47 protein-coding genes (2 of these 47 cut by a window edge) are annotated in these 57,671 nt (G+C 59.2%); 33 read left to right on the forward strand and 14 right to left on the reverse strand.

The annotated features are described in order from the left end of the window. Positions 1-187: the 3' portion of an LTA synthase family protein gene (locus AC27VU_RS13740; RefSeq protein ID WP_103521835.1), read on the forward strand. 1,907 nt of this gene lie to the left of the window's left edge; the window shows 187 of its 2,094 coding nt (coding positions 1,908-2,094); its start codon lies beyond the left edge, outside the window; the stop codon is at positions 185-187. 56 nt (positions 188-243) lie between these two features. Here the strand turns inward: AC27VU_RS13740 and AC27VU_RS13745 are convergent, their stop codons facing one another. Continuing rightward, on the reverse strand, positions 244-402 hold the full coding sequence (locus AC27VU_RS13745; protein ID WP_169432680.1) for a DUF3309 family protein: 159 nt from the start codon (positions 400-402) through the stop codon (positions 244-246). Positions 403-660: 258 nt separating this feature from the next. Here AC27VU_RS13745 and AC27VU_RS13750 point away from each other — a divergent pair, with 258 nt between their 5' ends. The 3 genes from AC27VU_RS13750 to csrA all read left to right on the forward strand — a co-directional run bounded on the left by AC27VU_RS13750 (position 661) and on the right by csrA (position 2,204). Next, complete coding sequence (locus AC27VU_RS13750; RefSeq protein WP_003226958.1) at positions 661-1,476, forward strand: SDR family oxidoreductase; 816 nt, start codon at positions 661-663, stop codon at positions 1,474-1,476. Between the two features lie 63 nt (positions 1,477-1,539). Further along, positions 1,540-1,872, forward strand: coding sequence for a YnfA family protein (locus tag AC27VU_RS13755; RefSeq protein WP_003226957.1), 333 nt, complete (start codon positions 1,540-1,542; stop codon positions 1,870-1,872). 146 nt (positions 1,873-2,018) lie between these two features. After that, a complete protein-coding gene (csrA, locus tag AC27VU_RS13760) occupies positions 2,019-2,204 on the forward strand; it encodes a carbon storage regulator CsrA (RefSeq protein ID WP_003226955.1) in 186 nt (61 codons plus the stop codon). 5 nt (positions 2,205-2,209) lie between these two features. On the opposite strand, the gene AC27VU_RS13765 is transcribed toward csrA, so the two are convergent. The 5 genes from AC27VU_RS13765 to mnmC all read right to left on the reverse strand — a co-directional run bounded on the left by AC27VU_RS13765 (position 2,210) and on the right by mnmC (position 9,614). Next, positions 2,210-2,437, reverse strand: coding sequence for a YheU family protein (locus AC27VU_RS13765; protein WP_003192759.1), 228 nt, complete (start codon positions 2,435-2,437; stop codon positions 2,210-2,212). A 170-nt stretch (positions 2,438-2,607) separates the two neighbouring features. Then, positions 2,608-3,798 carry an osmoprotectant NAGGN system M42 family peptidase gene (locus AC27VU_RS13770; RefSeq protein ID WP_003226953.1) on the reverse strand — a complete coding sequence of 397 codons (1,191 nt, stop codon included), beginning with the start codon at positions 3,796-3,798 and terminating at the stop codon, positions 2,608-2,610. Positions 3,799-3,960: 162 nt separating this feature from the next. Further along, positions 3,961-5,709: an N-acetylglutaminylglutamine synthetase gene (gene ngg / locus AC27VU_RS13775; protein WP_108588841.1), complete on the reverse strand. Its 1,749-nt coding sequence runs from the start codon at positions 5,707-5,709 to the stop codon at positions 3,961-3,963. A 3-nt stretch (positions 5,710-5,712) separates the two neighbouring features. After that, positions 5,713-7,485 (reverse strand): N-acetylglutaminylglutamine amidotransferase, encoded by a 1,773-nt coding sequence (locus tag AC27VU_RS13780; protein WP_488724271.1) that lies wholly within the window; start codon positions 7,483-7,485, stop codon positions 5,713-5,715. Positions 7,486-7,634: 149 nt separating this feature from the next. Beyond that, entirely contained in the window at positions 7,635-9,614 is a 1,980-nt protein-coding gene (gene mnmC / locus AC27VU_RS13785; RefSeq protein ID WP_488724272.1) for a bifunctional tRNA (5-methylaminomethyl-2-thiouridine)(34)-methyltransferase MnmC2/FAD-dependent 5-carboxymethylaminomethyl-2-thiouridine(34) oxidoreductase MnmC1, read from the reverse strand. A gap of 355 nt (positions 9,615-9,969) precedes the next feature. On the opposite strand from mnmC, the gene pap reads away from it, so the two are divergent. Together pap and AC27VU_RS13795 are read left to right on the forward strand one after the other, a co-directional pair. Beyond that, complete coding sequence (pap, locus tag AC27VU_RS13790; protein WP_003226946.1) at positions 9,970-11,484, forward strand: polyphosphate:AMP phosphotransferase; 1,515 nt, start codon at positions 9,970-9,972, stop codon at positions 11,482-11,484. Between the two features lie 103 nt (positions 11,485-11,587). Then, complete coding sequence (locus AC27VU_RS13795; RefSeq protein WP_488724273.1) at positions 11,588-12,772, forward strand: thiolase family protein; 1,185 nt, start codon at positions 11,588-11,590, stop codon at positions 12,770-12,772. 119 nt (positions 12,773-12,891) lie between these two features. Here the strand turns inward: AC27VU_RS13795 and AC27VU_RS13800 are convergent, their stop codons facing one another. Beyond that, entirely contained in the window at positions 12,892-13,086 is a 195-nt protein-coding gene (locus AC27VU_RS13800; protein ID WP_003226944.1) for a DUF6316 family protein, read from the reverse strand. A 209-nt stretch (positions 13,087-13,295) separates the two neighbouring features. On the opposite strand from AC27VU_RS13800, the gene AC27VU_RS13805 reads away from it, so the two are divergent. Beyond that, complete coding sequence (locus AC27VU_RS13805; RefSeq protein ID WP_201136899.1) at positions 13,296-14,255, forward strand: DMT family transporter; 960 nt, start codon at positions 13,296-13,298, stop codon at positions 14,253-14,255. 122 nt (positions 14,256-14,377) lie between these two features. Here AC27VU_RS13805 and AC27VU_RS13810 read toward each other — a convergent pair whose 3' ends face one another. Further along, positions 14,378-15,772: a class II fumarate hydratase gene (locus AC27VU_RS13810; protein ID WP_003226940.1), complete on the reverse strand. Its 1,395-nt coding sequence runs from the start codon at positions 15,770-15,772 to the stop codon at positions 14,378-14,380. Positions 15,773-15,965: 193 nt separating this feature from the next. On the opposite strand from AC27VU_RS13810, the gene AC27VU_RS13815 reads away from it, so the two are divergent. The 5 genes from AC27VU_RS13815 to AC27VU_RS13835 all read left to right on the forward strand — a co-directional run bounded on the left by AC27VU_RS13815 (position 15,966) and on the right by AC27VU_RS13835 (position 20,424). After that, positions 15,966-16,484 (forward strand): DUF2059 domain-containing protein, encoded by a 519-nt coding sequence (locus AC27VU_RS13815; RefSeq protein ID WP_003226938.1) that lies wholly within the window; start codon positions 15,966-15,968, stop codon positions 16,482-16,484. Between the two features lie 12 nt (positions 16,485-16,496). After that, positions 16,497-16,796: a BolA family protein gene (locus tag AC27VU_RS13820; protein ID WP_003226935.1), complete on the forward strand. Its 300-nt coding sequence runs from the start codon at positions 16,497-16,499 to the stop codon at positions 16,794-16,796. Between the two features lie 238 nt (positions 16,797-17,034). Next, a complete protein-coding gene (gene trhO / locus AC27VU_RS13825; RefSeq protein ID WP_007963600.1) occupies positions 17,035-17,976 on the forward strand; it encodes an oxygen-dependent tRNA uridine(34) hydroxylase TrhO in 942 nt (313 codons plus the stop codon). Positions 17,977-18,011: 35 nt separating this feature from the next. Beyond that, the gene (locus AC27VU_RS13830; protein ID WP_171061881.1) at positions 18,012-18,614 is read left to right on the forward strand and encodes a DsbA family protein; all 603 of its coding nucleotides are present in this window, start codon (positions 18,012-18,014) and stop codon (positions 18,612-18,614) included. Then, positions 18,607-20,424, forward strand: a complete 1,818-nt coding sequence (locus tag AC27VU_RS13835; protein WP_488724274.1) for an ABC transporter ATP-binding protein — start codon at positions 18,607-18,609, stop codon at positions 20,422-20,424. The genes AC27VU_RS13830 and AC27VU_RS13835 overlap by 8 nt, the downstream gene beginning before the upstream one ends. Here AC27VU_RS13835 and AC27VU_RS13840 read toward each other — a convergent pair whose 3' ends face one another. After that, the gene (locus tag AC27VU_RS13840) at positions 20,425-25,047 is read right to left on the reverse strand and encodes a hypothetical protein (protein WP_488724275.1); all 4,623 of its coding nucleotides are present in this window, start codon (positions 25,045-25,047) and stop codon (positions 20,425-20,427) included. A gap of 175 nt (positions 25,048-25,222) precedes the next feature. On the opposite strand from AC27VU_RS13840, the gene AC27VU_RS13845 reads away from it, so the two are divergent. Next, positions 25,223-27,682: an EAL domain-containing protein gene (locus AC27VU_RS13845; protein ID WP_003226926.1), complete on the forward strand. Its 2,460-nt coding sequence runs from the start codon at positions 25,223-25,225 to the stop codon at positions 27,680-27,682. A gap of 79 nt (positions 27,683-27,761) precedes the next feature. After that, on the forward strand, positions 27,762-28,523 hold the full coding sequence (locus tag AC27VU_RS13850) for an iron-containing redox enzyme family protein (RefSeq protein WP_207199023.1): 762 nt from the start codon (positions 27,762-27,764) through the stop codon (positions 28,521-28,523). Between the two features lie 138 nt (positions 28,524-28,661). On the opposite strand, the gene AC27VU_RS13855 is transcribed toward AC27VU_RS13850, so the two are convergent. The 5 genes from AC27VU_RS13855 to AC27VU_RS13875 all read right to left on the reverse strand — a co-directional run bounded on the left by AC27VU_RS13855 (position 28,662) and on the right by AC27VU_RS13875 (position 33,640). Further along, positions 28,662-29,588: a GGDEF domain-containing protein gene (locus AC27VU_RS13855; protein WP_226499681.1), complete on the reverse strand. Its 927-nt coding sequence runs from the start codon at positions 29,586-29,588 to the stop codon at positions 28,662-28,664. Positions 29,589-29,950: 362 nt separating this feature from the next. After that, the gene (locus AC27VU_RS13860; RefSeq protein ID WP_064588627.1) at positions 29,951-30,691 is read right to left on the reverse strand and encodes a YciK family oxidoreductase; all 741 of its coding nucleotides are present in this window, start codon (positions 30,689-30,691) and stop codon (positions 29,951-29,953) included. Between the two features lie 181 nt (positions 30,692-30,872). Further along, positions 30,873-31,544, reverse strand: a complete 672-nt coding sequence (mupP, locus tag AC27VU_RS13865; protein ID WP_003226921.1) for an N-acetylmuramic acid 6-phosphate phosphatase MupP — start codon at positions 31,542-31,544, stop codon at positions 30,873-30,875. A gap of 4 nt (positions 31,545-31,548) precedes the next feature. Continuing rightward, complete coding sequence (gene ubiG, locus AC27VU_RS13870; protein ID WP_003226919.1) at positions 31,549-32,247, reverse strand: bifunctional 2-polyprenyl-6-hydroxyphenol methylase/3-demethylubiquinol 3-O-methyltransferase UbiG; 699 nt, start codon at positions 32,245-32,247, stop codon at positions 31,549-31,551. Positions 32,248-32,305: 58 nt separating this feature from the next. Beyond that, positions 32,306-33,640: a TRZ/ATZ family hydrolase gene (locus AC27VU_RS13875; protein ID WP_488724276.1), complete on the reverse strand. Its 1,335-nt coding sequence runs from the start codon at positions 33,638-33,640 to the stop codon at positions 32,306-32,308. Between the two features lie 108 nt (positions 33,641-33,748). Here AC27VU_RS13875 and mtnA point away from each other — a divergent pair, with 108 nt between their 5' ends. The 19 genes from mtnA to AC27VU_RS13970 form a co-directional block, all read left to right on the forward strand. Then, positions 33,749-34,825, forward strand: coding sequence for an S-methyl-5-thioribose-1-phosphate isomerase (gene mtnA / locus AC27VU_RS13880; protein ID WP_003226912.1), 1,077 nt, complete (start codon positions 33,749-33,751; stop codon positions 34,823-34,825). Between the two features lie 426 nt (positions 34,826-35,251). After that, entirely contained in the window at positions 35,252-37,906 is a 2,655-nt protein-coding gene (gene gyrA / locus AC27VU_RS13885) for a DNA gyrase subunit A (RefSeq protein WP_003226910.1), read from the forward strand. Between the two features lie 231 nt (positions 37,907-38,137). Then, on the forward strand, positions 38,138-39,223 hold the full coding sequence (gene serC, locus AC27VU_RS13890) for a 3-phosphoserine/phosphohydroxythreonine transaminase (RefSeq protein WP_103484384.1): 1,086 nt from the start codon (positions 38,138-38,140) through the stop codon (positions 39,221-39,223). Then, on the forward strand, positions 39,223-40,317 hold the full coding sequence (pheA, locus tag AC27VU_RS13895) for a prephenate dehydratase (RefSeq protein ID WP_003226907.1): 1,095 nt from the start codon (positions 39,223-39,225) through the stop codon (positions 40,315-40,317). Before serC ends, pheA begins: the two co-directional genes overlap by 1 nt. A 12-nt stretch (positions 40,318-40,329) precedes the next feature. Continuing rightward, positions 40,330-41,442 carry a histidinol-phosphate transaminase gene (gene hisC / locus AC27VU_RS13900; RefSeq protein WP_003226905.1) on the forward strand — a complete coding sequence of 371 codons (1,113 nt, stop codon included), beginning with the start codon at positions 40,330-40,332 and terminating at the stop codon, positions 41,440-41,442. Positions 41,443-41,470: 28 nt separating this feature from the next. Further along, positions 41,471-43,678: a bifunctional prephenate dehydrogenase/3-phosphoshikimate 1-carboxyvinyltransferase gene (locus AC27VU_RS13905; protein ID WP_256662042.1), complete on the forward strand. Its 2,208-nt coding sequence runs from the start codon at positions 41,471-41,473 to the stop codon at positions 43,676-43,678. After that, complete coding sequence (cmk, locus tag AC27VU_RS13910; protein WP_003226900.1) at positions 43,675-44,364, forward strand: (d)CMP kinase; 690 nt, start codon at positions 43,675-43,677, stop codon at positions 44,362-44,364. Before AC27VU_RS13905 ends, cmk begins: the two co-directional genes overlap by 4 nt. Before the next feature lie 119 nt (positions 44,365-44,483). Next, positions 44,484-46,172 (forward strand): 30S ribosomal protein S1, encoded by a 1,689-nt coding sequence (gene rpsA, locus AC27VU_RS13915; RefSeq protein ID WP_003226898.1) that lies wholly within the window; start codon positions 44,484-44,486, stop codon positions 46,170-46,172. Between the two features lie 211 nt (positions 46,173-46,383). After that, complete coding sequence (locus AC27VU_RS13920; RefSeq protein WP_488724277.1) at positions 46,384-46,662, forward strand: hypothetical protein; 279 nt, start codon at positions 46,384-46,386, stop codon at positions 46,660-46,662. A 152-nt stretch (positions 46,663-46,814) separates the two neighbouring features. Further along, complete coding sequence (ihfB, locus tag AC27VU_RS13925; protein WP_003189779.1) at positions 46,815-47,111, forward strand: integration host factor subunit beta; 297 nt, start codon at positions 46,815-46,817, stop codon at positions 47,109-47,111. A gap of 27 nt (positions 47,112-47,138) precedes the next feature. Next, positions 47,139-47,378, forward strand: coding sequence for a LapA family protein (locus tag AC27VU_RS13930; RefSeq protein ID WP_400505959.1), 240 nt, complete (start codon positions 47,139-47,141; stop codon positions 47,376-47,378). Between the two features lie 225 nt (positions 47,379-47,603). Then, complete coding sequence (gene rfbB / locus AC27VU_RS13935; protein ID WP_400505957.1) at positions 47,604-48,680, forward strand: dTDP-glucose 4,6-dehydratase; 1,077 nt, start codon at positions 47,604-47,606, stop codon at positions 48,678-48,680. Continuing rightward, positions 48,677-49,570 carry a dTDP-4-dehydrorhamnose reductase gene (gene rfbD / locus AC27VU_RS13940; protein WP_400505955.1) on the forward strand — a complete coding sequence of 298 codons (894 nt, stop codon included), beginning with the start codon at positions 48,677-48,679 and terminating at the stop codon, positions 49,568-49,570. Before rfbB ends, rfbD begins: the two co-directional genes overlap by 4 nt. Then, complete coding sequence (gene rfbA / locus AC27VU_RS13945) at positions 49,567-50,457, forward strand: glucose-1-phosphate thymidylyltransferase RfbA (protein WP_488724278.1); 891 nt, start codon at positions 49,567-49,569, stop codon at positions 50,455-50,457. The genes rfbD and rfbA overlap by 4 nt, the downstream gene beginning before the upstream one ends. Before the next feature lie 54 nt (positions 50,458-50,511). Beyond that, positions 50,512-51,435: a glycosyltransferase gene (locus tag AC27VU_RS13950; RefSeq protein ID WP_488724279.1), complete on the forward strand. Its 924-nt coding sequence runs from the start codon at positions 50,512-50,514 to the stop codon at positions 51,433-51,435. After that, positions 51,432-52,394 (forward strand): UDP-glucose 4-epimerase family protein, encoded by a 963-nt coding sequence (locus AC27VU_RS13955; protein WP_488724280.1) that lies wholly within the window; start codon positions 51,432-51,434, stop codon positions 52,392-52,394. The genes AC27VU_RS13950 and AC27VU_RS13955 overlap by 4 nt, the downstream gene beginning before the upstream one ends. 460 nt (positions 52,395-52,854) lie before the next feature. After that, positions 52,855-53,766: a glycosyltransferase family 2 protein gene (locus tag AC27VU_RS13960; RefSeq protein ID WP_400505947.1), complete on the forward strand. Its 912-nt coding sequence runs from the start codon at positions 52,855-52,857 to the stop codon at positions 53,764-53,766. Positions 53,767-53,883: 117 nt separating this feature from the next. Beyond that, positions 53,884-54,714 carry an ABC transporter permease gene (locus AC27VU_RS13965; RefSeq protein ID WP_400505945.1) on the forward strand — a complete coding sequence of 277 codons (831 nt, stop codon included), beginning with the start codon at positions 53,884-53,886 and terminating at the stop codon, positions 54,712-54,714. Positions 54,715-54,758: 44 nt separating this feature from the next. After that, positions 54,759-57,671, forward strand: the 5' portion of a protein-coding gene (locus tag AC27VU_RS13970; RefSeq protein WP_488724281.1) for a glycosyltransferase. The gene runs 576 nt beyond the window's last position; the window shows 2,913 of its 3,489 coding nt (coding positions 1-2,913); the start codon lies at positions 54,759-54,761; its stop codon lies off the right edge, out of view.

The following is a 57,671-nucleotide window of genomic DNA, read 5'->3' on the forward strand; positions in this document are numbered from 1 at the left end:
GCCGAAAGAGAAGGAAATGGCGCCGAAGATCTACCAGTACCAACTGGGCGCGAACCCTTCTGCCGAGATCATTCCGGACGCACCGCGTACCGCCGAACTGAAGCTCAAGCTTGAAGCGTTCCTGCAAACAGCGACCAAGAGCCTGATGGACAACACTGCCGGTGTCGTCAACGGCAAGCCTGACTGATAAAACCGCTGCATGAAAAAGAGGCCCCTGAGGGCCTCTTTTTTTGTCTTGGGGTTTTATATCCTGCCAAGTAACAGCAAGACCAGCAGCACCACCAACACCACGCCGATAATGCCCGAAGGACCATAACCCCAACTTCTGGAGTGCGGGAAGACCGGCAGACCACCGATCAGCAACAGGATCAGGATAATGATAAGAATTGTGCCCATGTCGATTTTCCTTGTTAAAAGTGTTCGAGAAAACTGGGTGTTCAAGGGCGACTGGAGGCTAACTAATTCCAGACGGCTTACAAATTCCGACCAGTGCGAATGAAAGAAAATTCAATGTTTTTTTAATGTATTTGGGCCGCAGACTTATTTCCTTTAAGCGCAAGATCTTTTGATCCTGTATTCAGCATTCTGATGGAGCGTGGGATACCCAGGTTCCTTCGCTACACTCCGCGTATCTCCTACGAAACAACAAGGCTGTCGGCTATGCAAAATCGCATGATGATCACTGGCGCGGGTTCAGGTTTGGGTCGCGAAATCGCGCTGCGCTGGGCGCGTGAAGGCTGGCAGTTGGCTTTGTCGGATGTCAGCGAGCCCGGCCTGCTGGAAACCCTGAAACGGGTGCGTGAGGCCGGTGGCGACGGTTTCACCCAGCGTTGCGATGTGCGTGATTACAGCCAGCTCACCGCGTTTGCCCAAGCCTGTGAAGTGAAGCTGGGAGGCATCGATGTCATCGTCAACAATGCTGGTGTGGCGTCAGGCGGATTTTTCAGCGAGTTGTCGCTGGAGGATTGGGACTGGCAGATCGCGATCAACCTGATGGGCGTGGTCAAGGGCTGCAAGGCGTTCCTGCCGCTGCTGGAACAGAGCAAAGGCAAGATCATCAACATCGCCTCGATGGCGGCCTTGATGCAAGGCCCGGCGATGAGCAACTACAACGTGGCCAAGGCCGGTGTGGTGGCGTTGTCGGAAAGTTTGCTGATCGAACTGGCGCAGCAGGAAGTCAGCGTGCATGTGGTTTGCCCGTCGTTCTTCCAGACCAACTTGCTCGATTCGTTCCGTGGCCCGACGCCGGCGATGAAAGCCCAGGTCGGCAAGTTGCTTGAAAGTTCGCCGATCACTGCTGCTGACATCGCTGACTATATCTATCAGCAAGTATCCGCGGGCGAGTTCATGATTCTGCCGCACGAGCAAGGGCGCATGGCCTGGGCGATCAAGCAGAAGAACCCGCAACTGATCTACAACGAAATGACCACCATGGCCGATAAAATGCGCGCCAAGGCCAAACAAACCAACGGTTGAACTTGCCCGGCGGGTATCGCGTCGTTAGGGTGGCCGCATTGGTCACCCTGTCGAGACGCATCAATGCTCAATTACCTGTGGTTCTTCCTCGCGGCGCTGTTTGAAATCGCCGGTTGTTTCGCCTTTTTCATGTGGCTGCGTCAGGGCAAAAGTGCCTTGTGGGTGATCCCGGCACTGCTCAGCCTGACCCTGTTCGCGCTGTTGTTGACCCGAGTCGAAGCGGCTTACGCCGGGCGCGCCTATGCCGCGTATGGCGGAATCTACATCGTCGCGTCGATCGGCTGGCTGGCGGTGGTCGAGCGCGTGCGCCCGCTGGGTTCGGACTGGATCGGCGTGGCGTTATGCGTGATCGGTGCCAGTGTGATTCTGTTCGGGCCGCGATTTTCCGCCGCTTGAGGCGAGACTGTTTAGCCATTTGCAGGAAACGTCTGAAGGGCGCAGCGACTCACGGTGTAGGGCAAGACTGAATTGCTCGCGACCCATTGTAGAGCGCCCGTCCGCCGCGCATCTTCAGGGCTGGCTAACCCTGAAGGACGAACTCCATGCTTGTACTCAGCCGTGTTGTGGGCGAGTTGATTTCCATCGGTGACGATATTTCCGTGCGCGTATTGTCAGTCAACGGTTCCAGCGTGCGCTTTGGCGTCGAGGCGCCGCAGAAGGTCAATGTGCACCGCTCTGAAGTTTACGAGCGGATCCAGCGCAAACAGATCAGCGAAAAGGCTCGCTGAGGTTTTCAGTCGAACAGATGCTTGGGCACATCGTGCTTGAGCATCAACTGGCATTGCTCGCTTTCCGGGTCGAAAACAATCAGCGCCTGGCCTTTGGTCAGTGCCTGGCGGACGCGCAGTACACGGGTTTCCAATGGCGTGTCATCACCGTTGTCGGTACCGTCGCGAGTGACGAAATCCTCGATCAGGCGGGTGAGGGTGTCGACTTCAAGAGCGTCGTAGGGAATCAGCATGGGCACCTCGGCTAAATCAATGGCGGGATGCTACGGCGATTGAGGGTTGGCTGCCAGTTTTGTGTGGTTTGTACCGGCCTCATCGCGAGCAGGCTCACTCCTACAAGGAAATGCATTCCAACTGTAGGAGTGAGCCTGCTCGCGATAGCCATAGGTCAGATAACAAGGATTCAGCTGTCCGAGCGCTGCCCCACCAGACTGTCCACCGACGGCACCCGCGTATCGCTCTCCATCTGCGTCTCATGCTCGATCTGATGACTGAAGCGATCCAGCGAAGCATTGGCCGGCGCCGCATCGCTGGCGAATACCGGCGGACTCAGAATGTACGCCCCAAGCAAACGACTGAGCGCCGCCAGACTGTCGATGTGCGTACGCTCGTAACCATGGGTCGCGTCGCAGCCAAAGGCGAGCAGGGCGGTGCGGATATCGTGCCCGGCAGTCACCGCCGAATGCGCATCGCTGAAGTAATAGCGGAACAGGTCGCGCCTTACCGGCAGTTCGTTTTCGCTGGCCAGACGCAGCAAATGCCGTGACAGGTGATAGTCATAAGGGCCACCGGAATCCTGCATCGCCACGCTCACCGCGTGTTCGCTGGAGTGCTGGCCCGGCGCAACCGGGGCAATATCGATGCCGACGAATTCGCTGACATCCCACGGCAATGCCGCCGCCGCGCCGCTGCCGGTTTCTTCGGTAATGGTGAACAGCGGGTGACAGTCGATCATCAACTCCTGACCGCTGTCGACGATGGCCTTGAGCGAGGCCAGCAGCGCGGCAACGCCAGCCTTGTCATCGAGATGACGGGCGCTGATATGGCCGCTTTCGGTGAACTCCGGCAGCGGGTCGAACGCCACCACGTCGCCGACGCTGATGCCCAGCGATTCGCAATCGGCCTTGGTCGCGCAGTAGGCATCCAGACGCAGTTCGACGTGATCCCAACTGATCGGCATCTCGTCCACCGCGGTATTGAACGCGTGCCCGGACGCCATCAGCGGCAGCACGCTGCCACGAATCACGCCGTTGTCGGTGAACAGGCTGACCCGGCTGCCCTCGGCAAACCGGCTCGACCAGCAACCGACCGGGGCCAGAGTCAGACGACCGTTGTCTTTCACCGCACGCACGGCGGCGCCAATGGTATCGAGGTGCGCGGACACGGCGCGGTCGGGGCTGTTTTTCTTGCCCTTGAGCGTGGCGCGGATCGTGCCGCGACGGGTCATCTCGAAAGGGATGCCGAGTTCTTCCAGACGCTCGGCGACGTAACGCACGATGGTGTCGGTGAATCCGGTGGGGCTGGGAATGGCGAGCATTTCCAGCAGGACTTTTTGCAGGTAGTTGAGATCCGGTTCAGGGATTTGAGTGGTCATGGAAACTCCTGATGAGTTGGGGCGCATCGATGGTTTCGATGAGGGGTGATTTAGGGTGTCTGTTGCGGCCCCTTCGCGAGCAAGCCCGCTCCCACATTTGGAATGCGTTCAACCTGTGGGAGCGGGCTTGCTCGCGAAGGCGTCAGTCCAGACGCCTCGGAATCAAGAAACAGCCGGCTGACTGTGCGGAAACAACAAATCGACAAAGCGCTCCGCCGTCGGCTGCGGCTCATGATTGGCCAGCCCTGCACGTTCGTTGGCTTCGATAAACACGTACTCCGCTTGATCCGCCGCCGGCACCATCAGGTCGAGGCCGACCATCGGAATGTCCAGCGCTCGCGCCGCACGGACGGCGGCATCGACCAGAGTCGGGTGCAGAATCGCCGTAACGTCTTCCAGCGTGCCACCGGTGTGCAGATTGGCGGTGCGGCGCACGAACAGATGTTCGCCCGCCGGCAGGATGCTGCTGTAGTCATAACCGGCCGCATGCAGGGTGCGCTGGGTTTCATGATCCAGCGGAATCTTGCTCTCGCCACTGGTGGCGGCTTGCCGACGGCGGCTCTGGGCCTCGATCAACGCACCGATCGAATGATGGCCGTCACCGACCACTTCCGCGGGACGGCGAATCGCGGCGGCCACCACTTCAAAACCGATCACCAGAATCCGCAGGTCGAGACCTTCGTGGAAGCTTTCGAGCAGCACACGGCTGTCAAAATGTTTGGCGGCTTCGATGGCCTGCTGCACCTCTTCGATGCTCTGCAGATCGACCGCCACGCCCTGGCCCTGTTCACCGTCGAGCGGCTTGACCACGACGCGCTGATGTTCATCGAGAAACGCCAGGTTGTCGTCGGCGTTGCCCGCCAGTTGCTGCGAAGGCAGTTTCAGCCCGGCGGCCTTCAACACCTTGTGGGTCAGGCTTTTGTCCTGGCACAGGCTCATGCTGATTGCGCTGGTCAGGTCGCTCAGCGATTCGCGGCAACGCACCCGGCGCCCACCGTGGCTGAGGGTGAACAGCCCGGCTTCGGCATCATCCACTTGCACGTCGATGCCGCGCCGATGCGCTTCCTCGACGATGATCCGCGCATAAGGGTTGAAGTTGGCTTCCGGGCCGGGACCGAGGAACAGCGTCTGGTTGATGCCGTTCTTGCGTTTGATCGCGAAGGTCGAGAGGTTGCGAAAACCGAGTTTGGCGTAGAGGTTCTTCGCCTGGCGGTTGTCATGCAGCACCGACAGATCCAGATAGCTCAGGCCGCGACTCATGAAATGCTCGATCAAATGCCGCACCAGCACTTCACCGACACCGGGTCGCGAGCACTGCGGATCCACCGCCAGGCACCACAGGCTGCTGCCATGTTCCGGATCGTTGAAGGCTTTCTGGTGATTGAGGCCCATGACGCTACCGATCACCGCGCCGCTGTCTTCATCTTCGGCGAGCCAGTACACCGGCCCGCCCTGATGATGCGGAGTCAGCCGCGTGGCATCGATCGGCAGCATGCCGCGTGCCTGATACAACAAATTGATCGCCTGCCAGTCGGCTTCGCTCTGTGCCCGGCGAATGCGGAAGCCGCGAAACACGCGGGTGGCCTGGCGGTAATCGCTGAACCACAGGCGCAGGGTGTCGGACGGGTCGAGAAACAGTTGGGTCGGTTCCAGACCGAGAATCTGCTGCGGCGCGGCGACGTACAGGGCGATATCGCGCTCGCCGGGTTGTTCATTGAGCAGTTCCTGCGCCAGCGTCGCCGGGTCAGGAAAGGTGTGACCGATCAGCAGTCGGCCCCAGCCGCAATGCACGGCAATGGGGTCGGCGCCGAGTTCGCTGCCGTCTTCGGCCAGACGCGCCTGCAAGCGTTCATACGACGGTGTCTGACCGCGTAACAGACGTTGGTTGATCGCCGTGGCGTGAGGTTTCATCAATCAGATTCCTTGTTCACTGAGCCACAGGTTCAGGGCCGCCAGTTGCCACAGTTTCGAGCCGCGCAATGGCGTCAGTTGGCCTTGCGGATCAGTCAGCAGTTTGTCGAGCATGGTCGGGTTGAACAGGCCGCGATCCTGGCTCGGATCCAGCAGCAGTTCGCGCACCCAGTTCAGTGTGTCGCCCTGCAAATGCTTGAGGCCCGGTACCGGGAAGTAACCTTTCTTGCGGTCGATCACTTCGCTCGGAATCACCAGGCGCGCGGCTTCTTTCAACACTTGTTTGCCGCCATCGGGCAGCTTGAACTGGCCGGGAATCCGCGCCGACAGCTCAACCAGTCGATAGTCGAGAAACGGCGTGCGCGCTTCCAGGCCCCAGGCCATGGTCATGTTGTCGACGCGTTTGACCGGGTCGTCCACCAGCATCACCGTGCTGTCCAGACGCAGCGCTTTATCCACCGCCGCATCAGCGCCGGGCTGGGCGAAATGCTCTTTCACGAAGTCGCCGGCCGCGTCATTCGCGGTCAGCCATTTCGGCTGTACGGTGGCCGCGTAGTCGTCGTAGCTGCGGTCGAAAAACGCCGCGCGATAGGCTGCATACGGATCCGCTGCGCCGTCGACTTGCGGATACCAGTGATAACCGGCGAACAGCTCATCCGCGCCCTGGCCGCTCTGCACCACTTTGCAGTGCTTGGCCACTTCGCGGGACAACAGGTAGAAGGCGATGCAGTCGTGGCTGACCATCGGCTCGCTCATCGCACGGAACGCGGCGGGCAGTTGCTCGATGATCTCTTTTTCGTCGATGCGCAATTGATGGTGCTGCGTGCCGTAGTGCTTGGCGATCAGATCGGAATACTGGAATTCATCGCCACGCTCGCCGCCGGCATCCTGAAAACCGATGGAAAAGGTCGAAAGGTTCTCGACGCCGACTTCGCGCAGCAGGCCGACGAGCATGCTCGAATCGACACCGCCGGAAAGCAGCACACCGACATCCACCGCCGCCCGTTGCCGAATCGCTACCGCTTCACGGGTGCTGTCGAGCACACGGTCGCGCCAGTCTTCGAGCGTCAGGTTTTTCTCATCGTCGTGTGGGCCGTAGGGCAGGGTCCACCAGGTTTTCTGCTCGGTGCGGCCATCGGCTTCAACACGCATCCAAGTCGCTGGCGGCAGCTTTTCAATGCCCGCGAGCAGAGTGCGTGGAGCCGGCACCACCGCATGGAAATTCAGGTAGTGATTGAGCGCCACCGGATCGAGGATCGGGTTGATGTCGCCGCCCTTGAGCAGCGCCGGCAGGGCCGAGGCAAAGCGCAAACGCTGGCCAGTGCGCGACAGGTACAAAGGTTTCACGCCGAGACGGTCACGGGCGATGAACAGGCGCTGCGCGTCGCGCTCCCAGATGGCGAACGCGAACATGCCGTTGAGTTTCGGCAACAGTGCTTCGCCCCAGGCGTGATAGCCCTTGAGCAGCACTTCAGTGTCACCACCGGAATAGAACGCATAGCCGAGCGCTTCGAGTTCGGCGCGCAGTTCCGGGAAGTTGTAGATCGCGCCGTTGAAGGCCAGCGACAAGCCCAATTGGCTGTCGATCATCGGCTGCGCCGAGCCGTCCGACAGGTCCATGATTTTCAGGCGACGATGGCCCAGGGCAATCGGCCCTTGGGCATGGAAGCCCCACGCGTCGGGGCCGCGAGGGGCCAGGTGATGGGTGATTCGCTCAACCGCTGCAAGGTCTGCAGGTTGATGATCAAAACGTAACTCGCCAGCTAATCCGCACATAAGGTCCTTACCGGTTTTTCCGTTGGGGAGGGGTGATTCAAGTCTGGCCAAAATGGCCGCTACTCAGAAACTGACCCGCTACAGATGTGGGAGTTTTAGAACGATGAGTTATAAGAGGGCGCGACTGACCAGCGGCCAGTCGCGATTTTTCATTTGCCGCGAATCAACGTGCGCAAGGCGAAACGGTTGGGGTGGCAGGCTTCGGCGACGCTTTTGGGCAGTGGCAGCGGCTCGTTGTCCAGCCACGCCGCGAGCAGTTCGCCAGACAGCGGCGCGGTGATCAGCCCGCGTGAACCGTGGCCGCTGTTGACGTACAGACCATCGAGCCACGGGCAGGCAATGTCCGGCACTTGTCGTGCATCCTTGCTCAACGCGGCATAGGCCTGAGCGAAAGCTGCGCGGTCGGCAAGCGGGCCGACGATCGGCAGGTAGTCGGGGCTGGTGCAGCGGAACGCGGCGCGTCCCTCCAGGGTTTCCGGGGGCAGTTCATCGATGTGCAGGCGCGCCACGAGATCGCTGGAAATCTCTTCGAGCATCGCCAGATTGCCGAGGTGTTCGGCGGTGGTCGGGGTCAAGTCGTCACTGTTGAAGTCGAAACTCGCGCCGAGTGTGTGTTCGCCCAAGCGAGCCGGCGCGACATAACCTTCGGCGCAGACCACGGTGCGCAGCGCCTGACTCTCGGCAGTTTGCGGCAGGCGCGTGATCTGCCCGCGGATGCGTTTGAGCGGCAGCTCGGCACTTTGCGCAAAGCGTTTGATTTCCGCAGCACCGGCCAATACCACGACCGGGGCGCTGGCGAGCAGGCGGTCGCCGTCGAAGGCTTGCCATTGATCATCGACCCTGCGCAGTTCCAGCGCGTCGTGATGCTTGAGCAGTTCGATGTTCGCTTGCGCGGCTTGTGCCTGGCACAGCGCCGGCGGATGCACCCAGCCGCCTTCGGGGTAGAACAAGCCGCCGTGCGCCACAGCAATCCCGGCTTGAATTTCGGCTTGCGGCTGATCGAGCCAGTGCACCAGATCTTCCGGGAACGCCGCGGCCAGTTGCGTCTGACGCTCGGCTTCCTTGGCGTTGAACGCCAATTGCAGCACACCGCAATCGTCCCAGTCCGTGCCGCGTTGCAGGGTTTCCAGCAGACGGCGGGTGTAGCCGAAGCCGCTGACGATCAGTTGCGACAACGCGGTGCCGTGGGCCGACAACTTCAGGTACAGCACACCCTGCGGATTGCCGGATGCTTCTTGCGCTACCTCGGCATGCCGCTCCAGCAGACTGACCTGCCAGCCGCGTGCGGCGAGGCTGGCAGCGGTCGCACAACCAGCCAGCCCGGCGCCGATCACCAGCGCCCGACGCTCGGCGGTCAGCGGGGCAGGGCGGGCGAACCACGGTTTGTCCGGCAGCGGTGGCGCGATGTCCTGCGGCCAGCCGAGAAACTCGCCGCGCAGGATCTCCCACTTGTGGCCGATGCCCGGGGTGCGTTTCATCTTGAACCCGGCGGCGTTGAGCAGGCGTCGCACCCAACCGGTGCTGGTGAAGGTGCTGATGGTCGAGCCGGGCGCAGCCAGTCGCGCGAGTTCGGCGAACAGTTCGGCGGTCCACATGTCGGGGTTTTTCGCCGGGGCGAAACCGTCGAGAAACCACGCGTCGATCTGCGCATCGAGTTGCGGCAGTTGCTCCAGCGCATCGCCGATCAGCAGCGTCAGGGTCACCCGGCCATTGCCGAGAATGATCCGCTGGAAGCCCTGATGGATCGCCACGTAATGGGTCAGCAACTGATCGGCCAGCGGCTTGAGATCCGGCCACAAGGCCAGCGCTCGTTGCAGGTCGGCCGGACTCAGCGGGTACTTTTCGACGCTGACAAAATGCAGCCGCGCACCGGCCACCGCATGCTGCTCGAACAACTGCCAGGCGCAGAGAAAATTCAGCCCGGTGCCGAAGCCGGTTTCGCCGATCACCAGTCGACCATTGGCCGGCAGCGCGGCAAAACGCTCGGCCAGACGGTTCTGTTCGAGGAACACGTAGCGGGTTTCATCCAGCCCCGACTGGTCGGAAAAATACACATCATCGAACACCCGCGAGCGCGGACGTCCGTGGTCATCCCAGTCGAGTTGGGCGTGGGGCAATACAGGTTTCATGGCAGGCTCGGCAACGACAAGGCGGCCATTCTAGCTGATCGGGCGGTGGGTGCTTGATCCATGGCAAGGCTGGGTTGAGGGGGTTCAAGGACAATTCACCGTTTGTGGCTGAAAGTGAGCTTTTCTGTGGCGAGGGAGCTTGCTCCCGCTCGGCTGCGCAGCAGTCGTAAAGCCGGCGCACGCGGTTTAACTGGAGTAACCGGGGTGAAAGGTTTTCGGGTTGCTGCGCAACCCAGCGGGAGCAAGCTCCCTCGCCACAGGGGTTCGTTCCTTCAGCTTGTTGTGGTGGGGAATTTCTGCCCTGCATCTGTGCCCAATCCGCTAGTCTTGCTGAATCCTGGAAGGAGCCGTCCCCATGTTTGAATCCGCCGAAATCGGCCATGCCATCGACAAAGAGACTTACGACGCGGCGGTGCCTGCGCTGCGTGAAGCACTGCTGGAAGCGCAATTCGAGTTGCAGCAGCAGAAACGTTTTCCGGTGATCGTTTTGATCAACGGCATCGAGGGCGCCGGCAAGGGCGAGACCGTCAAGTTGCTCAACGAGTGGATGGACCCGCGCCTGATCGAGGTGCGCACCTTCGATCAGCAGACCGATGAAGAACTGGCGCGGCCACCCGCGTGGCGTTACTGGCGGATGCTGCCGGCCAAGGGCCGGATGGGGATTTTCTTCGGCAACTGGTACAGCCAGATGCTCCAGGGCCGGGTCCACGGTCTGTTCAAGGATCCCCGGCTGGATCAGGCAATCAACGCCGCCGAGCGTCTGGAAAAGATGCTCTGCGATGAAGGCGCGCTGATCTTCAAATTCTGGTTCCACCTGTCGAAGAAACAGATGAAGGCGCGGCTCAAGGCGCTGGCCGATGATCCACTGCACAGTTGGCGCATCAGCCCGCTGGACTGGCAGCAATCGCAGACTTACGACAAGGTCGTCAAATACGGCGAGCGCGTGTTGCGCCGTACCAGTCGCGACTATGCACCGTGGCACATCATCGAAGGGATGGACGCCAATTACCGCAGCCTCGCGGTCGGCAAGATTCTGCTCGAAGGTCTGCAGAACGCCCTCAAGCGTCCGCAAGTAGAGGCCGATGAGGTCAATGCCGCGCCGCTGAGCACGGCTGTCGATCAGTTGAACCTGCTCGACAGTCTTGACCTGACCCAGCGTCTGGAAAAGAAAGACTATGAAGAACAATTGATCACTGAGCAGGCGCGGCTGTCTGGGCTGATGCGCGACAAACGCATGCGCCGGCACGCCTTGGTGGCGGTGTTCGAAGGTAACGACGCGGCGGGCAAGGGCGGGGCGATCCGACGGGTGGCGGCGGCGCTCGATCCGCGTCAGTACAACATCGTGCCGATTGCCGCGCCGACCGAAGAGGAGCGCGCGCAACCGTATCTGTGGCGCTTCTGGCGACACCTGCCGGCACGGGGCAAATTCACCGTGTTCGACCGTTCCTGGTATGGCCGGGTGCTGGTCGAGCGGATCGAGGGCTTTTGCAGTCCGGCCGACTGGCTGCGGGCTTACAGCGAGATCAACGATTTCGAAGAGCAGATCGCCGATGCGGGGGTGATCGTGGTCAAGTTCTGGCTGGCGATCGACAAGGACACGCAGATGGAGCGTTTCCAGGCCCGCGAAGAGATCCCGTTCAAGCGCTTCAAGATTACCGAGGACGACTGGCGCAATCGCGAAAAGTGGGATGCCTACCGCGCCGCCGTGGGCGACATGGTCGACCGCACCAGCACCGAGATCTCGCCGTGGACGCTGGTCGAGGCCAATGACAAGCGCTGGGCCCGGGTCAAGGTGCTGCGTACGATCAACCGGGCGCTCGAAGAGGCGTTCGCGAAGTCCGACAAGCACGCGAAAAAACACAAGGACTGAAGCGATGGGCGCGCATACGCGGGGTGAATGATTGTCGCGGTCGGCGGCGGGCTGGACTTATGCTCGGTTCACTCTCCTCCGACAACAACAATTGAGGTATGCCATGCGTGAAGTGGTGATCGTCGACAGCGTGCGGACCGGCCTGGCCAAGTCCTTTCGCGGCAAGTTCAACCAGACCCGTCCCGACGACATGGCGGCCCATTGCGTCAACGCGCTGCTGTCGCGCAATGACGTCGATCCGGCCAGCGTCGAGGACTGCATCGTCGGTGCCGGCTCCAACGAGGGTGCGCAGGGTTACAACATCGGGCGCAACGTCGCGGTGTTGTCGCGTCTGGGCACGGGTGTTGCCGGCATGACCCTTAATCGCTTTTGCTCCTCGGGGTTGCAGGCGATCGCGATTGCCGCCAATCAGATCGCTTCCGGTTGCAGCGACATCATTGTTGCCGGTGGCGTCGAGTCGATCAGCCTGACCCTCAAGAGCGTCAACACCGATCACCTGATCAACCCGCTGCTCAAGCAGCAGGTGCCGGGCATCTACTACACGATGGGCCAGACCGCCGAAGTGGTGGCGCGCCGTTACGGTGTCAGCCGCGAGGCACAGGATCGTTACGCACTGCAAAGCCAGCTGCGCACCGCCCAGGCGCAGGCGGCCGGGCTGTTCGATGATGAAATCGTGCCGATGGCGGTCAAGTATCGGGTCGAGGACAAGAACAGTGGCGTTGTACAGATCCTCGACGGCATCGTCGAACGCGACGACTGCAACCGTCCGGATACCACTTATGAAAGCCTCGCCGGACTGAAACCGGTATTTGCCGAGGACGGCTCGGTGACTGCCGGCAACTCGTCGCAGCTGTCGGACGGCGCGTCGATGACCCTGGTGATGAGCCTGGAAAAAGCCCTGCAACTGGGACTCAAACCGAAGGCGTTTTTCCGTGGCTTCACCGTGGCCGGTTGCGAGCCGGACGAAATGGGCATCGGCCCGGTGTTCTCGGTGCCGAAACTGCTCAAGGCCAAGGGCTTGCAAGTGGCGGATATTGATCTGTGGGAGCTGAACGAGGCTTTTGCTTCGCAATGCCTGTATGCCCGCGATCGTCTGGAGATCGATAACGGCAAGTACAACGTCAATGGTGGCTCGATTTCCATCGGCCACCCGTTCGGCATGACCGGGTCGCGGCAGGTCGGGCATCTGGTGCGCGAGTTGCAGCGGCGTGATTTGCGTTACGGCATTGTGACCATGTGCGTGGGGGGCGGGATGGGGGCGACGGGGTTGTTTGAGGCGGTGCGTTGACCCTGCAGATTTGTATTGCCTGTCAGGATGCCTTCGCGAGCAAGCCCGCTCCCACATTGGTACGGTGTACACCGATCAAAATGTGGGAGCGGGCTTGCTCGCGAAGGCTTCAACTCGGTTCATCGGTTGGAGTCCACACCCTGCATCCGCGCGATATACGCCTGAATTTCCTGCTCAGCCTTTTCGGCGCTGTCGAACGGCCCCTCAAGGGTGTTCTCCCGCGTGCAGAAAAACAGCTCTCCATTGACCCGACACATCCGCTCGCTGCGAAAGTGTGTGGCGGGGGCGCTGTCCTGGGCGCGCATTCCGTACATGATCCGGCTCCTTGAGTGATCCGTTGCAGGGATCCAATCAGCTTATGCCTGAAGCACTTGGCGCGCCTCACCAGCCGATCAACGGCAAAGCGTCAATTTAATGCTGCGACCTGCACAGTTTCATTAGCGGCCTGGCCCGAACTGTCCCTGTGTTGCATCTGGCGCCGGGCCTAGAATGATCGCTCTCGTCAGCAGGCATTGGGGTTCGCATGCACATTTCATCCGGTCGCTGGGTCTACGGTCTGTTCCTGGCACTGCTGACGGCGGTTTTGTGGGGCATCCTGCCGATCAAGCTCAAGCAGGTGCTGCTGGTGATGGACCCGATCACGGTGACCTGGTTTCGCCTGTTGGTGTCGGGTGGCTGCCTGTTCATCTACCTGGCGGCCACACGCCGCCTGCCGAGCCGCAAGGTGCTCGGTCCCCGAGGCGGCTGGCTGGTGTTGATGGCGGTGCTCGGGCTGGTAGGCAACTACGTGCTGTACCTGATGGGCCTCAATCTGCTCAGCCCCGGCACCGCGCAACTGGTGGTGCAGATGGGACCGATCATGTTGCTGATTGCCAGTCTGTTCGTATTCAAGGAGCGCTTCAGCATCGGTCAGGGCATCGGGCTGGCGGTGTTGCTGATCGGCTTCGTGCTGTTCTTCAATCAACGGCTGGCCGAATTGCTCACCTCGTTGTCGGACTATACCGCCGGCGTATTGCTGGTGCTGTTGGCCTCGACGGTCTGGACCTTCTATGCGCTGGGCCAGAAGCAATTGCTCACGGTGTGGAATTCGTTGCAGGTGATGATGGTGATTTACCTGTTCTGCGCGCTGTTGCTGACACCGTGGGTGCATCCGCTCGAAGCACTGGAACTGAGCCCGGTGCAGGGCTGGCTGCTGCTGGCGTGCTGCATGAATACCCTGATTGCCTATGGCGCATTTGCCGAGGCGCTGGCGCACTGGGAGGCTTCACGGGTCAGTGCGACGCTGGCGATCACGCCGCTGGTGACCTTTGGCGCGGTGGCGATTGCCGCCGGGGTGTGGCCAGAGTATGTGCATGCCGAACAGATCAATGGACTGGGTTATGGCGGGGCGGTGCTGGTGGTGCTGGGGTCGGCGCTGGTGGCGTTGGGGCCGTCGTTGATTGCCGGGTTGAAGGCGCGGCGGATGAAGATGGCTGCCAGTTAAACCGCGTTGGCCTTATTCGCGAGCAAGCTCGCTCCCACAATTGACCGCGATCCCATGTCAGGAATGCGATCGAATGTGGGAGCGGCTTGCTCGCGAAGGCGGCCTGTCAGGCGCTACAGGAATCAGCCCTTGGCGCCAGCCTCGATCATGTTCTCCGGCCGCACCCAGGCATCGAACTCTTCACTGGTCAGATACCCCAGCTGCAGCGCCGCCTCGCGCAAGGTCAGGCCTTCACCGTAAGCCTTCTTGGCGATTTCCGCCGACTTGTCGTAACCGATGTGCGGATTCAGCGCGGTCACCAGCATCAGACCGCGTTCCAGGTGCTGGGCCATGACCTGCGCATCCGGTTCAAGACCGGCGATGCAGTGCTGCTGGAAGTTGCTGCAGCCGTCGGCGAGCAGGCGGATCGATTGCAGCACATTGTGGATGATCACCGGTTTGTAGACGTTCAGTTGCAGGTGACCCTGACTCGCCGCGATGCCGATGGTGACATCGTTGCCCAACACCTGACAGGCCAGCATCGACAGCGCTTCGCACTGGGTCGGGTTGACCTTGCCGGGCATGATCGAACTGCCCGGCTCGTTGGCCGGCAGCCTCACTTCGGCCAAACCTGCGCGAGGACCGGAGCCGAGCAGACGCAGGTCGTTGGCGATTTTCATCAGCGCCACGGCGAGGGTCTTCAGGGCGCCGGACAGGCTGGTCAGCGGCTCATGCCCGGCCAGTGCGGCAAACTTGTTCGGCGCAGTGACGAACGGCAGCCCGGACAGCGCGGCGAGTTCCGCGGCAATCGCTTCGCCAAAGCCGTGCGGCGAATTCAGACCGGTGCCGACGGCAGTGCCGCCCTGCGCCAGTTCACACACCGCCGGCAGTGCTGCGCGGATCGCCCGTTCGGCGTAATCCAGCTGCGCGATGAACCCTGACAGCTCCTGACCGAAGGTGATCGGCGTCGCATCCATCATGTGCGTGCGGCCGGTCTTCACCAGTTTCATATGACGTGCAGCCAGTTCGGCCAGACCGCCGGACAGCTCGGCGATCGCCGGCAGCAATTGCTCCTGCACGGCTTTGGCGGTGGCGATGCTCATGGCGGTGGGGAAGCAGTCGTTGGAGCTTTGCGAGCGGTTGACGTGATCGTTCGGGTGCACCGGTGACTTGCCGCCGCGCGGGTTGCCGGCCAGCTCGTTGGCACGGCCGGCGATCACTTCGTTGACGTTCATGTTGCTCTGGGTGCCGCTGCCGGTCTGCCAGACCACCAGCGGAAACTGGTCGTCATGCTGACCGTCGAGCACTTCGTCGGCGGCTTGTTCGATCAGGCGGGCGATGTCGGCGGGCAAATCGCCGTTGCGGTCGTTGACCCGGGCGGCGGCTTTCTTGATCAGGGCCAGGGCGTGCAGGACCGGCAGCGGCATGCGTTCCTGACCGATGGCGAAGTTGATCAGCGAGCGTTGCGTCTGAGCACCCCAGTAGGCGTCGTCCGGGACTTCGATCTGGCCCAGGCTGTCGGTTTCGATACGGCTCATCGTGCACACTCCTGTTGGTCTGTTTGCGCAGTTTAGGCCCGGTCGGGGCCAGGTGGTTCCATCGAGCCGATTGTTGACCGCTGCGGCATGGCCAATCAAGCGCGGCAAGGCTCGGGGGTTGAGCCGTGGCGTTATTCAGGCGCAGAATGGGCGCCCTTGGGGTTTTACCTCGCCTGCTAGAAAAGGAAACTCGATGACTCGTCTTCGTGCCATCTGTACCGCGGTTGCACTGGTTTGCGCCAGCGGCCAGGTGCTTGCCGATACCGCCAGCCACAACGCCAGTGCCGAAGCTTTCCTGACCCTGGCGCACGCGGACAAACTGGGTACGCCGGTTTACATGCAAGTGCAGCAAATGTTCGCCCAGCGCTTTGAACAGACCAAAGCCCCGGAATCCAAGAAAGCCGTACTGGAAACCTACCAGGCCAAGGCCAATGCCGCTCTGGACCAGGCCATCGGCTGGAACAAGCTCAAGCCTGACATGGTCAAGCTCTACACCAGCAACTTCAGCGAATCCGAGCTGAAAGATCTGGTCGCGTTCTACCAGTCGCCACTGGGCAAGAAAGTCCTGGAAAAAATGCCGCAGCTGACCCAGCAATCGGCCCAGATGACCCAGGCCAAGCTGGAAAGCGCCGTGCCGGTGGTCAACAAGCTGCTCGACGACATGACCAACGAGCTGGCACCGAAAGGCGCAGCCCCGGCCAAGAAGAAGTAAGCGGAGTTCGTGATGACCATGCAACAACGCATCGAATCGACGCTGGGCCTGCTGCAGCCTGAGCATCTGCAAGTGCTGGACGAAAGCCACATGCACAGTCGCGGGTTACAGACGCACTTCAAGGCAGTGGTGGTCAGCGCGCAGTTCGAAGGCCTGAACCGGGTCAAGCGCCACCAGAAAGTCTACGGCACGCTCGGCGAGCTGATGGGCGAGTTCCATGCGTTGGCGCTGCACACCTACACCCCGCAGGAATGGGCAGAAGTCGGCGCAGCCCCGGCGTCGCCGACCTGTGCCGGCGGTAGCAAACACTGAGGATTGCGAGGGCTGCTGTGGCGAGGGAGCTTGCTCCCGCTGGAGTGCGCAGCACTCCCAAGATGCGAGTTTTGCGACTGCTTCGCAGCCGAGCGGGAGCAAGCTCCCTCGCCACAGGGTTTCGACAGATCCTAAAACTGCTGTGTTTTTGCTAGAATCCGCAACGCGCCGCTCAGCCGGCGCGTTTTTTTTGAATCCGGTTCACCCTTTGCGAGGGTAGCCACCTGGAGAATTACCCATGACACAACCGATTGTCGTGGCGGCACTGTATAAGTTCGTCACCCTCGAAGATTACGTCAACCTGCGCGAGCCCCTGCTGCAAGCGATGGTCGACAACGGTATCAAAGGCACCCTGCTGATCGCCGAAGAAGGCATCAACGGCACGGTGTCCGGCAGCCGCGAAGGCATTGATGGCCTGCTCGCCTGGCTGAAGAACGACCCGCGCATGATCGACATCGATCACAAAGAGTCGTACTGCGACGAGCAGCCGTTCTACCGCACCAAGGTCAAGCTGAAGAAAGAGATCGTCACCCTCGGCGTCGAAGGCGTGGACCCGAACAAAAAGGTCGGCACCTACGTCGAGCCGCAGGACTGGAACGCGCTGATCAGCGACCCGGAAGTGCTGCTGATCGACACCCGTAACGACTACGAGGTGGCGATCGGTACCTTCGAAGGCGCCATCGATCCGAAAACCACCAGTTTTCGCGAATTCCCTGATTACATCAAAGAACACTTCGACCCGGCCGTGCACAAGAAGGTCGCGATGTTCTGCACCGGCGGCATTCGCTGCGAGAAAGCCTCCAGCTACATGCTGGGCGAGGGTTTCGAAGAGGTTTACCACCTCAAGGGCGGCATCCTGAAGTACCTCGAAGAAGTGCCGCAGGAAGAAACCAAGTGGCAGGGCGACTGCTTCGTGTTCGACAACCGGGTGACCGTGCGTCACGACCTCAGCGAAGGCGACTACGATCAATGTCATGCCTGCCGCACACCGGTCAGTGTTGAGGATCGTGCTTCCGAACATTACGTGGCCGGCATCAGCTGCCCGCATTGCTGGGACAAGCTGAGCGAGAAAACTCGCCGCAGCGCCATCGATCGGCAGAAGCAGATCGAACTGGCCAAGGCGCGCAACATGCCGCACCCGATCGGCTACAACTATAAACAAGCATCCACCGAGGCTTAATCATGTCTGCGCGCCTGCTCTATGTGATGGATCCGATGTGTTCCTGGTGCTGGGGGTTCGCCCCGGTCGCCAAGGCATTGGTCGAGCAGGCGCAGGCAGCCGGCGTCGAGCTGCACCTGGTGGTCGGCGGGCTGCGCACCGGCAGCGGTGCGGCGCTGGAACCGACCACGCGGCGCTACATCCTCGAGCACTGGCAAGCGGTCACCGAGGCCACCGGCCAACCGTTCAAATTCGACGGCGCGTTGCCCGACGGTTTCGTCTACGACACCGAGCCAGCCTGCCGGGCGATCGTCACCGCGCGCAGTCTGGCGCCGGATTGTGCGTGGACACTGGTCGGCCTGATCCAGCAGGCGTTTTACGCTGAAGGCCGCGATGTCACCCAGGCCAGCGTGTTGGTCGAGCTGGCGGAGCAGGCCGGCGTGCCGCGTATCGAATTTGCCGCGCTGTTCGATCATGCCGATCAGCACAAAGCGACTCAGGCTGATTTCAGCTGGGTGCAGGATCTGGGCATCGCCGGGTTCCCGACCCTGCTCGCCGAGCGCAACGGCCAACTGGCGCTGTTGACCAACGGCTATCAACCGCTCAGCGAACTCTCGCCGCTGCTTGGTCGCTGGCTGGAGCGCGCCGCCTGTGCCTGACCTGGCCGATGACACGCCAGCCGTAAAGCGTGTCGACCGGCTGAGCTGGGCAGAAGTCCGGCGTCTGGCGCTACATCACAAAAAATCCCTGTGGATCGCCAACGGCGTGGCCGTGCTGGCGACGCTGTGCAGCGTGCCGATTCCGTTGCTGCTGCCATTGCTGGTGGACGAAGTCCTGCTCGGCCATGGCGACGCTGCGTTGAAAGTCATGAACCATGTGTTGCCGTCGATGTGGCAACAGGCGGCGGGTTACATCGGCCTGATGCTGGTGGTCACTCTGACCTTGCGTTGCAGTGCCCTGTGCTTTGGCGTGTTGCAGGCGCGGCTGTTTGCGCGGCTGGCCAAGGACATCGTCTACCGCATTCGTGTGCGGCTGATCGAGCGCCTGAAAAGGATTTCCCTCGGCGAATACGAAAGCCTCGGCAGCGGCACCGTGACCACGCATCTGGTCACTGACCTCGACACTCTCGACAAGTTTGTCGGCGAAACCCTCAGTCGTTTTCTGGTGGCGATGCTGACCCTGGTCGGCACCGCCAGCATTCTGATGTGGATGCACTGGAAGCTGGCGCTGCTGATCCTGCTGTTCAACCCGTTGGTGATCTACGCCACGGTGCAATTGGGCAAACGGGTCAAGCACCTGAAGAAGCTCGAGAACGACAGCACCTCGCGTTTCACTCAGGCCCTGAGCGAAACCCTCGATGCAATCCAGGAAGTGCGCGCTGGCAACCGTCAGGGTTTCTTCCTCGGGCGGCTCGGATTGCGCGCGCAGGAAGTGCGCAACTACGCGGTCAACTCGCAGTGGAAAACCGACGCTTCGAACCGTGCCAGCGGTCTGCTGTTCCAGTTCGGTATCGACATCTTCCGCGCAGCGGCGATGCTCACCGTGCTGTTCTCCGACCTGTCGATCGGCCAGATGCTCGCGGTGTTCAGTTACCTGTGGTTCATGATCGGTCCGGTCGAACAACTGCTCAATCTGCAATACGCCTACTACGCGGCGGGCGGGGCGCTGGCACGGATCAACGAACTGCTGGCGCGGGCCGACGAGCCGCAATATCCCGGGGGTGTCGATCCGTTCAAGGGCCGGGAAACCGTGGGCATTGAGGTGCAGGGGTTGAGCTTCGGTTACGGCGACGAGCTGGTGGTGGACCAGATGAACCTGTCCATCGCCCCCGGTGAGAAAGTCGCGATTGTCGGCGCCAGTGGCGGCGGCAAAAGCACTTTGGTGCAACTGTTGTTGGGGCTGTACACGCCGTTGGCCGGGACCATCCGTTTCGGCGGTTCGACCCAACAGGATATCGGCCTCGAACTGATTCGCGAAAACGTCGCGGTGGTGCTGCAACACCCGGCGCTGTTCAACGACAGCGTGCGCGCCAACCTGACCATGGGCCGTGATCGCAGCGACGAAGCCTGCTGGCAGGCGCTGGAAATCGCCCAATTGGAAGCGACGATCCGCGCCTTGCCCGACGGTCTGGATAGCATTGTCGGACGTTCCGGTGTACGCCTGTCCGGTGGTCAGCGCCAGCGTCTGGCAATCGCGCGGATGATCCTCGCCGAGCCGAAAGTGGTGATTCTCGACGAGGCTACTTCGGCCCTCGACGCCGCCACCGAATACAACCTGCATCAGGCCATGGCGCGCTTCCTCAGCGGCCGCACCACGCTGATCATTGCCCATCGCCTGTCAGCGGTGAAGCAGGCAGACCGCGTGCTGGTGTTCGACGGCGGGCAGGTGGCCGAGGATGGCGACCACCAGCAGCTGATCGCCGATGGCGGTCTCTACGCCAAGCTTTACGGCCACTTGCAGCGCCTGTAATCAGGCCCAGAGCACTTGCAATGCGGCATCCCCGCCGTCATGGGCGAACTGTTTCATCAGCACCGAACAGGACCTGCACGGCTCCAGGGTCGTCGCGATGTCGATGGAGCGGTACTCCGCGGGATCGGGATATTTTTCGCGCAGGACCCGAATCAGCTTGCTTTCACTGTCCAGTGAAGTCGGGCGAAAGGTTTTTGTCTGCTCATAGGCCTCCAACTCCTTGATCGTCAGCGGCACGGCCAGCAGGTGCTCCTGTTCGTTCACGTCCAGCGAGGTTCGCGGAAAGCTCGGGTTGTAGTCGATATTGATGTAGGTCGTTTGGCCAATGCGCACAGATTCGGGGCCCAGGTGCCGAAACAACGGCAAGCGCTGGGTGGTGCCCTGGGCACCGGAAACGCTGACGTAGATTTCCCGCTGGCCGCTCGCAGTGATGACTTCGGCGTAGGCAATGTTGCGCATGTTGGACGTTTTTTCACTCACAGGCAGCAGTTTCTGTAGCTCGCGCATGGCGTTATCGATGCGCAGCGCTGTTTTTTTGATCCCGGTAATGGTCGACGACAAGAACAGGGTTTCGAAAATCTCTGCGGTTTTGAGTTGAAAGGCTGCCGGTGCGTCTTTTTTACGCGACCAGGTCGCGGCCCCTTCAGGCAACTGGGCAACGATCATCCGGGTCAATTCATCGAACATCACCGCCTCGCCCGGGCTGGTGTCGAGCTTCAGCCATTTCATGTTGGCGGGAGGATTGGCCGTGCCGCCGATGGGGATCGCGATCCGTTCCATGGTGCGCACCGCACGCTGCACTTTTTCCAGGCCGTGCAGGCGCACCATGGTGTTGGCATGCAGCGAGCCGGAGTAGGCCCTCACCAGTTCCGAGCCGCATGTGCCCTCGGCCAGCTCTTGCTCGGAGAGACGATTAAAGGTCAATCGATTGGGCGGTACTTCGCCTTTGGCGATGGTGGCCTGGTAGTTCTCCATGCGATTGACCCGGAAGAATACGTAGTCGGCCGAGTCGTCGATGGCCGGCACCAGGATTGCGCCGACCTGATGCGAATCATCGATCCCCTCATACGTGCCGCCAGTCTTGATCCGGGCAAAAATCCCTTTGCGAAACTGCAGCGTCGCTTGAATCTGCTGCCTCGGTACCAGACTGCCACTCCTGAACCCAAGGTGGCTGAGGTCGCCAGTGAGCAGTTTCGGTCTGTTGTCGATGATCTGGTAAAGCTTGGCATCGACCGCCAGGAATGTGCCTCGATGTTCGGGCAGGCCGCCAGGCTCCGAGATCCGCTCGCCGAACCATGGTGCGTAGCCTTTTTCCTTGTCGAGGGTACCAAGCGGTGGCACAGGTGCCGGCTCACCGGTGATGTAACTGACGCGGCAATCACCCCCGCTACCCGGCGCACGGCGGATCCGGCAGGGCAGCGCGGTCCAGTGCGCACTTTCGTCGAGCAGATCGACCCGGCGCAGTTCATCGCCGTCGAGTCGGTAGGGCACGTCGTCGATCAGCAACGTGGTACGCCCGTCGACCTCAGGCAGGTGCTCTATTCGGCTGTTTTGCGGCAGTTCTATGACGATCTGCTCATCGCCTTTGCGGGTGCCACTGTAGTGCGAGCGACCCAGCGACAGGTCGTGGTCCTGCACGGTCAGCCGGGGGCCGTAGGGCTGGCCAGAGAATGGATCCAGCACGTGATGGCGCGTGCCGTCCACCGCCACATTGCGCACCGGTACGTCATCAATGCCCTTGACCACCGCGAGTTGGTCGGCCTGACTCAGCGGTTTCCAGTGTCCCGCCTCAAGCGTCTGCGGCAACCCCTGCAAAAGATCATAGCTGCCGCTCCTGCCGGCGAGTCTTTTCAGGCGCGACACGGCGAGGCGTTCGGCATGCGCCACGGCCCGCACCGCACCGTGGGTGCCGCGCAACGCGAGCTTGAGCAGGGCGGGGGCGGCGTCCAGTGGATTGAGGTTGCGCAGGCTGGAAACCAGCAGGGTTTTGCTCAGTTGCGCCATGCTCGGCAGCGCCGCGCGAATCGCCAGTTTGCCGGCCGAGACCGCCAGGCGAATACTTCCGGCGACGAATTTGCCCAGGGGAATCGCGAACGAAACGATGTCGAGCAGCAAGCCGATGGCCCCCAGCAGGCGTGTGCCGGGCTTGTCCGATTGCAGATCGTCGAGGCTGCCCCAGAACGGAATGAAGGCTTTGAGTACGTGGATCCAGTGTTGCTTTTTGTCCTCTCGCTCGAAGCGGGTTTCTCCCCATGCTTCGCGGCGCAGTGCCTGCTCGTCGATGTAGAGCAAGCGGGTGGCGATGAAACGGCTGATCTGTGCGGTCCGTGCCGAGGTGAAGGTCAGACTCGGCAGGCTCTCGTGATGGACGGGAGGCAGCGCTGACGCTTTGAGGGCGTCGCCCAGCGGCTCAAGAATCGCCGTGCATTTGGCGCCGGTTTTGGGGGGCGCGCCGTCCTTGTGCGCATTGCGATCGAACGGCAGCGTGCGTGCGACGATACGGGTGATGCTCTGGCCTTTGGTTCTGCCGCGTTTTGGCGGCAGGGGCGGTATGCGTTGACCACCGATATGCCACGTCGTCACGTCCCCGCGCTTGCGGATGATGCCGGCGCGAGGCAGGCATTCGTAGAAATGTGAGACTTGCTGATAAGTCGCCTGCAGCACGAAGCCCATGCGCATACGCAGCGGCAGGTGAATCTCGGCGGTTTCGAGGTCGGCATGCAGGTGCCGGGTCTCGTTCCTGAGGCTGAGAATCCGTACTTCGCCGTGCTCCAGGGCGCGTCGGTCGGCCGAGGGCAGGGTGACCAGCAGGCTTTTGATCAGGTATTCATAAGCGGCTCGGGTATCGCTCAGGTATTTGTCGAACTGCTCGTCGAATGCTTTTTTGACATCGGGCAATTTGCGCTTGCGTGGAAATCGCGACAGCGGCCGCCCCGGGCCTTTGCTGGCGACGAAACCGCTGTCGAGTGTGCGCTCGGCGCTCAGACTGATCCATTCCTGGGCGCTCTTGCCGTTGTCGCTGACATACCACTTCATGCCGGGTTCGAGCCCGCCGCTGGCATAGACCTCCAGCAGCGGCCAGACGGGCTGCTTCACGTCCGGGGTGTCGATAATGCTGCGGCGCACGCGCCCGGTGTCTTGATGAGGGTGACGCTTGAGCTGAATGGTGCTGTGTTCGTACAGGTCGTTGGCCAGCGCGCGTTCCAGCATTTGTTTCGCCAGAGGCAGGCGTTGCGGTGGTTCGACATCCAGTTGCAGGATCGCCGTGTTCATCTGCTTGCGGTGATCCTCCAGCGCTTGCAGGGCGAGGGTCGCGGTGGGTGCTTCCTCTGAAGGTGCCAATGCGCCGGTCGCCAGGGCCCAAGTCTGCGCAGCCGCCACGCGTGAAACGGCGATCAGGGCTTGCAGGTCGTGGCTGGCGTGTTCGCTTTTCTTCAGCGGCAGGCCGACCAGTTGTTCAAAGTTCAGAAAGTGCAGCAGCTCTGGATCAAGGGCATGGGCGAGGTGGACGCCATGCACGAAATTGACCCAGACCGCCGAGCTGGCGTAGGGCAAGTCATCCGGAATGTCGCGCACCTGAAACTCCAGCGGAAACCGCGTCAGGCAAAGCCATCCCAACAGGTGTTGCTCGGTTTCTGTCGAAGTCCGCTTTGAGGTATCGAGATGGAACAAAAAATCCCGGCGGATGGCTGCGTAGCTTTTCCCGTATTGCGCGCGAGATTGCGGGGCGAAACCGGCGACTTGGGGCGAGCCGCGCTCTTCGGGCACCTCGTACCACAGGCACAGCGCTTCGAGCAGCAGGCGCGCGCCGATGTCCGGGACGGTCTGTTCATCGGCTCGGGCGCCGTACCACTGCAATTTTTGCAGCAGGCGCTGGCCCAGATCCCGGGCCTGGGCGCTGTCGAGCAGGCGTTCCAGGCAAGTGGCGGGATGCCTGGCAATCTGCATGCGCGTCAGCGAGGGGGTTGTCGCATTGGCCAGGCAGTCGAGGGCTGACAGGGTTTTACCGTTGAGCCAGTCGCCGATTACATCGTGGATCGCCGCTTTATCGTCCGCACTCATCAATATTGCGAGCGCCGGGGCCTGGCGCAGATTCAGGCGGTGGCTGGCACGCTGTTCTTCAACGGCGTCGATCAGGCTGGTCAGCGCCAGGGCATCCACGGTGCCCGGCAAGGTGAACCCGGACTCGCGCAACAGCTGCGACAGCGGCAGCAGCCTGTCGGAACGCAGGTGTGCGCCTATACTCAGCAACGCTTGGTGGAAGCGGCGAATCGCCGCCGATGCCTTGGCCATGTCCTTGAGGGTGTGGCTGGCAACGCTTTGATCGCGACGGGTGAAGGTAAAGCTGCATTGATCGGCCACGGCGCTGACCTGCAGCAGTGAGCCTTTGGACGCTTGCAGGTGCGCGGTCAAGGCGGGTTCGCCGCTGTCTGCGAACAGTGCTTGCAGCAGGTCTTGCGTCTGGTCATGGGCTGTACCCAGACGTGAATGGGTCTGGGGCGCGAGGTAATAGGTCTCCAGTGAACTCGAAGCGCTGAGCACGGCGCGCAGGGCGCTGGTCATTGCGCGGTATTCGCTCTGTTGGGCGGTATGGCGTTGCAGCGCGGAAGCAGGTGACGGCATGGGAAACGGCTCTTGAATGATTGAAAGCCGTCAGTGTCGAAGTATCGCTGACCCGGGGTGCGGTACATATGTATCGTCGCTTGAAAGTGTTCCGGCTTGCCGGAAGGGGGATCGCCCCCTAGTCTGGCTCTAGCGGTCTCCTCTTGATGATGGCAGTGCATGTGCAAAGGACCTCATGAAGCAAAAAAGGACTCTCGGAACGCCACGGTTGTTGGGCATCGTCTGGCCATTTATTGCCGTCGTGTTATTTCAGGCTTTATTGGGGGGCGTGAGTCTTTACGTCCTGTCGGCCGTTCGCGGCTATGTCGCCGGTGAAAGTCTTTGGTCCAAGGGCCAGAAGGACGCCATCTATTATCTGAACCTCTACGCCGACAGCCGTGACGAGGCGATCTTCCTCAAGTACAAGGAAGCGATTGCCGTGCCGCAGGGTGGTCACCAGTTGCGCCTGGCGCTCGATCGTCAACCGCCGGATCTGCAGGCAGCGCGCGAAGGGATTCTCAAGGGCGGCAACCACCCCGACGACGTCTCGAGCCTGATCTGGCTGTACCTCAATTTCCGCCATTTCAGTTATCTGGAAACCGCGATCGACCGTTGGACGATTGGCGATGCTTATCTGGTCGAGCTGGACAATGTCGCTCGCGAGATGCATCAGCGCATCAGCGATAACGCTGCGACGCCGGCTGACATTCAGCGCTGGAAGGCGCGGATTTTCGCCATCAATGATGGTGTGACACCGGCGGCCAGAGCGTTCAGCGATGCCTTGGGCGAAGGCTCGCGGATGATCCTGCGCCTGCTGTTGTTCACCAACCTGGCCACAGCGCTGGGATTGATCGTGCTGGCATTGTTGCGCACCCACAAACTGCTCAAGCAGCGCCATGCCTTTGCCCAGGCGCTGCAACTGGAGAAGGATCGGGCGCACATCACTCTGCAATCGATTGGCGACGGGGTGATCACTACCGATGTCAACGGCGCGATCGATTACATGAACCCTGCGGCCGAAGCCATGACGCACTGGAAGTCCGAGCACGCAGCGGGCCTGCCTCTGGCCGCGTTGTTCAATCTCCTGGACGACAACGCGCAGGCCGAAGGGCTGACGCTGATCGAGCATATTCTCAGCGGCCAACTGGTCGGCGGCAGCGAGCACTCCAAGCTGATCCAGCGCCTGGACGGCAGTACGGTTTCTGTGACGCTGGTGGGCGCGCCGATCCGCAATGCCGAGAAAGTCAGTGGCACGGTGCTGGTGCTGCATGACATGACTCAGGAACGGCAGTACATCGCCAACCTGTCGTGGCAGGCGACCCACGATGCCCTGACCGGTCTGGCCAACCGCCGCGAATTCGAGTATCGCCTGGAGCAGGCCCTGCACAACCTGACGCGCCAGCCCGGTCGGCATGCGCTGATGTTCCTTGATCTGGACCAGTTCAAACTGGTCAACGACACCTGTGGTCACGCCGCCGGCGATGAGTTGCTGCGGCATATCTGCACGCTGTTGCAATCGGGCTTGCGCGAGAGCGACACCCTCGCGCGGCTCGGCGGTGACGAGTTCGGTATTCTGCTGGAGAACTGCGCCCCGGAAGCCGCCGAGAAAATCGCCGAGAGCCTGCGCCAGACCGTGCAGAACCTGCACTTCGTATGGAAGGGGCGGCCGTTCCTGACCACCGTGAGTCTCGGTCTGGTGCACATCGCCCAGACCCCGACCACCCTCGAAGCGTCATTGCGCGCGGCCGACATGGCTTGCTACATGGCCAAGGAAAAGGGCCGCAACCGGGTGCAGGTCTATCACGCCGATGATTCCGAACTGTCCCTGCGTTTCGGCGAAATGGCCTGGGTGCAGCGCCTGCACATGGCACTGGAAGAAAACCGCTTCTGCCTTTATGCCCAGGAAATCGCTCCGCTGGGTTCCACGGCGGAGGGCGGCGGGCACATCGAAATACTCTTGCGTCTGCATGACGAGGCCGGGCGGATGATCCTGCCGGACAGTTTCATCCCGGCGGCCGAACGATATGGCCTGATGAGTCAACTGGACCGTTGGGTCGTCGAGAATGTTTTTAAAGTCATTGCCCAATGTATTGCCGAACAACATGAAGGTCCGTTGGCAATGTGTGCGATTAATCTTTCAGGCATTACTATCGGAGATGACGCGTTCTTGCACTTCCTGCGTGAACAGTTTGTTGTTTACGCCATACCACCTGAAATGATTTGTTTTGAAATTACTGAAACCAGTGCAATTGCAAATCTCGGGAGTGCAATTCGATTTATTAATGAACTCAAAGGCTTAGGTTGTTACTTCTCCCTTGATGACTTTTGTGCCGGAATGTCTTCATTCGCTTATTTGAAACATTTGCCTGTAGACTTCCTGAAGATCGACGGGAGTTTCGTAAAGGATATGCTGGACGACCCGATTAACCGCGCTATGGTCGAAGTGATCAATCACATCGGGCATGTCATGGGTAAGCAGACAATTGCCGAGTTTGTCGAGACAACCCAGATCGAGCAGGCATTGCTTGAAATCGGGGTGGATTACGCTCAGGGTTATGTCATCGAACGCCCGCAGTTGTTTACCTGCGACAGTTTGCAAAGTCGGCCCGCCAGACCGCAGCCGTTGTTGTTCAAGGCGCCTGGCACGTTCCGTTGAAATCTCTTGCCGATCCTTACAATCACAAATCAAAAGGAGCCGAACAGTGATCGACACATTCAACCGAACCGGACCACTCATGGAAGCTGCAAGTTATCCTGCCTGGGCACAACAGCTCATTACGGATTGCAGCGAGAGCAAGCGCCGGGTTGTCGAGCATGAACTGTACATGCGCATGCGCGATAACAAGCTCAGCGCGAAAACCATGCGCCAGTACCTGATCGGGGGCTGGCCAGTTGTTGAACAGTTTGCGTTGTATATGGCACAGAACCTGACCAAGACCAAGTTTGCCCGCCATCCTGGGGAGGATATGGCGCGCCGCTGGCTGATGCGCAACATCCGCGTCGAACTCAATCATGCCGACTACTGGCTGAACTGGAGTCGCGCGCATGGCGTCAGCCTGGAGGATCTGCAGGCCCAGCAAGTCCCGCCGGAACTGCATGCCCTGAGTCACTGGTGCTGGCATACGAGCTCGGCCGATTCGCTGATCGTCGCCATCGCCGCCACCAACTACGCCATCGAGGGTGCGACCGGGGAGTGGTCGGCGCTGGTCTGCTCTACCGGGGTGTACGCCGCGGCGTTCCCGGAAGAAGATCGCAAGCGTGCGATGAAGTGGCTGAAGATGCATGCCCAGTACGACGACGCCCACCCATGGGAAGCGCTGGAAATCATCTGCACGCTGGCAGGCATGAACCCGAGCAAGGCGCTGCAGACCGAACTGCGTCAGGCGGTGTGCAAGAGCTACGACTACATGTACCTGTTCCTTGAGCGCTGCATGCAACTGGAAACCGCCGAGCGGGCGTTGCATGGGCGTGAGCGTCGGGCACTAGTAGAGAGCTGATTTTCGGCAAAACGCCAAACCAAATGTGGGAGCGGGCTTGCTCGCGAAAGCGCTGTGTCAGTCAGCAATTGTTTGACTGGCACACCGCTTTCGCGAGCAAGCCCGCTCCCACAGTGGTTTTTGGGTGTCTGGAAGAACTCAGCCAGCCATCGCCAGGCGGTTACGCCCCTCGCGCTTGGCCACATACAGCGCACTGTCGGCCCGGCGCAGCAGGCTGTCGGCCGATTCCCCGGGCAGCAGCGTCGAGCAGCCAAGGCTCACGGTCAGGTCGATCAACTGGCCGTCCGCGAAGTATTCCGCAGCCTGTGCGGCATGGCGCAGACGTTCGCCCACCATGGCCGCCGCGTCCCGCCCGGTGTTGGATAGCAGGATCACGAACTCTTCCCCGCCATAGCGAAACACCATGTCGACGTTACGCAACTGACCCTTGATCGACGCCGCCACCGCTTTGAGCACGTCATCCCCGGCGCTGTGCCCGTGGCTGTCGTTGACCCGTTTGAAGTGGTCGATGTCGAGCATCAGCACCGACAACGGTTGCAGGTGTCGACGTGACATGTCGATCTCGCGTTGCAGGGTCTGCTCCATGGCGATGCGGTTGCCGGTTCCGGTCAACGGGTCGCGCAGCGCACTTTGCGTCGCGGCGCGATAGAGCAGGGCGTTGCGCATCGGGAACAACAGCGACGACAGCAGGGACTCGAGGTTACCCTGGTCCTGCTCGCTGAAACGCTGGTTGCGGCGAAACACCAGTTCGCCCAAGTGCTCGCCTTCGTGGCTGAGGCTGTAGCTGACCGAATGGTGACCGCGCGCACCGAATTCCAGGCGCAGATCGCTGGCCGAATGCACATACATCAAGGCATCCAGCGGCACCAGGCGCTGAACTTCGCGAAAAAACAGACCGAGTATTCGTTGCGGCTCAAGACTGGTTTGCAGTTGCAGGCTCATTTGCTGACGCAATTGCGCCAGACTGGCCGGGCGATCCAGAAGCGGAGGCAGCTGACCAAAGCCCAGGCGTTGCAATTTGGCACTGTCAAAGTCAATTGCATTGGTCTGGGAAGGTGATTTCATATGGCGTGAGCCCCTAAGCAGTAAGTCTGTCTTACAGGCTGGGTGAGAGCGGCTATGGGCTGCGCGTCATACTGATCCATCAGTCCCGTAGGACATTTGGCGTAAGTTTAGTCTGCCTGATGACGATTAGTCAGCTATCGAAATCGGCCTTGCCCCAGTGCCTTCACACGGCATGCTTTGAGGAAAATTAGAGCGAAAGTCGTGCCATTCGGTTCATCTAAATTAAAACCGTTATGAATCAACAGGATGGCGTTTTTCTTTGGGGTTGGGTGGCGGATATTTGACTGGGATGTGACGCTGGCAGGCGGCAAATGTATGCCGCGACGGGAATCCGCCACGGCAACAAAAGCGACGTATGGCAGTTATTGCGCGTTGAACGCCTGGCCGTTGATGCCCGTGCTGTCCGGGCCCATCAGGTACAGATACACCGGCATGATCTCTTCCGGGGTCGGATTGTTCAGCGGATTTTCCCCTGGGTAGGCTTGAGCACGCATGCTCGTACGAGTCCCGCCCGGGTTGATGCTGTTGGCGCGTACCGGTGCCACGCCGTCGACTTCGTCGGCCAGGGTTTGCATCAGGCCTTCGGTGGCGAACTTCGACACTCCGTAGGCGCCCCAGTAAGCACGACCCTTGCGCCCGACGCTGCTGGAAGTGAACACCACCGAGGCATCCTGCGACAGCTTGAGCAGCGGCAGCAGAGTGCTGGTCAGCATGAACATGGCGTTGACGTTGACCTGCATGACGCGCATGAAGTTTTCGCCCGACAGCTGTTCGATCGGCGTGCGTGGACCAATGATCGAGGCATTGTGCAGCAGGCCGTCGAGGTGGCCGAACTCGGTTTCGATCATCGCCGCCAGTTCATCGTACTGATGGGGCAGGGCGGTCTCGAGGTTGAACGGGATCACCGCTGGCTGCGGATGGCCCGCTGCTTCGATCTCGTCGTAGACCTGAGTCAGATTGGCCTCGGTCTTGCCCAGCAGCAGCACGGTGGCGCCATGGGCGGCGTAGGTTTTGGCGGCTGCCGCACCGATGCCACGACCGGCACCGGTGACCAGAATGACCCGATCCTTGAGCAATTCGGGACGGGCGGTGTAATCAAACATAAAAACCTCTCCATAAGGCGAATGCTGAACTCTGTGGCGAGGGAGCTTGCTCCCGCTCGGCTGCGAAGCAGTCGTAGCGCCAGCCAGTACGGTGTGCCTGAGAAAATGCGGACTCAGGTAAAAAAGGGGCCGCTGCGCGACCCAGCGGGAGCAAGCTCCCTCGCCACAGGGGTGTGTCAGGTCAGCAGCTGCAAAGCGCGCTGTCGAGCACCTTGCGCAATTCCAGCGGATGATCCACCACCACGTCCGCGCCCCAGTGCCGCGGGTTGTCGTCCGGGTGGATATAGCCGTAGGTCACGGCGCAGGTCTTGGTGCCGGCATCGCGGCCCGATTCGATATCGCGCAGATCATCGCCCACAAACAGGACTGTCGATGGATCCAGATCAAGCATCTTGCACGCGAGGATCAGCGGCTCCGGATCCGGCTTGCTGTTCTTCACGTGATCCGGGCAGATCAGCAGCGCCGAGCGCTCGGCCAGCCCCAGTTGCTGCATGATCGGCTCGGCAAACCGTACCGGTTTGTTGGTGACCACGCCCCAGATCAGGTTGGCCCGCTCGATGTCGGCCAGCAGCTCGCCCATGCCGTCGAACAGCTTGCTGTGTACGGCGCAACCGGCCAGGTAGCGTTCGAGGAATTCCTGGCGCAGTTCTTCGAAGCCCGGCGATTCCGGGTCCATCGAGAACGTCACCGCGACCATGGCTTTGGCGCCGCCGGAGATCTCGTCGCGGATGTGCTTGTCGTTCATCGGCGGCAAGCCGCGATCCGCGCGCATCGCCTGACAGATGGCGATGAAGTCCGGCGCGGTGTCGAGCAGGGTGCCGTCCATGTCGAAAAGGACTGCTCTGATGGCCATCGGCTTACTCCTCGCGCAGGGTCTGGATCATGTAGTTGACGTCAACGTCGCTGGCCAGCTTGTAGTGTTTGGTCAGCGGGTTGTAGGTCAGGCCGATGATGTCTTTGACGGTCAGGCCGGCGACGCGGCTCCAGGCGCCCAGCTCGGACGGACGAATGAATTTCTTGAAGTCGTGGGTGCCGCGCGGCAGCAGCTTCATGATGTATTCGGCGCCGATGATGGCGAACAGGTACGCCTTCGGGTTGCGGTTGATGGTCGAGAAGAACACTTGGCCGCCCGGCTTGACCATGCGGTAGCAGGCGCGGATCACCGACGACGGATCCGGTACGTGCTCGAGCATTTCCAGGCAAGTGACCACGTCGAACTGCTCGGGCATTTCCTCGGCCAGGGCTTCGGCGGTGATCTGCCGGTATTCGACGCTGACGCCGGATTCCAACTGATGCAGTTGCGCGACCGCCAGTGGCGCTTCGCCCATGTCGATGCCCATGACCGTGGCGCCGCGCTGGGCCATGGCTTCGCTGAGAATGCCGCCGCCGCAACCGACGTCGAGGACTTTCTTGCCGGCCAGGTTGACCCGCTCGTCAATCCAGTTGACCCGCAACGGGTTGATGTCGTGCAGCGGTTTGAATTCGCTTTCACGATCCCACCAGCGATGGGCCAGGGCTTCGAATTTGGCGATTTCGGCGTGGTCGACGTTGCTCATGATCTATTCCTCGAAAAACTTGAAAAAGGCTGTAGCCGCAGAGTCTGCTCCGCGGTATTTACGATTCGGTGTGGCCGCTGATGCGCTGGCCCCAGGCCCGGGCGGTGGCGCCCAGCTGTTGTTCGTCCAGACGGGTCAGGCGCCGGTCGTCGAGTAACTGTTTGCCGGCGACCCACAGGTGTTTCACGCAGTCGCGGCCGGTGGCATAGATAAGCTGCGACACCGGGTCGTAGACCGGTTGCTGGGCCAGGCCGGACAGGTCGAACGCGACGATGTCCGCAGTCTTGCCGATCTCCAGCGAACCGACCTGCGCCTCGATGCCCAGGGCACGGGCGCCGTTGAGCGTGGCCATGCGCAGCGCGCGATGGGCGTCCAGCGCGGTGGCCGAGCCAGCAACGGCTTTGGCCAGCAGCGCGGCGGTGCGGGTTTCGCCGAGCAGGTCGAGGTCGTTGTTACTGGCGGCGCCATCGGTGCCGACGGCGACGTTCACGCCAGCCTGCCACAGACGCTCGACCGGGCAGAAACCGCTGGCCAGCTTCAGGTTCGATTCCGGGCAGTGGATCACGCTGGTGTTGCTTTCTACCAGCAATGCCAGATCGTCATCGCTGATCTGGGTCATGTGCACCGCCTGGAAGCGCGGGCCGAGCAGGCCGAGACGACCGAGACGGGCCAGTGGCCGCTCGCCGCGATGTTCCAGCGCTTGCTGGACTTCGAAGGCGGTTTCGTGGACGTGCATGTGGATCGACGCGTCCAGCTCTTCGGCGATCACACGGATTTTTTCCAGGTTCTCGTCGCCCACGGTGTAGGGTGCATGTGGGCCGAAGGTGATCTTGATCCGTTCGTGATGCTTCAGATCGCCGAACAGCTCGACGCCCTGACGAATGGCCTCGTCGGCACTGGCGGCGCCAGGGATCGGGAAATCGAGGATCGGAATCGCGATCTGCGCGCGAATGCCGCTGTTGTGCACACGCTCGCTGGCGACTTTGGGGAAGAAATACATGTCGGAAAAGCAGGTGATGCCACCCTTGATCTGCTCGGCAATCGCCAGATCGGTGCCATCACGGACGAACTCTTCATCGACCCATTTGGCTTCGGCCGGCCAGATATGATTTTCCAGCCAGGTCATCAGCGGCAGATCGTCGGCCAGGCCACGGAACAGGGTCATCGCCGCATGGCCGTGAGCGTTGATCAGGCCCGGGCTGAGCAGCACGTCCGGCAATTCGCGGACTTCAGTGGCGTTACACTTCAATGCTTCGGCGCGCGGGCCGATAAACACGATGCGACCGTCGCGGATGCCCAGGCCATGCTCTTTGAGCACAACGCCTGCGGGTTCGACGGGTACCAGCCAGGTCGGCAGCAATAATAAGTCGAGCGCAATGGCAGGTTTCGGCATCGAGGGTCGGTTCCAGTGCTTTTGTAAAGGATGGCGAAGTATACCCGAGCGTCTTCGCGGGGGGATCGCTATAATCGGCGGCTTTTGTTCATGAGTGCGGGGTGAGGGATGCGCGATCGACTGTTGGCTGCGGAGAAAGTAAAGGCCATCGATTGGCGTGACGGCGCGCTTTACCTGCTGGATCAGCGTATTTTGCCGTTCGAGGAAACCTGGATTGCCTACACCAGCGCCGCCGGCGTGGCTGAGGCCATTCGCTCGATGGTGGTGCGTGGCGCGCCGGCCATCGGCATCAGCGCGGCTTATGGCATTGTGCTGGCGGCCCGCGCGCGGGTGGCCGAGGGCGGTGACTGGTACGCGGCGCTGGAGGAGGATTTCGCGCTGCTGGCCGATTCCCGCCCGACGGCGGTCAATCTGTTCTGGGCGCTCAATCGCATGCACGATCGATTGGATCGCCTGAAGGACAATGCCGATCCGCTGGCGGCGCTGGAAGCCGAGGCCATCGCCATTCATGAAAGTGATCGCGAAGCCAACCTGACCATGGCTCAGCTTGGCGTCGACCTGATCCGCAAACATCAGGGCAATGCCCAGGCGATTCTCACCCACTGCAATACCGGCGCCCTGGCCACTGGCGGTTTCGGTACCGCGCTGGGAGTGATTCGTGCGGCGTACCTGGAAGGCATGGTCGAGCGGGTTTATGCCGATGAAACCCGGCCATGGCTGCAGGGCTCGCGCCTGACCGCGTGGGAGTTGGCGAACGAAGGCATCCCGGTAACGCTCAACGCCGACTCGGCTGCTGCGCACATCATGAAAACCAAGGGCGTGACCTGGGTGATCGTTGGCGCTGACCGCATCACCGCCAATGGCGATGTGGCGAACAAGATCGGCACCTATCAACTGGCGGTCAACGCCATGCACCACGGCGTGCGTTTCATGGTGGTGGCGCCGAGTTCGACCATCGACATGCATCTGGCCAGTGGCGACGACATCCCGATCGAGGAGCGTGACGGCGCCGAGCTGCTGGAAGTCGGTGGCAAGCGCGTGGGGGCGGACGTCGAGGCGTTCAACCCGGTGTTCGATGTGACGCCGGCGGATCTGATCGATGCGATCGTTACCGAGAAGGGCATCGTCGAGCGACCGGATACGGCGAAGATGGCCCAGTTGATGTGCCGCAAGCGCCTGCATTGATGGGCTGTGGCGTCTGAAAGGACGCCATCGCCAGCAGGCTGGCTCCTACATTGATTGGTGTCGAACGCAAACCCTGTAGGAGTGAGCCTGCTCGCGATGGGGCCATCAAAGTCAATAAACATCTCCAAACCAAGCCCCAAATCTGCATTCAAAGAAGCTCTGAGCCTCTCTCGTCCCCTTTACGCCTGTCATCGGTCAACTAACTATGCTCCATGCGCATCTGGGGGATAGGTGCGTGGCGGCTCTTGTGATAACATCCGGCGTTTTCCGAGGCAGCTTCACGGAGCTGTCTTTACTGCGCAAATCCACGGTCCGAATTGTTGATTTGTCGTAAGTCGGCGCATGGCACTCAGCCTGCCCCGACGAGCTTCGTACATCCCATATGGATATGACGAAGTTTCACCAGAAAAAGGAATCAGGCTTCTCATGGGCGAACTGGCCAAAGAAATCCTCCCGGTCAATATCGAAGACGAGCTGAAACAGTCCTATCTCGACTACGCGATGAGCGTAATCGTCGGCCGTGCACTGCCGGATGCGCGCGATGGCCTCAAGCCCGTGCACCGTCGCGTACTGTTCGCGATGAGCGAGCTGGGCAACGACTTCAACAAGCCGTACAAGAAATCTGCCCGTGTTGTCGGTGACGTAATCGGTAAGTATCACCCGCACGGTGATACCGCGGTGTACGACACCATCGTCCGCATGGCTCAGCCTTTCTCCCTGCGCTACCTGCTGGTTGACGGTCAGGGCAACTTCGGTTCGGTCGACGGCGACAACGCCGCGGCCATGCGATACACCGAAGTGCGCATGACCAAGCTGGCGCACGAGCTGCTGGCCGACCTGCACAAGGAAACCGTGGACTGGGTGCCGAACTACGACGGCACCGAAATGATCCCGGCGGTGATGCCGACGCGCATCCCCAACCTGCTGGTCAACGGCTCCAGCGGTATCGCCGTGGGCATGGCGACCAACATTCCGCCGCACAACCTCGGTGAAGTCATCGACGGTTGCCTGGCCCTCATCGACAACCCTGAGCTGACCGTCGATGAGCTGATGCAGTACATCCCCGGTCCGGACTTCCCGACTGCCGCGATCATCAACGGTCGCGCCGGCATCATCGAAGCCTATCGCACCGGCCGCGGCCGCATTTACATGCGTGCCCGCTCGATCATCGAAGACATCGACAAGGTCGGTGGCCGTCAGCAGATCGTCATTACCGAACTCCCTTACCAGCTGAACAAGGCGCGTCTGATCGAGAAGATCGCCGAACTGGTAAAAGAGAAGAAACTCGAAGGCATCACCGAGCTGCGCGACGAGTCCGACAAGGACGGTATGCGCGTCGTGATCGAACTGCGTCGCGGCGAAGTGCCTGAGGTGATCCTCAACAACCTTTACGCCCAGACCCAGCTGCAATCGGTATTCGGCATCAACATCGTCGCGCTGATCGACGGCCGTCCACGTATCCTGAACCTCAAGGATCTGCTGGAAGCCTTCGTCCGTCACCGTCGCGAAGTCGTTACCCGTCGCACCGTGTTCGAGCTGCGCAAGGCCCGCGAGCGTGGTCACATCCTCGAAGGTCAGGCCGTTGCCCTGTCGAACATCGACCCGGTGATCGCCCTGATCAAGGCGTCTCCGACCCCGTCGGAAGCCAAGGAAGCGCTGGTCAGCACGCCTTGGGAATCTTCGGCGGTGGTGGCGATGGTGGAGCGTGCCGGTGCCGATTCGTGCCGTCCGGAAAACCTCGATCCGCAATACGGTCTGCGCGAAGGCAAGTACTTCCTGTCGCCAGAGCAGGCGCAAGCCATTCTGGAACTGCGTCTGCACCGTCTGACCGGTCTGGAACACGAGAAGCTGCTGGCCGAGTATCAAGAGATCCTCAACCAGATCGGCGAGCTGATCCGCATCCTCAACAGCGCCGTGCGCCTGATGGAAGTGATCCGCGAAGAGCTGGAAGTGATCCGCGCCGAATACGGCGACGTGCGCCGCACCGAGATTCTCGATGCGCGCCTCGATCTGACCCTGGGTGACATGATCCCGGAAGAAGAGCGCGTCGTGACCATCTCCCACGGTGGCTACGCCAAGACCCAGCCGCTGGCTGCGTACCAGGCTCAGCGTCGTGGCGGTAAAGGCAAGTCGGCGACCGGCGTCAAGGATGAGGACTACATCGCTCACCTGCTGGTCGCCAACAGTCACACCACGCTGCTGCTGTTCTCCAGCAAGGGCAAGGTGTACTGGCTGAAGACTTACGAAATTCCGGAAGCGTCCCGCGCCGCTCGCGGTCGTCCGCTGGTCAACCTGCTGCCGCTGGATGACGGTGAATACATCACCACCATGCTGCCGGTCGAGGAATACACCGAAGGTCACTTCATCTTCATGGCGACCGCCAACGGCACCGTCAAGAAGACCCCGCTGGAATCCTTCAGCCGTCAGCGCAGCGTCGGTCTGATCGCGCTGGAGCTGGACGAAGGCGACGTGCTGATCTCCGCGGCCATCACCGATGGCGAGCGCGAAGTGATGCTGTTCTCCGACGGCGGCAAGGTGACGCGCTTCAAAGAGTCCGATGTACGTGCCATGGGCCGTACCGCCCGCGGTGTGCGCGGCATGCGTCTGCCGGAAGGGCAGAAGCTGATTTCGATGCTGATCCCGGAAGAAGGCAGCCAGATCCTCACCGCTTCCGAGCGTGGTTATGGCAAGCGCACCGCGATCACCGAGTTCCCTGAGTACAAGCGTGGCGGCCAGGGCGTGATCGCCATGGTCAGCAACGAGCGTAACGGCCGTCTGGTCGGTGCGGTGCAGGTGCTCGACGGCGAAGAAATCATGCTGATCTCCGATCAGGGCACTCTGGTGCGTACCCGTGTCGACGAAGTGTCGAGCCTGGGTCGTAACACCCAGGGCGTGACCCTGATCAAACTGGCCAAGGATGAAACCCTGGTCGGTCTGGAGCGGGTTCAGGAGCCATCGGAAGTCGAAGGCGAAGAGCTTGAAGGTGAAGAGGGTGCTGGGTTCGAGGGTGATGTCGTGATCGACGACGTTGCCGAGGACCAGCAACTCGACGCCGCAGCTGACGAAGAGCCGCAGGAATAAGCGGACAAGCGAGGGGGCGGATGAAAATTCGCCCCCTTGTTATTTGTCCGGAATGAATTTCCCCTGTAGGAGCTGCCGAAGGCTGCGATCTTTTGATCTTGATTGGGCAAGGCAGGATCAAAAGATCGCAGCCTTCGGCAGCTCCTACATGGGGTCGGTGTACAGATTCGATGTGCAGAATCACCGATTTACAGATTTTTTGTGTATCACCAAGTCAGAGCGAGATTGGATGTGAGCAAGCGAGCCTATAACTTCTGTGCCGGTCCTGCGGCGCTTCCTGAAGCTGTACTGCAACGTGCCCAGGGTGAACTCCTTGATTGGCACGGCAAGGGGCTGTCGGTCATGGAAATGAGCCATCGCAGTGATGAGTTCGTGTCCATTGCCACCCAGGCCGAGCAGGACCTGCGTGACCTGCTGAATATCCCGTCGAACTATAAAGTGCTGTTTCTGCAGGGTGGCGCCAGCCAGCAGTTTGCGCAGATCCCGCTGAATCTGTTGCCGGAAAACGGCAGCGCCGACTATATCGACACCGGTATCTGGTCGCAGAAAGCCATCGAAGAAGCCTCGCGCTACGGCCACGTCAACGTTGCCGCCACCGCCAAGCCTTACGACTATTTCGCCATTCCGGGCCAGAACGAGTGGAGCCTGTCGAAAGACGCCGCTTACGTTCACTACGCGCCGAACGAAACCATCGGCGGTCTGGAATTCCAGTGGATCCCGGAAACCGGCGACGTACCGCTGGTGGCCGACATGTCGTCGGACATTCTCTCGCGTCCGGTCGATATCTCGCGGTTCGGCATGATCTACGCCGGCGCGCAGAAGAACATCGGCCCGAGCGGCATCGTCGTCAATATCATCCGCGAAGACCTGCTGGGCAAGGCGCGTTCGCTGTGCCCGACCATGCTCAACTACAAGGTCGCGGCCGATAACGGCTCGATGTACAACACCCCGCCGACCCTGGCCTGGTACCTGTCCGGCCTGGTGTTCCAGTGGCTGAAGGAGCAGGGCGGCGTCGAAGCGATTGCCAAGCTCAATGACGTCAAGCAGCGCACGCTGTACGACTTCATCGACGCCAGTGGTCTCTACAGCAACCCGATCAACAAGTCGGACCGCTCGTGGATGAACGTGCCGTTCCGTCTGGCTGACGATCGTCTGGACAAGCCGTTCCTCGCCGGTGCCGACGCGCGTGGCTTGCTCAACCTCAAGGGCCACCGCTCCGTGGGCGGCATGCGCGCCTCCATCTACAACGCCGTCGACATCACCGCCGTCAATGCGCTGGTGGCGTACATGGCTGAATTCGAGAAGGAACACGGCTGATGTCCGAGCAAGAACTCAAGGCACTGCGCGTTCGCATCGATGCTCTGGACAGCAAGGTCCTCGAGCTGATCAGCGAGCGTGCCCGCTGCGCCCAGGAAGTCGCGCGAGTAAAGATGGCCTCGCTGGCCGAAGGCGAAGTGCCGGTGTTCTATCGTCCCGAGCGTGAAGCTCAGGTGCTCAAGCGCGTGATGGAGCGTAATCAGGGGCCGTTGGGTAACGAAGAGATGGCGCGGTTGTTCCGCGAAATCATGTCCTCGTGCCTGGCGCTCGAGCAGCCGCTGAAAGTGGCTTACCTCGGCCCTGAAGGCACCTTCACCCAAGCGGCGGCCATGAAGCACTTCGGTCACGCGGTGATCAGCAAGCCGATGGCGGCGATCGACGAAGTGTTCCGTGAAGTGGCGGCGGGGGCGGTGAACTTTGGCGTGGTGCCGGTGGAAAACTCCACCGAAGGCGCGGTCAACCACACCCTCGACAGCTTCCTTGAGCACGACATGGTGATCTGCGGCGAAGTCGAGCTGCGCATTCACCATCATTTGCTGGTCGGTGAAAACACCAAGACTGACAGCATCAGTCGCATCTACTCCCATGCGCAATCGCTGGCCCAGTGCCGCAAGTGGCTGGACGCGCATTACCCGAATGTCGAGCGCGTGGCGGTATCGAGCAACGCCGAAGCGGCCAAGCGGGTCAAGGGTGAGTGGAACTCGGCGGCGATTGCCGGCGACATGGCGGCAGGCCTGTATGGCCTGACCCGTCTGGCCGAGAAGATCGAAGACCGTCCGGACAACTCGACGCGCTTCCTGATGATCGGTAACCAGGAAGTGCCGCCGACCGGCGACGACAAGACCTCGATCATCGTTTCGATGAGCAACAAGCCCGGTGCGCTGCATGAGCTGCTGGTGCCGTTCCATGACAACGGGATCGACCTGACCCGGATCGAAACCCGTCCGTCGCGCAGCGGCAAATGGACTTACGTGTTCTTCATCGACTTCGTCGGCCACCACCGTGATCCGTTGATCAAGGGCGTGCTGGAAAAGATCAGTCAGGAAGCAGTAGCACTCAAAGTGCTGGGTTCCTACCCGAAAGCAGTTCTCTAAGGGCGGTAGCAAATGAGTGGCAACTTCCTCGCTCTGGCACAGCCGGGCGTGCAACAACTTTCGCCGTACGTTCCGGGCAAGCCTGTGGACGAACTGGCGCGCGAGCTGGATCTGGATCCGGCGAAAATCGTCAAACTGGCGAGCAATGAAAACCCGTTGGGCGCCAGCCCGAAAGCGCTGGCAGCGATTCGCGAAGAGCTGGCCGAGCTGACCCGTTATCCGGACGGCAACGGCTTTGCGCTGAAATCGCTGCTGGCCGAGCAGTGCCGTGTCGAGCTGAATCAGGTGACCCTGGGCAACGGCTCCAACGACATTCTTGAGCTGGTAGCGCGCGCCTATCTGGCGCCGGGCCTGAACGCCGTGTTTAGTGAGCATGCGTTTGCGGTGTATCCGATTGCCACTCAGGCGGTCGGCGCGCAGGCCAAAGTGGTTCCGGCCAAGGATTGGGGGCATGACCTGCCTGCGATGCTCGCGGCCATCGACGCCAATACTCGTGTGGTGTTCATCGCCAACCCGAACAACCCGACCGGCACCTGGTTCGGCGCCGAAGCGCTGGACGAGTTCCTGCAGGACGTTCCGGAGCACGTGCTGGTGGTGCTGGACGAGGCGTACATCGAATACGCCGAAGGCAGCGATCTGCCAGACGGTCTGGATTTCCTCGCGGCGTACCCGAATCTGCTGGTATCGCGCACGTTCTCCAAGGCCTACGGTCTGGCGGCGCTGCGCGTAGGTTATGGCCTGTCCACTGCGGTGGTGGCGGACGTGCTGAACCGCGTGCGCCAGCCGTTCAACGTCAACAGCCTGGCCCTGGCCGCGGCCTGTGCGGCGTTGAAGGACGAGGAGTATCTGGCGCAAAGCCGTCAGCTCAACGAATCCGGCATGCAGCAGTTGCAGGATGGTTTCCGTGAGTTGGGTCTGAGCTGGATCGAGTCCAAAGGCAACTTTATTTGCGTCGACCTTGGTCAGGTGGCAGCGCCGATTTTCCAGGGCCTGCTGCGTGAAGGCGTAATCGTGCGTCCGGTGGCCAACTACGGCATGCCGAATCACCTGCGGGTGACCATCGGTCTGCCGGCGGAAAACAGCCGCTTCCTCGAAGCGCTGCGTAAGGTTCTGGCTCGTGGATGATGTCACTGCTCTGCAATCTGCTGCACCTATGATCGGTCGCCTTGTGGTGGTCGGTCTGGGATTGATCGGTGGTTCGTTTGCCAAAGGCTTGCGTGAAAGCGGTATCTGCCGTGAGGTGGTCGGGGTCGATCTCGACCCGCAATCGCGCAAGCTGGCGGTCGAGTTGGGCGTGGTGGATCGTTGCGAGGATGACCTGATCGCTGCGTGTCAGGGCGCCGACGTGATTCAACTGGCGGTACCGATTCTGGCCATGGAGAAGGTGCTGGCCCGTTTGGCGAGCGTCGATCTGGGTCAGGCGATTCTGACCGATGTCGGCAGCGCTAAGGGCAATGTGGTGCGCGCGGCGACCGAGGCGTTCGGCGGCATGCCGGCGCGCTTCGTCCCGGGCCATCCGATTGCCGGTTCCGAGCAGAGTGGGGTGGAAGCTTCCAACTCTGAGCTGTTCCGTCGGCACAAGGTGATTCTGACGCCGCTCGAGCAAACCGACCCGGCCGCACTGGCGGTGGTCGATCGCTTGTGGCGCGAACTGGGTGCCGACGTCGAGCACATGCAGGTCGAGCGCCACGATGAAGTGTTGGCCGCGACCAGTCATCTGCCGCACCTGCTGGCCTTCGGTCTGGTCGACTCGTTGGCCAAACGCAATGAAAACCTTGAGATCTTCCGTTACGCTGCCGGCGGTTTCCGCGATTTCACAAGAATCGCCGGAAGCGACCCGGTGATGTGGCACGACATCTTCCTCGCCAATCGCGAGGCTGTTCTGCGCACACTCGATACATTTCGCAGCGACCTCGACGCCTTGCGCGACGCGGTCGATGCAGGGGATGGGCACCAATTGTTGGGCGTCTTCACGCGCGCCCGGGTTGCCCGCGAGCATTTCAGTAAAATCCTGGCCCGCAGGGCCTATGTGGACGCTATGAATTCCAACGATCTGATTTTCCTGGCTCAACCTGGTGGCCGCCTGTCCGGTCGGATTCGCGTACCAGGTGACAAATCGATTTCCCACCGTTCGATCATGCTCGGCTCGCTGGCCGAAGGCGTGACCGAGGTTGAAGGGTTCCTCGAGGGCGAAGATGCCCTGGCGACCTTGCAGGCTTTTCGCGACATGGGCGTGGTCATCGAAGGCCCGCACCACGGTCGCGTGACCATTCACGGCGTCGGCCTGCATGGCTTGAAGCCGGCGCCGGGTCCGATCTATCTGGGCAACTCCGGCACTTCGATGCGTCTGTTGTCCGGCCTGCTGGCGGCGCAGAACTTCGACAGTACCCTGACCGGCGATGCGTCGCTGTCCAAGCGGCCGATGAATCGCGTGGCCAACCCGCTGCGTGAAATGGGCGCCGTGATCGAAACCGCTGCCGAAGGTCGTCCGCCGATGACCATTCGTGGCGGTCACAAGCTCAAGGGGCTGACCTACACCATGCCGATGGCCAGTGCTCAGGTGAAGTCCTGTCTGCTGCTGGCGGGCCTGTACGCCGAAGGCAAGACCACCGTCACTGAGCCGGCGCCGACCCGCGACCACACCGAGCGCATGCTGCGTGGTTTCGGCTATCCGGTAAGCGTCGATGGCGCCACGGCGTCGGTCGAATCCGGCGGCAAGCTGACCGCGACCCACATCGAAGTGCCGGGCGACATCTCGTCATCGGCGTTCTTCCTGGTGGCGGCCTCGATCGCTGAAGGCTCCGAGCTGGTGCTGGAACACGTTGGCATCAACCCGACGCGTACCGGTGTGATCGACATCCTGCGCTTGATGGGCGCTGATATCACCCTGGAAAACCAGCGTGAAGTCGGCGGCGAACCTGTAGCTGACCTGCGCGTGCGAGCGGCTAAACTGAAAGGTATCGAGATTCCGGAAGCGCTGGTGCCACTGGCCATCGACGAATTCCCGGTGCTGTTCGTGGCGGCGGCCTGCGCCGAAGGCCGTACCGTGCTGACCGGTGCCGAAGAGCTGCGCGTCAAGGAATCGGATCGTATTCAAGTCATGGCGGACGGCTTGCTGGCGCTGGGCGTCAAGTGCCAGCCGACCCCGGACGGCATCATCATCGATGGCGGCCAGATCGGTGGTGGCGAAGTGCATGGTCACGGTGATCACCGTATCGCCATGGCTTTCAGCGTCGCTTCGCTGCGCGCCACTGCTCCGATCCGCATCCATGATTGCGCCAACGTCGCGACGTCGTTCCCGAACTTCCTCGCGCTGTGCGCGCAGGTCGGCATTCGTGTGGTTCAAGAGGCTCAGTCGTGAAAAACATTGCACCGGTCATCACCATCGATGGGCCAAGCGGTTCGGGCAAGGGCACGGTCGCCGGGATTCTGGCCAAGCGTCTGGGCTGGAACCTGCTGGATTCCGGTGCGCTGTATCGCCTGCTGGCGTTCGCTGCGCACAATCATGGTGTCGACCTGACCAATGAAGAGCTGTTGAAGAAACTGGCCGCTCATCTGGATGTGCAGTTCATCGCGGCGACCGACGGTCAGCTGCAGCGCATCATTCTGGAGGGTGATGAAGTCAGCGATGTCATCCGCACTGAAAGCGTCGGTTCCGGTGCTTCTCAGGTGGCCGCGTTGCCGGCAGTCCGCGAGGCGCTGCTGCAGCGCCAGCGTGCTTTTCAGGAGGTGCCGGGCCTGGTGGCCGATGGTCGTGACATGGGTACTGTGGTTTTTCCTGATGCACCGTTGAAGATTTTCCTCACCGCCAGTGCCGAGGAACGGGCGCGCCGCCGATATTTGCAGTTGAAGGGCAAAGTCGAGGGTGTTAGTCTGTCGAGTCTGCTAGATGAGATCCGTGCACGCGACGAGCGTGATACCCAGCGCGCAGTAGCCCCGCTCAAACCGGCGGCAGATGCGATACAGCTGGATTCCACGGAGTTGTCCATCGATCAGGTGCTTGAACGCATCATGAGCGAGATCGCCATTCGCGATATCGCCGGGTGACCAAGAAGGCCGCAGGGGACCAGTCATAGTCCTGCAGCGCTTCTTTTAAATGAAACTAACCCACGCCGTCTGGGGTGTGGAGATGGGCGTATTCTTCGCCCTCATCTACAGGAATTAAAATGAGCGAAAGCTTTGCGGAACTCTTTGAAGAAAGCCTAAAGACCCTGAACCTTCAGGCAGGCTCCATCATCACCGGTGTTATCGTTGATATCGATTACCAGGCTCGCTGGGTAACCGTTCACGCTGGTCTGAAGTCTGAAGCACTCATCCCGCTGGAACAGTTCTACAACGATGCTGGTGACCTGACTATCAATGTCGGTGACGAAGTTCACGTTGCTCTGGATTCGGTTGAAGACGGTTTCGGTGAAACCAAGCTGTCCCGTGAAAAAGCCAAGCGCGCTGAATGCTGGATCGTTCTGGAAGCAGCCTTCGCAGCTGAGGAAGTGGTCAAGGGCGTTATCAACGGTAAGGTTAAAGGCGGCTTCACTGTCGACGTTAACGGCATCCGTGCGTTCCTGCCAGGTTCCCTGGTTGACGTCCGTCCAGTGCGCGACACCACGCACCTGGAAGGCAAAGAGCTGGAATTCAAGGTCATCAAGCTGGACCAGAAGCGCAACAACGTTGTCGTTTCCCGTCGCAGCGTCCTGGAAGCCGAGAACTCCGCCGAGCGTGAAGCTCTGCTGGAATCCCTGCAGGAAGGCCAGCAAGTCAAAGGTATCGTCAAAAACCTCACCGATTACGGCGCATTCGTCGATCTGGGTGGCGTGGACGGCCTGCTGCACATCACCGACATGGCCTGGAAGCGCATCAAGCATCCTTCCGAGATCGTCAACGTTGGTGACGAAATCGACGTCAAGGTTCTGAAATACGATCGCGAACGCAACCGTGTTTCCCTGGGCCTGAAGCAACTGGGCGAAGATCCATGGGTTGCTATCAAAGCCCGTTACCCAGAAAGCACTCGCGTTACCGCTCGTGTAACCAACCTGACCGACTACGGCTGCTTCGCTGAGCTGGAAGAAGGCGTTGAAGGTCTGGTACACGTTTCGGAAATGGACTGGACCAACAAGAACATCCACCCTTCGAAAGTCGTACAAGTCGGCGACGAAGTGGAAGTCATGGTTCTGGACATCGACGAAGAGCGTCGTCGTATCTCCCTGGGCATCAAGCAGTGCAAGTCGAACCCATGGGAAGACTTCTCTGGCCAGTTCAACAAGGGCGACAAGATCTCCGGCACCATCAAGTCGATCACCGATTTCGGTATCTTCATTGGTCTGGACGGCGGCATCGACGGTCTGGTTCACCTGTCCGACATCTCCTGGAACGAAGTGGGCGAAGAAGCCGTACGTCGTTTCAAGAAGGGCGACGAGCTGGACACCGTCATCCTGTCGGTTGACCCAGAGCGCGAGCGCATCTCCCTGGGCATCAAGCAACTGGAAAGCGATCCGTTCTCCGAGTACGTCTCGGTTAACGACAAAGGCGCTATCGTTACTGGCACCGTGAAAGAAGTTGACGCCAAAGGCGCCATCATCGTTCTGGCTGACGACATCGAAGCGACCCTGAAAGCCTCCGAAATCAGCCGTGACCGCGTTGAAGACGCGCGCAACGTTCTGAAAGAAGGCCAGGAAGTTGAAGCCAAGATCATCAGCGTTGATCGCAAGAGCCGCGTAATCCAGCTCTCGATCAAGTCGAAAGACGATGCTGAAGAGAAAGAAGCTATCCAGAGCCTGAAATCGGCTCCGGCAGCTGAAGGCGAAGCAGACACCACTATGGCTGCACTGCTGCGTCAAGCAATGGCCAAACAGAACTAAGTTCTGCTTGATCATGAAAAAGGGCGACTTCGGTCGCCCTTTTTTGTGCCTGCGATTTGGTGGAGAAGGGTGCTTGAGATGTATCCGGTTTGTTGTGAAACCAATCCTTCTGCCTGGTTGTCTGTTTCTTTAATCGGATCAATCGCCTATTCGCGACTAAGCTAGGTATTAGTCGTGCAGTAGTCGGGCATTGCCTGGCATAAGGAAGTGGATGAACAGATTTATTGTCTTGATGGCGTTGTTGGTATTGGCTGGCTGTACCACGAGTGCCAAGACTCATGCTGTGCGAGGTGCCAGTGGTATAGAAATTGACTGCTCTGGTCTGGGGTCAGGGTGGGAAAAATGTCAAAGGCGCGCGGCGAAGGAGTGCAAGGGGGTAGGTTACAAAGTGATCACCCGATCTGATCAGGCGAAGGATGAAGATGAATATCCGTTTGGCTTCAATCCCGCAGGCTACGTCACTCGAACCATGCTGGTCATGTGCCGTTGAGTGTGCGCTGCTTCGGCTTGTGCTTTTGTGCGCTGAAAACAGGCGTTTCGGCGCCAAGGAAGATATGTCAATCCCTGGGCTGTTCAAAATCTTCCGGGCGTGCTAAAACCTTTCAAGCGCTGATCTAGCTGCTTGAAAAAGAAGGGAAAAATATGACGAAGTCGGAGTTGATCGAACGAATTGTCACCCATCAAGGGCTACTCTCATCCAAGGATGTGGAGCTGGCCATCAAGACCATGCTTGAACAAATGTCCCAGTGCCTGGCTACCGGTGATCGCATCGAGATCCGTGGGTTTGGCAGCTTTTCTCTGCACTACCGCGCGCCGCGCGTCGGTCGCAATCCGAAGACTGGTCAGTCGGTCAGTCTGGACGGCAAGTTCGTTCCGCATTTCAAACCGGGCAAGGAATTGCGTGACCGGGTGAATGAGGAAGAGGAGGAGGGGGTTTGACAGTCGCTAGCCTGAAGGGAGTTAGTCATGCGTAACATCAAGCGCATGCTTCTTAGTATTTTAATTTTATTGCTGGTGTTGGTGATTCTGGCGTTTGTGCTTGAGAATCAGCAATCCATTTCGTTGGTGTTTCTCGGGTGGGCCGGGCCCCAGCTTCCAGTATCGTTGGTAGTAGTCTTCGCACTACTTATCGGTATGTTGATTGGCCCGATGCTGGGGTGGTTTCTGGGGCGTTCGTCCAGAGCGGCGCGCAAGCGGCTGGTCTAAGATCGACGGCAACAGGTAATCCTTCAAATTCGGCTCGGCGCCTGTCCATATCCATTAGTAAAACGTTCATTAAGCTGTAAAATGCAACCCTTGTTCGATAGTGGTTTATTTCCACGTCGATTCAGACTGACTCTGACGGAAGTCTCAGATTTGATGGCTTCTGCATTCATGGATTAGACAGTGCTCGTTGGTGCCACTGTCCGCAGCTCAAGGGTATGCTTTCGCGTGAAAATTCTAGTTACCGGCGGCGCCGGCTTCATTGGCTCGGCAGTCATCCGTCACATCATCTCCAATACTACTGATTCTGTCGTCAATGTCGATAAGCTGACCTACGCCGGCAATCTGGAGTCCTTGGCAGAAGTCAGCCAGAACTCGCGTTACGCTTTCGAGCGCGTCGATATCTGCGATCGTGATCAGATCGACCGTGTCCTGCGTGAACACCAACCAGATGCAATCATGCATCTGGCAGCAGAATCCCACGTAGATCGCTCGATCTCCGGCCCGTCCGAGTTCATCCAGACCAACATCATCGGCACCTATACACTGCTCGAAGCTGCGCGACACTACTGGGCTGCGTTGGATGACACGCGCAAAGCCAACTTCCGCTTCCACCACATTTCGACTGACGAAGTTTACGGAGACCTCGAAGGTCCGGAAGACCTCTTCACCGAAACTACGCCTTACCAGCCAAGCTCTCCATATTCGGCTAGCAAAGCCAGCTCCGATCACTTGGTTCGTGCCTGGGCCCGCACCTACGGTCTGCCAACACTGGTTACCAATTGCTCGAACAACTACGGCCCATGCCATTTCCCTGAGAAGTTGATCCCGCTGATCATTCTCAACGCACTGGAAGGCAAGCCGCTGCCGGTTTACGGCAAAGGCAATCAGGTTCGTGATTGGCTGTATGTCGAGGACCATGCTCGCGCGCTGTACAAGGTCGTGACTGAAGGTGTGATTGGCGAGACTTACAACATTGGCGGTCACAACGAAAAGCAGAACATTGAGGTGGTCAATACCCTCTGTGCACTGCTGGATGAGCTGCGCCCGGACTCGGCTTATCGTCCGCACGCCAACCTGATCACTTACGTTCAGGACCGTCCAGGCCACGATCAGCGTTATGCCATCGACGCGAGCAAGATTCAGCGGGAGTTGGGCTGGACGCCGGAAGAGACTTTCGACACCGGTATTCGCAAGACTGTCGAGTGGTACCTCAACAATTCCGAGTGGGTCGCCCACGTGAAAAGTGGAAGCTACCAGCAGTGGATCGACCAGAACTACGCGGATCGTTCGGGCAAGGCATGAAAATCCTTTTGCTGGGCAAGAACGGCCAGGTCGGCTGGGAGTTGCAACGGTCCTTGGCGCCGCTTGGTGAGTTGATCGCCCTGGATCGTCACTCTGTGGATGGGTTGTGCGGTGATTTGTCCGATCTGGAAGCATTGCGCGCAACAATTCGGCAGATCAAGCCCGATATCATCGTCAACGCCGCCGCATACACCGCAGTCGACAAGGCTGAGTCCGACGTAGAGCTGGCCTATCGTGTGAATGGTGAGGCAAGCCGGCTTTTGGGCGAAGAGGCTGCACTTTTGGGTGCCTTGCTGGTTCATTACTCCACTGATTATGTATTCAGCGGCGAAGGCCACCGTCCTTGGCAAGAGACCGATGCGGTCGCTCCTGTCAACCGGTATGGTGCGAGCAAGCTGGCAGGTGAACAGGCGATCACGGCTTCGGGATGCAAGCACTTGATCTTCCGTACAAGCTGGGTTTACGGCGCCCGAGGCAATAACTTTGCCAAAACCATGATGCGTCTGGCGAAAGATCGCGAAACGCTGAGTGTTATTGCCGATCAGATCGGTGCGCCGACGGGTGCCGATCTGATTGCCGATGTCACCGCATTGACGATTCGCCAAGTGCTACAACGGCCGGAACTGTCAGGTTTATATCATTTGACAGCGGCTGGCGAAGTGTCGTGGCATGGTTACGCAAGTTACGTTATCGATTTTGCTCAGGCCAATGGCGAACAGCTTGCGGTGGCCACGATAAATGCGATCGATACAACCGCTTATCCTACCCCCGCGCGTCGGCCTTTGAATTCACGCTTGAATACCCAGAAGCTGCGCGACAATTTCTCTCTACACTTGCCGGATTGGCAAAGTGGTGTAACCCGAATGCTTAGGGAAGTTCTGAACAAATGACCACGACAAATCGTAAAGGCATTATTCTCGCCGGCGGCTCGGGCACGCGCCTGCACCCGCTGACTCTTGGCGTGTCCAAACAGATGCTGCCGATCTACGACAAGCCGATGATCTTTTATCCGCTGTCGGTGCTGATGCTGGCGGGTATGCGAGAGATTCTGATTATCTCCACCCCTGAAGACTTGCCGTTGTTTCGCAAGCTGCTTGGCGATGGCAGCCTTTACGGGATCAAGCTGACGTATGCCGAGCAGCCTAGCCCGGATGGACTGGCACAGGCCTTCATCATCGGTGAGGAATTTATCGGCAGTGATCCTTGCTGTTTGATTCTTGGCGACAATATTTTTTATGGTCAGCATTTCTCCGACAATTTGCGTTCCGCCAGTTCGCAAGTGAAAGGGGCTACCGTATTCGGCTATCACGTATCCGATCCGGAGCGTTTTGGTGTCGTCGAATTTGACAAAAACGGTCGGGCCTTGAGTATTGAGGAAAAGCCCCTCAAGCCCAAGTCGAACTATGCGGTGACCGGTCTCTACTTCTACGACAATGAAGTGGTCGAGATCGCCAAGAGCATCAAGCCTTCCGAGCGTGGTGAGTTGGAAATCACGGACGTGAACCGAGCCTACCTGGAGCGCAAGAGTCTTAACGTCGAAATGTTGGGCCGTGGCTTTGCCTGGCTCGATACCGGTACTCACGATTCCCTGCTGGAAGCCAGTCATTTCGTACATACCATCGAACAGCGACAGGGCCTTAAAGTCGCCTGCCTGGAAGAGATTGCCTATCACAACGGCTGGATCACTCCCGAGCAACTGGCTGCACAGGCTGAAGCCTTGAAAAAGACGGGTTACGGTCAGTACCTGCAGAAGCTCCTGGACTCGCCCTCTGACTGATTCGAAACAACATTTTTCGAACGGTAGCGCTCAATCGGTTCAAGTAGGAACGGCATGCCAGTAAAACATCCCAAGGTTGCGGTTTTGCTGGCTGCCTTCAATGGCATGCAATGGATCGAGGAGCAGTTGGCTTCGATTCTTGGGCAGTCGCTTGTTGACGTCACATTGTTTATCAGTATTGATCCCTCCAGTGATGGTACGGAAGAATGGTGCTGCGCCTTTGCTGCTCGGCACCAAGCTGTTCTTGTTCTGGCGGCAGCAGGTAAATTTGGCGGTGCATCCCGTAACTTTTTCCGGCTGATTCGCGATGTCGACTTTCAGGGTTTTGATTATGTCGCTTTTGCCGATCAGGACGATGTCTGGCACCCGGACAAGCTCTTGCGTGCAACCCGTTACATCCAGTCAGGCCATATAGACGCCTACTCGAGCAATGTCACCGCATTCTGGCCGAACGGCGATACCCATCTAGTGAACAAGGCGCAGCCGCAGGTCGCTTGGGACTATCTGTTCGAGGCGGCTGGGCCTGGCTGCACTTATGTCATGAGCAACAAGATGGCCGTTGCGCTGAAAACCGACATGCTTGCCAATTGGCAGCGATTGCAAGACGTCAGCCTGCACGACTGGTATTGCTACGCCTTTGCGCGAAGTCATGGCTACCGTTGGCACATCGACCCTGTCCCCTCCATGAATTACCGACAGCATGAGCGTAACCAAGTGGGGGCGAACAAGGGCCTTAGTTCCCTGGTCGTTCGTTACAAGACGATTCATGAAGGCTGGTGGTTCCATCAGGTGCAGCTCATAGCTTGTCTGGTCGGTTTGCAGAATGAGCCGTTTGTAAAACCATGGCTGGGGCTTCGCCGTCGGCATCTAATTGGTTTGTCTTTCAGTGCCTGGAAGTGTCGGCGTCGTGTTCGGGACAAGTTTTTTTTCTTTTTTGTCTGTTGGGCCGCTGCAGTTTTTGGAAGTAAGAACGGATGAGAAAGCCCAAAGTGCTTGTGACGGGGGCGAACGGTTTCGTCGGTGAGGCGTTGGTGTTTCGCCTGCTTCTGGATAAGAAATTCACGCCGATCGCAGCAGTGCGCGGCGAGACGCGGTTACAGGGACTGTGTCCCGTCGTCCGCTTCGATCTCGTCGAATCCCGCACCTTGCCGTCGCTCGCTGATGTCGAGGTAGTGGTGCACGCTGCCGCAAGAGTGCACGTGATGCATGAGGTTGCGACGGATGCACTGGCGGAATTTCGCAAGGTCAATGTGGAGGGGACTTTAAGGCTTGCCAGGTTGGCGGCAGAGGCGGGGGTGAAGAGATTCATTTACCTGAGTTCGATTAAGGTGAACGGCGAGAGTACTGCTCGGGGTGAGAGGTTCATGCCTGACGATGCGCCGGCCCCGGCAGATCCTTACGGTGTCTCAAAGCTGGAGGCCGAAATAGCGCTGCAACAGCTAGGTATGCTGTTGGGTATGGAAATCGTCATTATTCGTCCCCCTCTGGTATACGGACCGGGGGTAAAGGCCAATTTCCAAAGCATGATGCGCTGGGTGGCCAAGGGCGTGCCATTGCCATTGGGTGGGCTGTGCAATAATCGAAGCCTGGTCTCTATTGGTAATTTGGTGGATCTGATTGAACGCTGCATTGCTCATCCTGCGGCTGCGGGCAAAACTTTTTTAGTCAGCGATGGCGAGGATTTGAGCACCACTCACTTGCTCCGACGCATGGCCGCTGCCATGGGTGTGAAATCGCGGCTGGTAGCGGTTCCACCAGTACTGCTGCGTTTGGGGGCGTCTCTCATGTGCCGTCCTGCGATAGCGCAGCGGTTGTGCGGCTCGTTGCAGGTCGATATTCAGCAAACCTGCAGGATATTGGAGTGGTCACCTCCAGAGAAGATAGATCAAGCCTTGTGCAGGGCGGCGAATGAGTTCTTGCAACATGGTGTGCATTGAACTCTCGCGTTCTTGGTCGGAAAGCTTGCAAAAATCGACGAGGTCGACGCCTTCGGTCGGAATGGGCAGATGAGGTCGACACGTTTTGAATTCGAAAAGCAAGAAGGGCAGAATGCTACCCTTTTGCCAATGTGGGGCGCTTTGATACCCTAGCTGACTGGGCAGCGAGGCGTGTTTGTCGCCGATCCGTGGATGTGCAAATCAAATGAATCGTAGGGTGATGTCATCGAGCTATTAACGGCAAGGCTTAATTCGCTACAATACCTTTATTGCGTCGCCTTGGCTCATTGATGAGACTTTCGAGAACTTTGTACTCTTGCTGCGCTCGTGTAGTGAATGAATACGGTGCTATTTTTATTTTTATGCGATGGAGTGCTCGGTGGTAATCCCTTTTTCATCTGTTCAGCAAGAGTCGGGTCCCGGATCCTTCGGTTCAGATGCTTCCACTGGAGTCCCGTTGGTGTCAGTACTCCTGTGTACTTACAACGGTGAGCGGTTTTTGAGAGAACAGTTGGAATCAATTGCACGGCAGACGTATTCTGGCTGGGTTGTTGCGGTTTCTGATGACGGCTCTACGGATTCGACTCTGGAGATTCTTCAGGAATACAAAGAGAAGTGGGGAGAGGAAAAAATCAAGGTTTTTTCCGGTCCACGACAGGGATTTGCTTTAAATTTCATTTCGCTGGCCTGCCGGGGTGAAGTTAATTCAGCGTTTTACGCCTGGGCTGACCAGGATGACATCTGGCGTGATCATAAGCTTGAAACCGCGCTCGATCAGCTTCGGTCCATTCCTCAAGATGTACCCGCTCTTTATTGTGGCAGGACCGAGTTGATCAATGAGGATTGCCAATCCATCGGGCTCTCACCGTTATTCAATCGTCCCGCCACATTCTCCAACGCATTGGTACAAAGTATCGGTGGGGGAAATACGATGGTGTTCAATCATGCAGCCTGCCGCCTCTTGCGAGAAACGGGCAAGGATCTGACTATCGTATCCCACGACTGGTGGGCCTATCTGGCCGTGACCGGGGCAGGTGGGCGTATTCTTTATGACGCCACGCCCACCATCCTTTACCGGCAGCACGATGATAATATAATTGGCTCGAATTCCGGTTTTTTCTCACGGATTGATCGGCTGCGCATGATCTTCAAAGGGCGTTTTCGCAGTTGGAATGAGTCGAATATCCGTGCCTTGGACTCGATCGACTACCGATTGAGCGAAGAAAACCGTAGCATATTGAACAGTTTCAAGGAGGCGAGGGCGCACCGGGGCGTGAGGCGGTTTTTGTGTCTGCGGCGCTCGGGAGTCTACCGACAAACTTTTTTGGGCAATATCGGCCTGATCCTCGCGGCAATCTTCGACGGTATTTGAAGAGGCGCCTGCCAGTGCTTCGACGTATCCGAAGGGTCAAAAGCCGGGCTTTCGCATACGTAATACCAGGATGATGATGCTCTTCATTTCAAACTTCGCTTTTCCTCGGATTCGCTAATGAACCCCCATACACCGTCACCTTCCAGCATGTTCGATATGGTCCGCACCTTTTGGGAGCGCCGATCCATTATCCAAAAAATGACAGTCCGAGAGGTCATCGGTAGATACCGCGGTTCGGTCATGGGCCTGGCGTGGTCCTTTTTCAATCCGATTTTACTACTGGTTGTTTACACATTTATTTTTGGCGTGATTTTCAAGTCTCGTTGGGGTAACACGGAGACTCATGACACAGGTGAGTTCGCTATCATTATCTTTTCGGGGATGATTGTGCATGGACTATTTGCAGAATGTTTCAATCGCGCGCCCGGTCAAATTGTCGGTAATCCCAACTATGTCAAAAAAATTATTTTCCCTTTAGAGATCCTGCCATGGATTTCGATGGGGGCTGCGCTGTTTCACACAGCCATCAGTTGGTTTGTTTTGCTGGTAGCAGAGTTGTTGCTGAAGGGGTCGATTCCCTGGACAGCCATATTATTTCCGGTCGTGTTGTTTCCTCTGGTGTTACTCACCATGGGGTTTTCTTGGTTTCTGGCTGCAACTGGCGTCTACTTTCGGGATATTTCCCAACTCACGGGTATCATCACTACCGTTCTGATGTTTTTGTCACCGATGTTTTACCCTATGACCGCCGTATCCGAACAATATAGATATCTTCTTTACCTGAATCCGTTGACCTTCATTATCGAAACATCCCGGGGGGTTTTGATCTGGGGAACTTTGCCTTCGATCGTTCCACTGGCTAGCTATTATTTATTGAGCATCGTCGTCGCGTGGGCAGGCTTTTGGTGGTTCCAAAAAACCCGTAAAGGTTTTGCCGACGTCCTTTAAGGATGAGCGAACCGTTCGATAAATGTATTCGTAGAGAGCATTCCATGAAACGACTCCTCAAAACGCTCCCATCCAGATTGGGAAAAAAACTTGAGCAGCGGCGATGGCAAGCTGCGTTGGAGACGAGCGCACTGTTCAACGCCCCTTGGTATCTAGCACAAAATGCCGATGTGGCCGCCGCGGGAGTTGATCCGCTTCGGCACTACCTGAGTGTCGGCTGGAGAGAGATGCGTGATCCCTGCGCGGAGTTCGATGGGACTTACTATCTCACCCGTTATCCGGATGTGGCCGCTTTGGGCGTTCCTCCGTTAGTGCACTACTGGCTGCATGGGCGTCATGAGGGCCGCCATCTCAATCCGTCACTGGATCTGGAATGGATAAACGCCAAGCATCTTGCAGAGCAAAAGGATGTGGATACAACCGCGTCGATCCTTTCATCGACTGCGTCAAACCTGGTTCCCTACATCAGTGTGATCATTCCGACCTATAACAGACTGCGCCTGTTGCCCACGGTAATCGAGGCATGGCGTATTGTTGATAGGCATACTGATTTTCCGTATGAGATTATTTTTTCGGATGATGGCTCGGAAGATGGCAGTGTCGAATTTCTTGAGCAGGTCTCCAATCTTCCGATCAGGGTTCTGAAAAACGATCACGGTGGTGCATCGAAAGCGAGAAATGCTGCCATACGCGCCGCCGCAGGCGAGCGCTTGCTCATAATTGGCGATGATATTTTCCCCGCACCGGATCTTTTGAATGTCCACGCAAATCTGGCAAAGCGACTGGGTCGCAATGTTGCAACGCTTGGCGTTGTTGATTGGGCTTCTGATCTGACGGTCAACCACTTGATGGAGCACATTACTGAAATCGGTAATGAGCAATTTAGTTATAACCGGTTGCCGGACGAGTCCTTTGTGGATTTTAGGCACTTTTATACTTGTAATATTTGTATTGATCGGGAGCTCGTTGCCTCTCAGGAAACGATTTTTGATGGCCGTTTTGATCAATACGGATTTGAAGATATCGAGTTGGGATATCGCCTCTCTTTGCAGGGTATGAAGATTTACTACAGTACCAGTGCCAAGGGTGATCATTATCATCCGTACGTTGTGGAAGGTTTCTGCAAGCGCCAGATCTGTGCCGGTCGTATGGCGGTGGTTTTTCGAGACGCTCACCCGGGCGTAGGTAGGATACTCGGGATCGATACGCTCGCGGAGGCATTGAAGAACTCCAAAACGGAGCGTCAGGGGGTAAGCCAGGCAGAGTGGCAGGCGAGGCTGGATAGGCTCGTTGAGCGTTGCAATTATCTTGAAAGCTTAATCCAGAAAAATGGAAAGAAAGCCAGAAAGGTGGTCGGCGCTTATTTGAGTTTTATTTATACGACACTTTTTCGGGCGATGTACGAATATGGCGTCCTGCAAAGAATTTCGGGTAGTGACCAAGTTTTGGCCCTGGCAATGTCGCGACATTTTGGCCCGATCTGGAATAGCTACTGGAGGCAGTTGGAAACGAACAAATCAGAGTCGCTGGAGTTCGATGACCAGTTGACGTCCAACTTATTTGCCGCTCATATCAGTCACGATGCCTCAGAGTTGCTCCAGCCTCAAATACAGCGCCAGGCGTTCGATGAACTAGAGATGCTGTTTGTTTTGTCCAATCAGCCAAGTGCTGATAACAACACGCGTGTTCGTCTCCAACGAAAGGCTGGCCGGGCGCTCTACTACCTCGCCAAGGATCCACGTTATCTTTTCAGACGCCTACATGAGGCCGTGAAGCGTCGTACCACCGCACCGCAAGTGAAGGTCCAAGATTTTCCAGCATCAGGCTCACGGGTTTCGTTGCGTTTGATCGTAAACCGCAACAATACGCAGTCTGAGCAAATTATCGAGCGTTTTCGGGGCATTATGGGCGCCGACGCCTCGGTATCCTGGCTTGAAAATGACGGAAAGTTGTCTGCTGAAAAAGTTGGTAGTGACGATACGGCGCAGGAGTTCTGTTATTTTTGGCCCAATACCCTCGCCGATTTTCCGCACCGCGACCATCTGCTCGGAGCTTGGCTCGCACTTGTCGAAAATGCTTGCGACGTCGTGCTGCTTTCCTATGACCTGCGCAATGACGGTAACGTTAGTTATGGGCAGCTGCGCAATCAGATGGTGTTCTCGCGGGCCATTAGCAGCAATATTCTGCGCGAGGACCTGAAGGGCGTGGAGTTTTGCGGAAAGCTGTATCGAACTGAGTGCAGGCATGTCAGTGCGGATAACATTTCATCCGTTTCTGAGCTTCTAGGTAGAGACGTACAGTTCAATGAGCATAACTCTTGGTTTCAAACCAACCAATTCAAACAACGATCAGCCGGTCATTTTTTACCCGCGCTGATAAAGTCACCAAAGAATCGCCCGCTTGTTTTCGTGTTCCCGGTATTTGTTGCGGTGGGTGGGGTGGAGCGTAATACGGTCGAAGTCATCCGACGACTCAAGGATTCCTATGACTTTGTAATCGTCACGATGGAGCGTTTGCGTCATGAACAGGGTAGCTTGGCCAGTCAGTTCCAGGATGCGGGTGCGCGAGTAATCGAGATGTCGGAAATTGCGCCGCACTCCGAGTATTTGCGTATTCTCCTGCGCTTGAAAAACTGGCTAGCGCCGGATTTGGTATGGATTTGCAACGGTTCGCCATGGCTTTGCGATAACGCATTGAACCTGCGAGCGCTATTTCGCGATATTCCAATCGTCGATCAAGAAGTATATGACGCCAAGGAAGGATGGATTAATCGTTACCATGAACCTGGTATTCGTTCCTTTGATCGGTTCATAGCAATCAATCAAAAGATTCGTCAGCGTTTCGTGGGCGATTTGAATATTCCCACGAGTAAGGTTGATTTGATTTATTCGGCAGTCGATATTCAGCGGATAATCGATTTCAAGGCGACGCAGAGCACTCCTGAGGCTGTCCGACTA

The organism is Pseudomonas sp. 14P5.3.2 (assembly GCF_057799175.1).

Bases quoted from the DNA above. Each gene is read 5' to 3' on its own strand.
- AC27VU_RS13750 (WP_003226958.1), top strand. From the start codon at position 661: ATGCAAAATCGCATGATGATCACTGGCGCGGGTTCAGGTTTGGGTCGC.
- AC27VU_RS13755 (WP_003226957.1), top strand. From the start codon at position 1,540: ATGCTCAATTACCTGTGGTTCTTCCTCGCGGCGCTGTTTGAAATCGCC.
- csrA (WP_003226955.1), top strand. From the start codon at position 2,019: ATGCTTGTACTCAGCCGTGTTGTGGGCGAGTTGATTTCCATCGGTGAC.
- AC27VU_RS13765 (WP_003192759.1), bottom strand. From the start codon at position 2,437: ATGCTGATTCCCTACGACGCTCTTGAAGTCGACACCCTCACCCGCCTG.
- AC27VU_RS13770 (WP_003226953.1), bottom strand. From the start codon at position 3,798: ATGACCACTCAAATCCCTGAACCGGATCTCAACTACCTGCAAAAAGTC.
- ngg (WP_108588841.1), bottom strand. From the start codon at position 5,709: ATGAAACCTCACGCCACGGCGATCAACCAACGTCTGTTACGCGGTCAG.
- AC27VU_RS13780 (WP_488724271.1), bottom strand. From the start codon at position 7,485: ATGTGCGGATTAGCTGGCGAGTTACGTTTTGATCATCAACCTGCAGAC.
- mnmC (WP_488724272.1), bottom strand. From the start codon at position 9,614: ATGAAACCTGTATTGCCCCACGCCCAACTCGACTGGGATGACCACGGA.
- pap (WP_003226946.1), top strand. From the start codon at position 9,970: ATGTTTGAATCCGCCGAAATCGGCCATGCCATCGACAAAGAGACTTAC.
- AC27VU_RS13795 (WP_488724273.1), top strand. From the start codon at position 11,588: ATGCGTGAAGTGGTGATCGTCGACAGCGTGCGGACCGGCCTGGCCAAG.
- AC27VU_RS13800 (WP_003226944.1), bottom strand. From the start codon at position 13,086: ATGTACGGAATGCGCGCCCAGGACAGCGCCCCCGCCACACACTTTCGC.
- AC27VU_RS13805 (WP_201136899.1), top strand. From the start codon at position 13,296: ATGCACATTTCATCCGGTCGCTGGGTCTACGGTCTGTTCCTGGCACTG.
- AC27VU_RS13810 (WP_003226940.1), bottom strand. From the start codon at position 15,772: ATGAGCCGTATCGAAACCGACAGCCTGGGCCAGATCGAAGTCCCGGAC.
- AC27VU_RS13815 (WP_003226938.1), top strand. From the start codon at position 15,966: ATGACTCGTCTTCGTGCCATCTGTACCGCGGTTGCACTGGTTTGCGCC.
- AC27VU_RS13820 (WP_003226935.1), top strand. From the start codon at position 16,497: ATGACCATGCAACAACGCATCGAATCGACGCTGGGCCTGCTGCAGCCT.
- trhO (WP_007963600.1), top strand. From the start codon at position 17,035: ATGACACAACCGATTGTCGTGGCGGCACTGTATAAGTTCGTCACCCTC.
- AC27VU_RS13830 (WP_171061881.1), top strand. From the start codon at position 18,012: ATGTGTTCCTGGTGCTGGGGGTTCGCCCCGGTCGCCAAGGCATTGGTC.
- AC27VU_RS13840 (WP_488724275.1), bottom strand. From the start codon at position 25,047: ATGCCGTCACCTGCTTCCGCGCTGCAACGCCATACCGCCCAACAGAGC.
- AC27VU_RS13845 (WP_003226926.1), top strand. From the start codon at position 25,223: ATGAAGCAAAAAAGGACTCTCGGAACGCCACGGTTGTTGGGCATCGTC.
- AC27VU_RS13850 (WP_207199023.1), top strand. From the start codon at position 27,762: ATGGAAGCTGCAAGTTATCCTGCCTGGGCACAACAGCTCATTACGGAT.
- AC27VU_RS13855 (WP_226499681.1), bottom strand. From the start codon at position 29,588: ATGAAATCACCTTCCCAGACCAATGCAATTGACTTTGACAGTGCCAAA.
- AC27VU_RS13860 (WP_064588627.1), bottom strand. From the start codon at position 30,691: ATGTTTGATTACACCGCCCGTCCCGAATTGCTCAAGGATCGGGTCATT.
- mupP (WP_003226921.1), bottom strand. From the start codon at position 31,544: ATGGCCATCAGAGCAGTCCTTTTCGACATGGACGGCACCCTGCTCGAC.
- ubiG (WP_003226919.1), bottom strand. From the start codon at position 32,247: ATGAGCAACGTCGACCACGCCGAAATCGCCAAATTCGAAGCCCTGGCC.
- AC27VU_RS13875 (WP_488724276.1), bottom strand. From the start codon at position 33,640: ATGCCGAAACCTGCCATTGCGCTCGACTTATTATTGCTGCCGACCTGG.
- mtnA (WP_003226912.1), top strand. From the start codon at position 33,749: ATGCGCGATCGACTGTTGGCTGCGGAGAAAGTAAAGGCCATCGATTGG.
- gyrA (WP_003226910.1), top strand. From the start codon at position 35,252: ATGGGCGAACTGGCCAAAGAAATCCTCCCGGTCAATATCGAAGACGAG.
- pheA (WP_003226907.1), top strand. From the start codon at position 39,223: ATGTCCGAGCAAGAACTCAAGGCACTGCGCGTTCGCATCGATGCTCTG.
- hisC (WP_003226905.1), top strand. From the start codon at position 40,330: ATGAGTGGCAACTTCCTCGCTCTGGCACAGCCGGGCGTGCAACAACTT.
- AC27VU_RS13905 (WP_256662042.1), top strand. From the start codon at position 41,471: ATGATCGGTCGCCTTGTGGTGGTCGGTCTGGGATTGATCGGTGGTTCG.
- rpsA (WP_003226898.1), top strand. From the start codon at position 44,484: ATGAGCGAAAGCTTTGCGGAACTCTTTGAAGAAAGCCTAAAGACCCTG.
- AC27VU_RS13920 (WP_488724277.1), top strand. From the start codon at position 46,384: ATGAACAGATTTATTGTCTTGATGGCGTTGTTGGTATTGGCTGGCTGT.
- ihfB (WP_003189779.1), top strand. From the start codon at position 46,815: ATGACGAAGTCGGAGTTGATCGAACGAATTGTCACCCATCAAGGGCTA.
- AC27VU_RS13930 (WP_400505959.1), top strand. From the start codon at position 47,139: ATGCGTAACATCAAGCGCATGCTTCTTAGTATTTTAATTTTATTGCTG.
- rfbD (WP_400505955.1), top strand. From the start codon at position 48,677: ATGAAAATCCTTTTGCTGGGCAAGAACGGCCAGGTCGGCTGGGAGTTG.
- rfbA (WP_488724278.1), top strand. From the start codon at position 49,567: ATGACCACGACAAATCGTAAAGGCATTATTCTCGCCGGCGGCTCGGGC.
- AC27VU_RS13950 (WP_488724279.1), top strand. From the start codon at position 50,512: ATGCCAGTAAAACATCCCAAGGTTGCGGTTTTGCTGGCTGCCTTCAAT.
- AC27VU_RS13955 (WP_488724280.1), top strand. From the start codon at position 51,432: ATGAGAAAGCCCAAAGTGCTTGTGACGGGGGCGAACGGTTTCGTCGGT.
- AC27VU_RS13965 (WP_400505945.1), top strand. From the start codon at position 53,884: ATGAACCCCCATACACCGTCACCTTCCAGCATGTTCGATATGGTCCGC.